Origin of the sequence: Candidatus Enterococcus murrayae, assembly GCF_017315985.1 — a bacterium.
Lineage (GTDB): Bacteria > Bacillota > Bacilli > Lactobacillales > Enterococcaceae > Enterococcus_A > Enterococcus_A murrayae.
In genome coordinates this window covers 57672-114321 of sequence record NZ_JAFLVR010000011.1, presented here as the reverse complement: position 1 = coordinate 114321, position 56650 = coordinate 57672, and the positions used below count along the sequence as shown (strand labels likewise).

At 39.8% G+C, this 56650-nt stretch carries 68 protein-coding genes, 1 tRNA gene and 1 riboswitch (1 of these 70 running past the window's edge); of the genes, 13 read left to right on the top strand and 56 right to left on the bottom strand.

What is annotated here, in order from left to right; all coding sequences use genetic code 11:
- Positions 1-20: the beginning of a chromosome segregation protein SMC gene (gene smc, locus JZO85_RS05465; RefSeq protein WP_207107487.1), read on the bottom strand. Its footprint begins 3574 nt before the window's first position; the window shows 20 of its 3594 coding nt (coding positions 1-20); its start codon is at positions 18-20; the stop codon falls past the left edge of the window.
- Positions 21-186: 166 nt separating this feature from the next.
- Complete coding sequence (rnc, locus tag JZO85_RS05460) at positions 187-882, bottom strand: ribonuclease III (RefSeq protein ID WP_207107486.1); 696 nt, start codon at positions 880-882, stop codon at positions 187-189.
- Between the two features lie 165 nt (positions 883-1047).
- Here rnc and JZO85_RS05455 point away from each other — a divergent pair, with 165 nt between their 5' ends.
- Positions 1048-1551 (top strand): cysteine hydrolase family protein, encoded by a 504-nt coding sequence (locus JZO85_RS05455; protein ID WP_207107485.1) that lies wholly within the window; start codon positions 1048-1050, stop codon positions 1549-1551.
- 85 nt (positions 1552-1636) lie between these two features.
- Here JZO85_RS05455 and acpP read toward each other — a convergent pair whose 3' ends face one another.
- From acpP to JZO85_RS05430, 5 genes are all read right to left on the bottom strand, one after another.
- Positions 1637-1882 carry an acyl carrier protein gene (gene acpP, locus JZO85_RS05450; protein ID WP_034708719.1) on the bottom strand — a complete coding sequence of 82 codons (246 nt, stop codon included), beginning with the start codon at positions 1880-1882 and terminating at the stop codon, positions 1637-1639.
- A gap of 116 nt (positions 1883-1998) precedes the next feature.
- Positions 1999-3000 carry a phosphate acyltransferase PlsX gene (plsX, locus tag JZO85_RS05445; RefSeq protein ID WP_207107484.1) on the bottom strand — a complete coding sequence of 334 codons (1002 nt, stop codon included), beginning with the start codon at positions 2998-3000 and terminating at the stop codon, positions 1999-2001.
- A gap of 168 nt (positions 3001-3168) precedes the next feature.
- Positions 3169-5202, bottom strand: coding sequence for an ATP-dependent DNA helicase RecG (gene recG, locus JZO85_RS05440; RefSeq protein ID WP_207107483.1), 2034 nt, complete (start codon positions 5200-5202; stop codon positions 3169-3171).
- 235 nt (positions 5203-5437) lie between these two features.
- On the bottom strand, positions 5438-7120 hold the full coding sequence (locus JZO85_RS05435; RefSeq protein ID WP_207107482.1) for a DAK2 domain-containing protein: 1683 nt from the start codon (positions 7118-7120) through the stop codon (positions 5438-5440).
- 29 nt (positions 7121-7149) lie between these two features.
- Positions 7150-7512 (bottom strand): Asp23/Gls24 family envelope stress response protein, encoded by a 363-nt coding sequence (locus JZO85_RS05430; protein WP_010742791.1) that lies wholly within the window; start codon positions 7510-7512, stop codon positions 7150-7152.
- Between the two features lie 312 nt (positions 7513-7824).
- On the opposite strand from JZO85_RS05430, the gene rpmB reads away from it, so the two are divergent.
- Together rpmB and JZO85_RS05420 are read left to right on the top strand one after the other, a co-directional pair.
- Complete coding sequence (gene rpmB, locus JZO85_RS05425; protein WP_010747188.1) at positions 7825-8013, top strand: 50S ribosomal protein L28; 189 nt, start codon at positions 7825-7827, stop codon at positions 8011-8013.
- 245 nt (positions 8014-8258) lie between these two features.
- Positions 8259-10853 carry a YfhO family protein gene (locus JZO85_RS05420; RefSeq protein ID WP_207107481.1) on the top strand — a complete coding sequence of 865 codons (2595 nt, stop codon included), beginning with the start codon at positions 8259-8261 and terminating at the stop codon, positions 10851-10853.
- 130 nt (positions 10854-10983) lie between these two features.
- Here the strand turns inward: JZO85_RS05420 and truA are convergent, their stop codons facing one another.
- The 38 genes from truA to rpsL form a co-directional block, all read right to left on the bottom strand.
- A complete protein-coding gene (truA, locus tag JZO85_RS05415; protein ID WP_207107480.1) occupies positions 10984-11730 on the bottom strand; it encodes a tRNA pseudouridine(38-40) synthase TruA in 747 nt (248 codons plus the stop codon).
- 124 nt (positions 11731-11854) lie between these two features.
- Positions 11855-12427, bottom strand: a complete 573-nt coding sequence (locus tag JZO85_RS05410; RefSeq protein ID WP_207107479.1) for a DUF6434 domain-containing protein — start codon at positions 12425-12427, stop codon at positions 11855-11857.
- 136 nt (positions 12428-12563) lie between these two features.
- The gene (locus tag JZO85_RS05405) at positions 12564-13361 is read right to left on the bottom strand and encodes an energy-coupling factor transporter transmembrane component T family protein (RefSeq protein WP_207107478.1); all 798 of its coding nucleotides are present in this window, start codon (positions 13359-13361) and stop codon (positions 12564-12566) included.
- A complete protein-coding gene (locus tag JZO85_RS05400) occupies positions 13351-14220 on the bottom strand; it encodes an energy-coupling factor ABC transporter ATP-binding protein (protein ID WP_207107477.1) in 870 nt (289 codons plus the stop codon). Before JZO85_RS05400 ends, JZO85_RS05405 begins: the two co-directional genes overlap by 11 nt.
- Entirely contained in the window at positions 14196-15032 is an 837-nt protein-coding gene (locus JZO85_RS05395) for an energy-coupling factor ABC transporter ATP-binding protein (RefSeq protein WP_207107476.1), read from the bottom strand. Before JZO85_RS05395 ends, JZO85_RS05400 begins: the two co-directional genes overlap by 25 nt.
- Before the next feature lie 253 nt (positions 15033-15285).
- The gene (rplQ, locus tag JZO85_RS05390; RefSeq protein ID WP_207107475.1) at positions 15286-15666 is read right to left on the bottom strand and encodes a 50S ribosomal protein L17; all 381 of its coding nucleotides are present in this window, start codon (positions 15664-15666) and stop codon (positions 15286-15288) included.
- A 27-nt stretch (positions 15667-15693) separates the two neighbouring features.
- Positions 15694-16632 (bottom strand): DNA-directed RNA polymerase subunit alpha, encoded by a 939-nt coding sequence (locus JZO85_RS05385; protein ID WP_010747196.1) that lies wholly within the window; start codon positions 16630-16632, stop codon positions 15694-15696.
- An 80-nt stretch (positions 16633-16712) separates the two neighbouring features.
- A complete protein-coding gene (rpsK, locus tag JZO85_RS05380; RefSeq protein WP_016179483.1) occupies positions 16713-17102 on the bottom strand; it encodes a 30S ribosomal protein S11 in 390 nt (129 codons plus the stop codon).
- A gap of 24 nt (positions 17103-17126) precedes the next feature.
- Entirely contained in the window at positions 17127-17492 is a 366-nt protein-coding gene (rpsM, locus tag JZO85_RS05375) for a 30S ribosomal protein S13 (protein WP_146622764.1), read from the bottom strand.
- Positions 17493-17510: 18 nt separating this feature from the next.
- Positions 17511-17627 (bottom strand): 50S ribosomal protein L36, encoded by a 117-nt coding sequence (gene rpmJ, locus JZO85_RS05370; protein WP_010742772.1) that lies wholly within the window; start codon positions 17625-17627, stop codon positions 17511-17513.
- A gap of 33 nt (positions 17628-17660) precedes the next feature.
- Positions 17661-17879 (bottom strand): translation initiation factor IF-1, encoded by a 219-nt coding sequence (gene infA / locus JZO85_RS05365; RefSeq protein WP_010742771.1) that lies wholly within the window; start codon positions 17877-17879, stop codon positions 17661-17663.
- A gap of 174 nt (positions 17880-18053) precedes the next feature.
- Positions 18054-18701: an adenylate kinase gene (locus JZO85_RS05360; protein ID WP_207107474.1), complete on the bottom strand. Its 648-nt coding sequence runs from the start codon at positions 18699-18701 to the stop codon at positions 18054-18056.
- Between the two features lie 62 nt (positions 18702-18763).
- Positions 18764-20065 carry a preprotein translocase subunit SecY gene (gene secY, locus JZO85_RS05355; RefSeq protein WP_207107473.1) on the bottom strand — a complete coding sequence of 434 codons (1302 nt, stop codon included), beginning with the start codon at positions 20063-20065 and terminating at the stop codon, positions 18764-18766.
- Positions 20065-20505: a 50S ribosomal protein L15 gene (gene rplO, locus JZO85_RS05350; RefSeq protein WP_010782047.1), complete on the bottom strand. Its 441-nt coding sequence runs from the start codon at positions 20503-20505 to the stop codon at positions 20065-20067. The genes secY and rplO overlap by 1 nt, the downstream gene beginning before the upstream one ends.
- A gap of 41 nt (positions 20506-20546) precedes the next feature.
- Positions 20547-20726 (bottom strand): 50S ribosomal protein L30, encoded by a 180-nt coding sequence (gene rpmD / locus JZO85_RS05345; RefSeq protein ID WP_010747202.1) that lies wholly within the window; start codon positions 20724-20726, stop codon positions 20547-20549.
- A gap of 14 nt (positions 20727-20740) precedes the next feature.
- Positions 20741-21241, bottom strand: coding sequence for a 30S ribosomal protein S5 (gene rpsE, locus JZO85_RS05340; RefSeq protein WP_010747203.1), 501 nt, complete (start codon positions 21239-21241; stop codon positions 20741-20743).
- A 20-nt stretch (positions 21242-21261) separates the two neighbouring features.
- Positions 21262-21618 (bottom strand): 50S ribosomal protein L18, encoded by a 357-nt coding sequence (rplR, locus tag JZO85_RS05335; RefSeq protein WP_010747204.1) that lies wholly within the window; start codon positions 21616-21618, stop codon positions 21262-21264.
- 52 nt (positions 21619-21670) lie between these two features.
- Positions 21671-22207: a 50S ribosomal protein L6 gene (gene rplF / locus JZO85_RS05330; protein ID WP_207107472.1), complete on the bottom strand. Its 537-nt coding sequence runs from the start codon at positions 22205-22207 to the stop codon at positions 21671-21673.
- Between the two features lie 31 nt (positions 22208-22238).
- Complete coding sequence (gene rpsH / locus JZO85_RS05325; RefSeq protein ID WP_010747206.1) at positions 22239-22637, bottom strand: 30S ribosomal protein S8; 399 nt, start codon at positions 22635-22637, stop codon at positions 22239-22241.
- Between the two features lie 32 nt (positions 22638-22669).
- Positions 22670-22855, bottom strand: coding sequence for a type Z 30S ribosomal protein S14 (locus tag JZO85_RS05320; protein ID WP_028020384.1), 186 nt, complete (start codon positions 22853-22855; stop codon positions 22670-22672).
- A gap of 17 nt (positions 22856-22872) precedes the next feature.
- Positions 22873-23412: a 50S ribosomal protein L5 gene (gene rplE, locus JZO85_RS05315; protein ID WP_010742762.1), complete on the bottom strand. Its 540-nt coding sequence runs from the start codon at positions 23410-23412 to the stop codon at positions 22873-22875.
- Between the two features lie 26 nt (positions 23413-23438).
- Positions 23439-23750, bottom strand: coding sequence for a 50S ribosomal protein L24 (gene rplX, locus JZO85_RS05310; protein WP_207107471.1), 312 nt, complete (start codon positions 23748-23750; stop codon positions 23439-23441).
- A 35-nt stretch (positions 23751-23785) separates the two neighbouring features.
- The gene (gene rplN / locus JZO85_RS05305; protein ID WP_010742760.1) at positions 23786-24154 is read right to left on the bottom strand and encodes a 50S ribosomal protein L14; all 369 of its coding nucleotides are present in this window, start codon (positions 24152-24154) and stop codon (positions 23786-23788) included.
- Positions 24155-24209: 55 nt separating this feature from the next.
- Positions 24210-24476: a 30S ribosomal protein S17 gene (gene rpsQ, locus JZO85_RS05300; protein WP_010742759.1), complete on the bottom strand. Its 267-nt coding sequence runs from the start codon at positions 24474-24476 to the stop codon at positions 24210-24212.
- Between the two features lie 21 nt (positions 24477-24497).
- Positions 24498-24689, bottom strand: coding sequence for a 50S ribosomal protein L29 (rpmC, locus tag JZO85_RS05295; RefSeq protein ID WP_010747210.1), 192 nt, complete (start codon positions 24687-24689; stop codon positions 24498-24500).
- Positions 24679-25113, bottom strand: a complete 435-nt coding sequence (rplP, locus tag JZO85_RS05290; RefSeq protein WP_010747211.1) for a 50S ribosomal protein L16 — start codon at positions 25111-25113, stop codon at positions 24679-24681. Before rplP ends, rpmC begins: the two co-directional genes overlap by 11 nt.
- Before the next feature lie 2 nt (positions 25114-25115).
- Positions 25116-25772, bottom strand: coding sequence for a 30S ribosomal protein S3 (rpsC, locus tag JZO85_RS05285; protein WP_088934192.1), 657 nt, complete (start codon positions 25770-25772; stop codon positions 25116-25118).
- Positions 25773-25785: 13 nt separating this feature from the next.
- Positions 25786-26133: a 50S ribosomal protein L22 gene (rplV, locus tag JZO85_RS05280; protein ID WP_010742755.1), complete on the bottom strand. Its 348-nt coding sequence runs from the start codon at positions 26131-26133 to the stop codon at positions 25786-25788.
- A gap of 21 nt (positions 26134-26154) precedes the next feature.
- Complete coding sequence (rpsS, locus tag JZO85_RS05275; protein ID WP_010742754.1) at positions 26155-26433, bottom strand: 30S ribosomal protein S19; 279 nt, start codon at positions 26431-26433, stop codon at positions 26155-26157.
- A 42-nt stretch (positions 26434-26475) separates the two neighbouring features.
- Complete coding sequence (gene rplB, locus JZO85_RS05270; RefSeq protein ID WP_207107470.1) at positions 26476-27309, bottom strand: 50S ribosomal protein L2; 834 nt, start codon at positions 27307-27309, stop codon at positions 26476-26478.
- A 38-nt stretch (positions 27310-27347) separates the two neighbouring features.
- Entirely contained in the window at positions 27348-27638 is a 291-nt protein-coding gene (locus tag JZO85_RS05265) for a 50S ribosomal protein L23 (RefSeq protein ID WP_010782060.1), read from the bottom strand.
- Positions 27638-28261: a 50S ribosomal protein L4 gene (gene rplD / locus JZO85_RS05260; RefSeq protein ID WP_207107469.1), complete on the bottom strand. Its 624-nt coding sequence runs from the start codon at positions 28259-28261 to the stop codon at positions 27638-27640. The genes JZO85_RS05265 and rplD overlap by 1 nt, the downstream gene beginning before the upstream one ends.
- Before the next feature lie 28 nt (positions 28262-28289).
- Entirely contained in the window at positions 28290-28919 is a 630-nt protein-coding gene (gene rplC / locus JZO85_RS05255) for a 50S ribosomal protein L3 (protein WP_207107468.1), read from the bottom strand.
- 22 nt (positions 28920-28941) lie between these two features.
- Positions 28942-29250: a 30S ribosomal protein S10 gene (gene rpsJ, locus JZO85_RS05250; protein ID WP_010756438.1), complete on the bottom strand. Its 309-nt coding sequence runs from the start codon at positions 29248-29250 to the stop codon at positions 28942-28944.
- A 436-nt stretch (positions 29251-29686) separates the two neighbouring features.
- Entirely contained in the window at positions 29687-30874 is a 1188-nt protein-coding gene (tuf, locus tag JZO85_RS05245) for an elongation factor Tu (protein WP_207107467.1), read from the bottom strand.
- A gap of 163 nt (positions 30875-31037) precedes the next feature.
- Positions 31038-33122, bottom strand: a complete 2085-nt coding sequence (gene fusA / locus JZO85_RS05240; protein WP_207107466.1) for an elongation factor G — start codon at positions 33120-33122, stop codon at positions 31038-31040.
- Positions 33123-33201: 79 nt separating this feature from the next.
- Positions 33202-33672 (bottom strand): 30S ribosomal protein S7, encoded by a 471-nt coding sequence (rpsG, locus tag JZO85_RS05235; RefSeq protein WP_088935882.1) that lies wholly within the window; start codon positions 33670-33672, stop codon positions 33202-33204.
- Between the two features lie 46 nt (positions 33673-33718).
- Positions 33719-34132, bottom strand: a complete 414-nt coding sequence (gene rpsL, locus JZO85_RS05230; protein ID WP_010742744.1) for a 30S ribosomal protein S12 — start codon at positions 34130-34132, stop codon at positions 33719-33721.
- Positions 34133-34545: 413 nt separating this feature from the next.
- On the opposite strand from rpsL, the gene rpiA reads away from it, so the two are divergent.
- The 3 genes from rpiA (at position 34546) to JZO85_RS05215 (ending at position 36231) form a co-directional block, all read left to right on the top strand.
- Entirely contained in the window at positions 34546-35226 is a 681-nt protein-coding gene (gene rpiA, locus JZO85_RS05225; protein ID WP_207107465.1) for a ribose-5-phosphate isomerase RpiA, read from the top strand.
- A 129-nt stretch (positions 35227-35355) separates the two neighbouring features.
- Positions 35356-36042 carry a 2,3-diphosphoglycerate-dependent phosphoglycerate mutase gene (gene gpmA / locus JZO85_RS05220; protein WP_207107464.1) on the top strand — a complete coding sequence of 229 codons (687 nt, stop codon included), beginning with the start codon at positions 35356-35358 and terminating at the stop codon, positions 36040-36042.
- Between the two features lie 105 nt (positions 36043-36147).
- Positions 36148-36231 (top strand) — tRNA-Leu (locus JZO85_RS05215).
- A gap of 53 nt (positions 36232-36284) precedes the next feature.
- On the opposite strand, the gene udk is transcribed toward JZO85_RS05215, so the two are convergent.
- The 3 genes from udk to JZO85_RS05200 all read right to left on the bottom strand — a co-directional run bounded on the left by udk (position 36285) and on the right by JZO85_RS05200 (position 38396).
- The gene (udk, locus tag JZO85_RS05210; RefSeq protein ID WP_207107463.1) at positions 36285-36911 is read right to left on the bottom strand and encodes a uridine kinase; all 627 of its coding nucleotides are present in this window, start codon (positions 36909-36911) and stop codon (positions 36285-36287) included.
- 70 nt (positions 36912-36981) lie between these two features.
- On the bottom strand, positions 36982-37668 hold the full coding sequence (locus JZO85_RS05205; protein WP_207107462.1) for a YjjG family noncanonical pyrimidine nucleotidase: 687 nt from the start codon (positions 37666-37668) through the stop codon (positions 36982-36984).
- Between the two features lie 11 nt (positions 37669-37679).
- Positions 37680-38396 (bottom strand): 16S rRNA pseudouridine(516) synthase, encoded by a 717-nt coding sequence (locus tag JZO85_RS05200; protein WP_207107461.1) that lies wholly within the window; start codon positions 38394-38396, stop codon positions 37680-37682.
- Between the two features lie 501 nt (positions 38397-38897).
- Here JZO85_RS05200 and JZO85_RS05195 point away from each other — a divergent pair.
- The 3 genes from JZO85_RS05195 (at position 38898) to JZO85_RS05185 (ending at position 41553) form a co-directional block, all read left to right on the top strand.
- The gene (locus JZO85_RS05195) at positions 38898-39515 is read left to right on the top strand and encodes a 50S ribosomal protein L25/general stress protein Ctc (RefSeq protein ID WP_207107460.1); all 618 of its coding nucleotides are present in this window, start codon (positions 38898-38900) and stop codon (positions 39513-39515) included.
- Between the two features lie 222 nt (positions 39516-39737).
- The gene (locus JZO85_RS05190; RefSeq protein ID WP_207107459.1) at positions 39738-40061 is read left to right on the top strand and encodes a DUF960 domain-containing protein; all 324 of its coding nucleotides are present in this window, start codon (positions 39738-39740) and stop codon (positions 40059-40061) included.
- A gap of 121 nt (positions 40062-40182) precedes the next feature.
- Positions 40183-41553, top strand: coding sequence for an MATE family efflux transporter (locus tag JZO85_RS05185; RefSeq protein ID WP_207107458.1), 1371 nt, complete (start codon positions 40183-40185; stop codon positions 41551-41553).
- A 2-nt stretch (positions 41554-41555) separates the two neighbouring features.
- On the opposite strand, the gene JZO85_RS05180 is transcribed toward JZO85_RS05185, so the two are convergent.
- From JZO85_RS05180 to rpsO, 4 genes are all read right to left on the bottom strand, one after another.
- Positions 41556-42086: a hypothetical protein gene (locus tag JZO85_RS05180; RefSeq protein ID WP_207107457.1), complete on the bottom strand. Its 531-nt coding sequence runs from the start codon at positions 42084-42086 to the stop codon at positions 41556-41558.
- A gap of 149 nt (positions 42087-42235) precedes the next feature.
- Positions 42236-44233, bottom strand: a complete 1998-nt coding sequence (locus JZO85_RS05175) for a KUP/HAK/KT family potassium transporter (RefSeq protein WP_207107456.1) — start codon at positions 44231-44233, stop codon at positions 42236-42238.
- 393 nt (positions 44234-44626) lie between these two features.
- Positions 44627-46750 carry a polyribonucleotide nucleotidyltransferase gene (gene pnp / locus JZO85_RS05170; protein ID WP_207107455.1) on the bottom strand — a complete coding sequence of 708 codons (2124 nt, stop codon included), beginning with the start codon at positions 46748-46750 and terminating at the stop codon, positions 44627-44629.
- 349 nt (positions 46751-47099) lie between these two features.
- Positions 47100-47369 (bottom strand): 30S ribosomal protein S15, encoded by a 270-nt coding sequence (rpsO, locus tag JZO85_RS05165; protein WP_088934178.1) that lies wholly within the window; start codon positions 47367-47369, stop codon positions 47100-47102.
- 267 nt (positions 47370-47636) lie between these two features.
- On the opposite strand from rpsO, the gene def reads away from it, so the two are divergent.
- Positions 47637-48200, top strand: a complete 564-nt coding sequence (gene def, locus JZO85_RS05160; protein ID WP_207107454.1) for a peptide deformylase — start codon at positions 47637-47639, stop codon at positions 48198-48200.
- A 154-nt stretch (positions 48201-48354) separates the two neighbouring features.
- On the opposite strand, the gene JZO85_RS05155 is transcribed toward def, so the two are convergent.
- From JZO85_RS05155 to JZO85_RS05145, 3 genes are read right to left on the bottom strand one after another with little or no spacing between them, the layout of a single operon-like run.
- Positions 48355-48870, bottom strand: coding sequence for a transcription repressor NadR (locus tag JZO85_RS05155; protein ID WP_207107453.1), 516 nt, complete (start codon positions 48868-48870; stop codon positions 48355-48357).
- A 2-nt stretch (positions 48871-48872) separates the two neighbouring features.
- Positions 48873-49706 carry a chorismate mutase gene (locus JZO85_RS05150; protein WP_347401783.1) on the bottom strand — a complete coding sequence of 278 codons (834 nt, stop codon included), beginning with the start codon at positions 49704-49706 and terminating at the stop codon, positions 48873-48875.
- 58 nt (positions 49707-49764) lie between these two features.
- Complete coding sequence (locus JZO85_RS05145; RefSeq protein WP_207107452.1) at positions 49765-50463, bottom strand: NAD-dependent protein deacylase; 699 nt, start codon at positions 50461-50463, stop codon at positions 49765-49767.
- A 404-nt stretch (positions 50464-50867) separates the two neighbouring features.
- Positions 50868-51041: riboswitch (Lysine riboswitch) on the top strand.
- 125 nt (positions 51042-51166) lie between these two features.
- On the opposite strand from JZO85_RS05145, the gene JZO85_RS05140 reads away from it, so the two are divergent.
- Both JZO85_RS05140 and JZO85_RS05135 read left to right on the top strand, forming a co-directional pair.
- Positions 51167-52765, top strand: coding sequence for an ABC transporter permease subunit (locus JZO85_RS05140; protein ID WP_207107451.1), 1599 nt, complete (start codon positions 51167-51169; stop codon positions 52763-52765).
- Between the two features lie 65 nt (positions 52766-52830).
- On the top strand, positions 52831-53574 hold the full coding sequence (locus JZO85_RS05135; RefSeq protein ID WP_207107450.1) for an amino acid ABC transporter ATP-binding protein: 744 nt from the start codon (positions 52831-52833) through the stop codon (positions 53572-53574).
- A 31-nt stretch (positions 53575-53605) separates the two neighbouring features.
- On the opposite strand, the gene JZO85_RS05130 is transcribed toward JZO85_RS05135, so the two are convergent.
- Complete coding sequence (locus JZO85_RS05130; RefSeq protein ID WP_207107449.1) at positions 53606-54211, bottom strand: TMEM175 family protein; 606 nt, start codon at positions 54209-54211, stop codon at positions 53606-53608.
- A 170-nt stretch (positions 54212-54381) separates the two neighbouring features.
- On the opposite strand from JZO85_RS05130, the gene JZO85_RS05125 reads away from it, so the two are divergent.
- On the top strand, positions 54382-55884 hold the full coding sequence (locus JZO85_RS05125; protein ID WP_207107448.1) for a helix-turn-helix domain-containing protein: 1503 nt from the start codon (positions 54382-54384) through the stop codon (positions 55882-55884).
- Positions 55885-56650 lie beyond the last annotated feature (766 nt).

Here is a 56650-nt window from a genome sequence, read left to right as displayed (position 1 = left end):
TCAATTCTTTTTAAATACAAAATGCTCCTCCTAAAATTTCATAAAAAGCCATACGAACTTGCACAGCAATGGAAAATGCTGTGCAACTTAGAATTATACATGTTCGTTAAGCTGGATATAGTCAATACTTACAGAAACAGTTCTACCCGCGACGTTTATCATTCTGAATCTCTCAAGAGAAGCTGATTATTTTTCCGAAATTTTTGTCAACGCCTTTTCCGCCGCATCCTGTTCAGCTAATTTCTTTGATTTACCTTGTCCTGATCCGATCAATTGATCATCTGCATAAACATCAATCGTAAAAACTCGTTCATGAGCGGGGCCCTCTTCGTTGACCAACCGATAATCGATCGTCACATCACCGCTTTTTTGTAAAACCTCTTGCAGACGAGTCTTATGATCCATCTCTCTTGTAAAAACACCTGCTTCAATCTTTGGGAAAACAACTGTTTGGATAAATCGCAACGCGACATCATAACCTTGATCTAAATATAAAGCACCTAAAAAAGCCTCGAATAGGTCGCATAAAAGTGCTGCTCGGTCACGGCCACCAGAGTTTTCTTCACCCTTTCCCAACATTATATAATGATCAAAATGGCATTCCTTCGCAAATTTTGATAGGCTTTCTTCTCGTACAATCGCCGAACGCAGACGGGTCAAGCGTCCTTCCGGCAGGTTTGGATAATAGTGATACAAATAGTCCGATACTTGAATTTCTAAGACAGCGTCCCCTAAAAATTCTAACCGTTCATTATCTGAAATATTCATGTTACGGTGTTCATTCACGTATGATGAGTGGGTAAACGCCTGTTCCAATAAGTTAACATCGTGAAAGACGATGCCGTAGTTTTCTTTCAATTCATTGATCAACTGTGTATCCATGGGCTCATTCCTTTTTTTGAGATTTCCATCACGCTTTATTATACTGTTTTTTCCACAAATTTTAAATCAGAAGTCGCGATAGTAAGAAATTTTCAAAAATTCATCGAAGTTTTTTCTTCTTGCTTTTAAAAATGTTAAAGTAGAAAAAAGAGCGGAGGAAATTTAATGGAGAAGCTTGCTGAGGCACTATTGATTATTGATTTACAAAAAGGTGTTTGCTTTGATGATAAGACGATCGATCATTTTTCTGATCTGATTACGCTTGTTAATCAACGAATGAAACTATATCGCGAACAAATCAAACCAATTATTTTCATTCAGCACTGCGACGAGGACTTAGTTCCAAATTCGAAGTCTTGGGAGATCGTAGATGAATTAGAGCGCAAAGAACACGATATTATCGTGCAAAAAACACATGCTAATTCCTTTTATCATACTAACCTGCAAGCTCTCTTACAGCAACAGCAAATCACCAGCCTAGAAATTTGCGGTGCCCAAACCCAATTTTGTGTCGATACCACTATAAAATTTGCCCATGGCCTAGGCTACCAGCTGACCATGCTGAAAAATGGATCGACCACCTATGACAATGAATTTCTTTCTGCTTCGGATACTATTGCTTTTTACGAGAATATTTGGAATAGACGTTTCTTGCATTTGATTCAATAAAAAACTTCGTCCTCAGCGACGAAGTTTTTCTCAGCATTTATTTAAATAAAAAATGCACCAGCAAACACTGATGCACCTTTTTTCGTTAAGCTTGGTTGTTTTCCATAATGTAATCAACTGCAGCTCCAACTGTTTCAATTTTCTCAGCATCTTCATCAGAAATTTCTGTTCCGAATTCATCTTCCAATTCTAAAACAAACTCCATGATACTGATTGAATCTGCATTTAAGTCGTCTTTGATACTCAATTCAAGAGTCACTTTGTCTTTATCGATTTCAAAATGATTTGAAATTATTTCAGCAACTTTACTAAATACTTCTTCACGAGTCAACAACATTCACCTCCGCCTGATCAACTATTATTCGTCTATGTTTTACCAGAAGGTCACAGTTCATTTTACTGATGTTTGATTACTTTGTCTACCTTTTTCGCTAAATTGCCATACCCCTATTCTTCTGTAGAGGGTTCAAAAAACTGTACCAATTGTCCAACAACATTCGTATCTAGCATTGTGTGGATTTGATCAATTGTGTTGGCTACAGCTTCAGGACCAGTAGAGCCATGTGTTTTAATTACGGGAGCTTTAAGACCGAACAACACCGCTCCACCATGAGAAGAATAGTCCAATTTGTCTTTTAAGCCATATAATGTATCTTTTAACATCGCAGCGCCAAGCTTCCCTTTGACACCGGCATCATCAATACTGCTTTTCAACAAGCCCATTAAGCCCATCGCAGTTCCTTCAATCGTTTTTAACACGGCATTTCCGGTAAATCCATCAGTTACGACAACATCTGCCGCCCCATTTAGAAGCTCTCTAGCTTCCACATTTCCAATAAAATTGATGCTTTCTTCAGCTTGCAGCATCTTGAAGGCCTCTTTCGTCAACTCGCTGCCTTTGGTTTCTTCTGTACCATTATTCAAAAGTCCTACACGTGGATTCTTTATTCCACGAACATGTTTCGCATAAAACGATCCTAAAATTGCATATTGATGGATGTGTTCTGCCTTATTTTCAGCATTCGCACCTAAGTCCAACATATCAAATCCACTATCGCTATTCAAAACCGGCAGTGTCGACATTAATCCTGGTCGTTCGATCCCCTTGATTCTTCCTACGACAAACAAGCCGGCTGCCAATAACGCTCCTGTATTCCCTGCTGAAAAAATGGCATCTGCCTTGCCTTCTTTGACCGCTTGAGCGGCTAAGACCATTGAGGCTGTTTTTTTCCGGCGGATCGCCTTCACAGGTTCATCCTCGCTGTTGATCTTTTCATCCGTATGAATGATCGTAATATTTTTTTCATTGGTAATATATTGACGAATCGCGTCTTCTTTTCCATATAATTGAAACTCAATCTCGGGATGATTTTTTTGGGCTAACATTACGCCCTCCACGATCGCTTTTGGTGCAAAATCGCCACCCATTGCGTCTACAGCAATTTTCATGAGAAAATTCTCTCCTTTTTTTCTTTTACTAAGTCTATTTCCTTAAAGAAAATAGGTTCGATTAAAGAAACAACTGTCATTCATGTTTTTACTCAAAAATCTTCATTCAAACAATTAAAATCAGAAATGACAACTAGTTTCTTTAAATTTTTCTACAGTATAGCATACCTAATCAAAATATGTTTCACCAGTTTCAGTTGGTTTTAAAGTCTCTGCTAATGGTGCAAAGGCCGGTTGTGCTCGCCAATCCTCGATTTCCCAAATCTGATTAGCTTCATCTCGTGCTACTTCCAATACATTTGCATCATTTACAAGATCCGCTATCAGAAACTGTGGCAGCCCCGATTGACGGAAACCAAATACCTCGCCTGGCCCCCGTAATTCTAAATCCTTTTCGCTTAAGACAAATCCATTATTCGTCTCAGTCATAATTTTCATGCGTTCTTTTCCCATTTCATTTTTCGGACTAGCTACTAAGATGCAGTAAGAGGCATCCGATCCACGACCGACTCGGCCGCGTAATTGATGAAGCTGCGCCAAGCCAAAACGGTCTGCATCCATGATAAACATCACAGTTGCATTTGGAACATTGACACCAACTTCAATAACTGTAGTAGATACTAAAACCTGACTTTGATTGTCCTTGAATTCTTCCATGATCGCATCTTTTTCAGCATTCTTCATTTTTCCATGCAAAAGATTGACCTGATAGGTTGGTGCGTAATACTCTTTCAAATGTTCATAGATTTCTGTTGCATTTTTCACATCTAGCGCTTCTGATTCCTCAATCAATGGACAAATCACATATAGCTGATGCCCCGCTTGCAATTCCTGTTTTGCCCAATCTAACGTGTGCTCCAGCTGTTTTGGTTTGATCCAACTCGTTTTGACGGGTATTCGTCCTGCCGGCATTTGATCAATAACAGAAACATCCATCTCTCCATAGGCAGTAATCGCCAATGTACGCGGTATCGGTGTCGCTGTCATAAATAAGACATCCGGATGCAGCCCTTTTTCTCGCAAAACTCTGCGTTGATTTACACCGAATCGATGTTGCTCGTCAGTAATGACTAATCCAAGATTCGCAAACTGTACATCGTCTTGAATTAAGGCATGGGTCCCAATCACTACATCGATCTCCCCATTTTGCAGACCAGCTAGAATTGCTCGTCTTTCCTTGGTTTTTGTGGAACCAGTCAATAGCGCTGTTGTTAATTCCAGCGGATCAAACAATTGATTCAAACTTTCCAAATGCTGTTGAGCCAAAATTTCTGTTGGTACCATTAATGCTCCTTGGAAACCAGCAGTCATAGTCGCATACAACGCGATTGCAGCAACAACTGTCTTCCCGCTACCAACATCTCCCTGCAGCAAGCGCTGCATATGCTTTTTACTGCGTAAATCGTAACAAATTTCGTTAGTCACTCTTTTTTGTGCATCCGTTAATTCAAAGGGCAGCTTTTTAGTAAAGTCTTTCAGGCGTTTCACATCATATCGAATTGCAATCCCGTTTTTTTCACTACGTTCGCTTTTTTTCAAGCCTTGCATTCGCATTTGAAATAGGAAGAACTCTTCAAAAACGACTCTTCTTTTGGCTTGATGGCTCTCTTCTGGATTTTTGGGGAAATGCATCGCCCGCATTGCTTGTTTTCTAGGCATTAGCCGGTATTTTTCCAATAAATAATCAGGCAAATTTTCCGTTACCTGATCACCAAATTTTTCAAATGCAGCTTTAATCAAATCAACTAGTGTACTTTGCCGGATGGCTTTAGTCACATGATAGATTGGCGCATACTCTTCTGTTTGCTTACCGCCTAAAATTTTCATCCCAGTTAGCGATTTCCGTTTAGCGTCCCACTTCCCATAAACGGCTAATTCTTCACCGACTTCAACTTTATCTTTTAAATAAGGCTGATTGAAGAAGGAGACCATAAAAACTGCGTGATCTTGCATCATCCGAAACTGCAATCGACTTTTTTTGTATCCAAAACGACTGACCACCGGAGCTGAAACAACCACACCTTTCAATGTGACTTTCTCTTGATCATTGATTTCTAATAGATTTCTTTCTTGAATATCCTCATAACGAAATGGATAATAGCTTAATAAATTCTCAATCGTTACGATTCCTAACTCAGCTAATGTTTGTGCACGTTTTGGTCCTACACCCGGCAGTATCGATACAGACTCTTGAATCGACATAGGCAACCTCCTTTCATTTTTGTAATTCAGCTAACTCATTTTAAAGGAATGTCATTTTTCCAAAGTCAGGAAGAATAAACTACCCTCGTACGCAGACGGTCCAACTAAACTCAATCTGCTCATATCTAGTGAACAAATTAGATGTAATGTAAACTTTATGCACTGCGAAAAGCTAGACTGGCAAAAAGGAGGGGTGAGCCAGATATTCTTGGCCACTCCCTCCGACTTTTACTTATTATTCTGCTGAAAGCAGGTATGGATAGACAGGCTGCTTTCCTTCATGAATCTCAACTTCTAACTCAGGATAACTTGCCTCGATTGCTTCACTCAATTTTTCAGCTTCTGCTTGCGTACCTTCTTCGCCAATAATGATCGTGATGATTTCAATATCCTCACTAATCATTTTTTTCAAGGTATCTAAGGCTGCTTGGTATTTATCTGCTTCAGAAAGAACAATTTTCCCGTCAATCATCCCTAAGTAATCGCCCTCGTGAATTTCAACACCATCGATTGCAGTATCACGAATTGCGTTTGTGATTTGACCGCTGACTACCGATTCAAGCATTTCAGTCATCGCTGTTTTATTGTCCTCCAAGCTTTGCTCACCATTGAAGGCTAACATCGCTGTCATTCCTTGAGAAACAGTTTTACTTGGTACAACAGCTACAGGAATATCGGCTACTTCAGCTGCCTGATCCGCTGCCATAAAGATATTTTTATTATTCGGCAAGACAATGACTTGATCTGCATTGACTTCTTTGATTGCTTTTAAAATATCTTCTGTACTTGGATTCATGGTTTGACCGCCGCTGATTACATACGCCGCTCCTAAACTCTTGAACAATTCTTGAACACCTTCACCAGCTGCGATTGCAATCACTGCATAAGGCTGATGTTCTGCTGGCGCTGCTTTGAATTCAACTGCTTCTTCATCATGCTCCAAAATCGTTTCATGTTGCAGACGCATATTATCAACTTTAACTTTGATTAAAGCACCAAATTTTTGTCCATAATTCATTACTTCGCCTGGATGTTCTGTATGCACGTGAACTTTAACAATTTCATCATCATTGACAACGAGTAATGAATCACCAATACCGTCTAAATAGTTGCGGAACGTGTCATAATCAAAATTACTGTCAACTGTTGGTCCTTCACCTAGACGAACCATAATTTCGGTACAGTACCCAAACTTGATGTCCTCTGTTGCCAATTGACCTTGCACGCTGCGGTGATGTTCTGCATTAACCATTTCATCCATTTCTGCTGGACTTGGTTCATATGTGTCATCTGCTTGGAATTCACCGTTTAATGCGTTTAGAAACCCTTCATAGATGAACAGCAATCCTTGACCGCCACTGTCGACTACGCCAACTTCTTTTAAAACCGGCAACATGTCTGGCGTTTTATCCAATGCTTTTTTTCCATATTTAACAACAGCTGACATTACTTCAATCACGTCATCTGTTTGTTTTGCTTTACGCTCACCGGCCTTAGCTGATTCACGTGCCACAGTCAATATTGTTCCTTCGACAGGTTTCATTACTGCTTTATAAGCAGTTTCTACACCATGAACGAGAGCCTCAGCTAAATCTTTTGCATTTAATGTATCGACATCCAAAATTTGCTTAGAGAAGCCACGGAATAATTGAGACAAGATAACACCGGAATTTCCCCGTGCCCCCATTAATAGACCTTTTGCTAAAACATTCGCTAATTCTCCAACTTTCTCAGAAGCAGAATTAACAACAGCATTCGCGCCGCTAGTCATAGATAGGTTCATATTGGTTCCAGTATCGCCATCCGGCACTGGAAATACATTTAATGAATTGACATACTCTGCATTAACTTGCAGACGTTTAGCGCCAGCCTCTACCATTTCTTGGAATTGACTCGCGCTGATTTCTGTTACCTTCACTTACTTAGTCCTCCTTAAGAACGCTGCCTTTAGTCAGGCAGAACACGTACACCTTGAACGTAGACATTCACCGAATTAGCTGTAACTCCAAGCATCGTTTCCAAATTGTATTTCACTTTTTCTTGGACATTGCGCGATACTTCTGAGATCTTCGTGCCGTAGCTGACGATCGTATAAACGTCAACAGCGATTCCGTTCTCTTCTTGACGTACAACGACGCCGCGTGAATAATTTTCTTTTCTTAAAATCTCTGTGATATTGTCTTTAATTTGATTTTTACTAGCCATACCGACGATACCAAACACGTCAGTAACTGCACCGCCGACAACCGTCGCGATGACGTCGTTTGAAATTTCGATCATACCAGTCTGTGTATTAATTTTCACAGCCATAGTTGTTAGCCTCCTTAAATAGGCCTATTCGCCCATTTTTTCTACTATAATAGTTTATCATAGCCCTATGACAAATAAAAGAAAGTTCCATTGCGATTTGCTGATAGGGCACTCCCTGCGTATCGCAATTTTCTTACATCAAAGCTTTTGCTTAAAAATTTTTACGCTAACAGAGTATAATTTACCTGCAAATCCTTTGAATGTCAATCTTTCTAAAAAAATTCACTTGCTAATCTTGCTGATATATGCTATTTTATTTTAGTATGAGCCAAAGAAGCGCTCCAATATCAAGGCTAAAGGAGGAAACAACACATGGCAAAAGTTTGCTATTTTACTGGTCGTAAAACAAGAAGTGCAAATAACCGTTCTCACGCTATGAACGCTACTAAACGTACTGTAAAACCTAATTTACAAAAAGTTCGTGTATTAGTGGACGGAAAACCTAAAAAAGTTTGGGTCTCAACTCGTGCTTTGAAATCTGGAAAAGTTGAGCGCGTTTAATATTATCCAACTAAATCAAACCGTTCATATATGAGCGGTTTTTTGTTTTCCTATTTTATTTACATAGCTACAATGAAAAAGCGGGTCGCTTAAGTCGATCCGCTTTTTTCTCTTCTCACTTAGATAAGATAGCCCGACGCATAATTTTCAAATCTTTGCTCGAGTTTCATAGCTCTTTCACAATATTTTGCTATATCTATGGTAAAATTTGGATAGTCTGTTGAAAGAAGTTTGGTGATTTTTATATGAAAAACTATCTTAAAGAAAACCGTTGGTATTTACTGTCCAGTTTTTTCCTGCCGCTTTTACTCATGGTAATCGTCTATTTAACGATTGGGATTTATCCAGGATCAAGCCGCAGTGTCTTAGCCAGTGATGCCTTCTCACAATTTTCGAATTTTCATGCAAGTTTTAGAAATATGCTTTTGGGCAAACAAGGTCTTTTTTATACTTGGAACGCCTCGATGGGGCTTAATTACTTATCGCTAGTCTCCTATTATCTTGGCGGTTTCTTTACTCCGCTGGTCATTTTCTTTCCAAATCAGTTAATGCCTGATGCATTGTATTTCTTAACACTGATTAAAATTGGTTCAGCAGGGTTAGCATTTTGGTTTTATGCCAAAGGCAGTTTTAAATTACCCGATTGGTCACGAGTAGCACTTAGCGTTACCTATGCCTTGATGTCTTTTGCTATTGCCCATTCTGAAATCATTATGTGGCTGGATGCCTTTGTTTATCTACCCTTAATTATTTGGGGCATTAATCGCGTGATGGATTTGAAGAAACCGACCGTTTTGTTTGTTTCCTACTTAATGCTGTTTTTGACAAGCTTTTATATGGGCTTTATGATTGGTGTCTTTTCAGTATTGTATTTCATTGCACGCTTGATCACCAATTGGAAACCCTATAAAAAAAGTATCATTCCATATGGAGCCACTTCACTATTAGCCGGTTTTGCATCAATGATTGTAATTTTGCCATCGATTCTCGATCTGCGAACAAACGGTGAAGAGTTGACTCAGATCACCACCTTTAAAACAGAAGCAACAAGCTGGTGGGATTTTATTGCAAAAAATTTGATTGGTTCTTACGATACAACGAAATATGGATCAATCCCATTCATTTATATCGGCCTTTTGCCATTAGCTCTATGTCTGTTTTTCTTTATCTGTAAAAAAATCCATTGGAAAAACAAACTTGCTTACGGTTTGATCGCCGCAATCTTAATAGCAAGTTTCTATATACAACCAATGAATTTATTCTGGCATGGAATGCATGCGCCGAACATGTTCTTGTTCCGCTATGCTTATCTGCTTTCCTTTTTAATCATCACTCTGGCCGCTTGGGGCTGGGAAAAATTGGATCGAGAAAATATTTTACAGTTAGTCGCTTCTCTCCTGCTGCTAATTGCTGTCTTTGCGATTTTCTGGGGTATGAAGGACAAAGATTATGACTACCTTAAAAACATTTCACTGTATATCACAATCGGATTCTTAGCTGTTTATGCGTTAGTCTTTACCGCGCATCATTTTAATAAGATTCCATTGAAAGTTCTTAGTATTCTGCTATTACTATTAATGTCTACAGAAGCCTTCATCAATAGCGGTTTTATGGCACGTGGTATTTTAAAAGATTGGAATTATGCCTCTCGTAGTCTCTACACAGAGCCCTATCCTTCAATCAAAGCCTTAGTTGATGAAACAAGGGACGATAATGATACCTTTTATCGCATGGAAAATCTCGATCCTGTCTCATCAAATGACTCCTTTAATTATGGCTATAGCGGTATCAGCATGTTTTCTTCGATCCGCAACCGTCATTCGTCTGGCTACATGGATCAATTAGGCTTCCGGTCAAGAGGAACCAGCTTGAACATTCGCTATCAGAACAACACACTGCTTGCCGATGCATTCACTGGTATTAAATACAATATCGCAAAAGCTAAAAACCTGAATAAATATGGTTTTTCTAAGATTAAAAGCATTGGTGAGTATAACCTTTTCGAAAATAATCATCATTTGCCATTAGCTTTTACCGCTCCAACAAGCATTGATAAATTAAAGGCTTTGCCAAATGATAATCTTGGTACACAAACTCAATTGTTCAATGCCTTGTCGCAAGAACAATTCCAGTATTATCAATTCTTGCCAATCACACAAGTAAACACAAAAAACGCCACCGTTACCAACGCTGGCAATATTACGACTATCACGGAAAAACAAGGAAATGTAGCAAAAGATGTCACCTGGAAAGTTCAAGTTCCAGCAAATACACAAGCTTACTTAAGTCTCTATCCTTACGACTTCGCTGAATTAGAAAGCTCCACTGCCACCGTTACAGCTGACGGTCAAACGCGCCAAGCGCAAATCGGGATCAGCGGACAATATTATGACTTAGGCTACTATCAAAAAGCAACGATGGTCACTTTTACTGCAAGCTTTTACGGAACAAAAGCCATCAGCTTCCAAAACCCGCAAGTTTTGGCGTTAGACACCGTCGCTTACCAATTAGCTGTTGATAAGATTAAAGAAAACGGCGTGGATATGAAAGCTGGTAAACGCAGTGTGGAGGGGACAGTAAATGCTAAAGAAACACAAACACTGATTACCACAATTCCTTATGATGAAGGCTGGTCAGCCAAAATCGATGGAAAAAAAGTAGATACGAAAGCCTTTCAAAACGCCTTTGTCAGCATTCGCGTACCAAAAGGTGAGCACAAAGTAACCTTTAGCTATCTACCTAAAGGATTTATCGCAGGAGCTTTTTCTTTCGTAATCGCGATTGGGATGTTTATCCTCTATTTGCGAACGTTAAAACAAAAACAATCACATCGACATTAAAAAGAACCACACATTTCAAAAAAAAGGAAACTTTTTATTTTGGATAGTTGCTCCCCTTTTATTCACTTGTTGTAAACAAAAGGAAACATCCAGCACCAATCACGTAGATTGCTGTTGGATGTTTTCTTTTTTATTCATATTTTACTTCTGCTAAGTATAGTCCTTCTGGATGAGCTGTTGGTCCAGCAGTATTCCGATCCTTCGCCTCGATAATCGCTGGAATACTGTCTGCCGGGATGCGTCCATTCCCAATTTTTAGCAAAGTACCTACTAATATCCGAATCATCTTATATAAAAAACCATTCCCACGAAAAATAAACGTCAATTCCGTTCCCGCTTTATTTATCTCCACGTCTGCTTGATAGATCGTCCGAACTTTATCCTCTATTGAACCACCCGTTGCGCAAAAAGAAGTAAAATCATGCGTTCCTAATAAATCCGGTAAGGCTTGACGAATCAAATCCAAATCTAAAGGATAGGGATAATATGCAGCATAATATCGTCGAAATGGACTTCGTGGTTTAGTTATTTGGACTTTAAAATGATACGTTTTCTCCACAACATGATAGCGAGCATGGAACTCATCATCCACAATTTCAACTGAAGAAACGGCAATATCATCTGGTGTTTGAGTATCTAACGCAAATCGCATCCTTTCTAACGGACGCTCCTGTGGATAATCAAAATGAATCACTTGGCCAATTGCATGAACTCCCGCATCCGTTCTCCCTGAGCCAAAAATCGTTACCGAAGATCCATTATTCATTTTCTGTAGTGTTTTCTCTATTTCTTCCTGCACTGTTCGGCCATTCGGCTGCCGTTGAAACCCATTAAAATTTGTTCCATCATAGGCTATCACCGCTTTATATCTAACCATCGTACTTCTCCTTTTTAATAGTAAGGAAATCCTTTTTAGCTGCTTCCATTCCACTCACTTATTGAGTCTCTATACACTTAACTCTGGGATTTATTTCTCTCACGAAAAAATAGAACAGGTATATTCAGCAGGTTTCCAACGCTTTCAAGTCTGCTGCATGGTATTTATTGTCGCCTGGTAGTGCTCTCTTATACTTCCAGCAAACAATAGCCTCTTGTAGGGAGCGACCCTGATTATCAGCAAAAAAATCACGAATATAGGTATTGTATTCAAATTGCGAATCAATTTTTTCAGGTTTCTTAGCTGCGATTTCTGAATAAACTTCAACAGCCTCACGGTACGTTTTGCCAGCATTAGACTTCAGCCATTTTTGAAAAGCCACTTTAAAACTGAAGGTTTCGCCTAATTCCCTCCTAAAAAAGGTACGATGCTTTTCAGAACATACTATATTTTCTTCAATCAAACTATTCAATGTAATTTCTTCCGTGCGCACAGCTTTCTGCTCTTCATTCACAGCAGTCAACCGTTGACCCGTACGCAAAAAATGCTCGATCCGTTGATTTAATTCTGCTTTGCTCCCTGACTTAACCAGGCCCTGTTCTTGGCAAAATAACTGTAACTCCGCCTTTAAATAGTAATAATCAAGGAAAGCATCAGGCTTCAATCCAACTTTCAATTCCGGGCGCTTCTCAGTCACTTTTCTTCCCCCATTCGTTCATACTATTATTCATCCTAACATAAAAAAGATAAACTTAAACTCAGAAAATCACAAAACATGCTCTTCATATCCCATCTCAAATCAGCGTAATAAAAAAGCTTGGATTTCTCCAAGCTTAGCTGCGTAAAAAGATCAAAATAATGGTCGCAACTCCAAAAACTACAAGAACGATCGTATCTCGTAATGCCCATTGTAATTTGCGATACTTACTGCGGCCTTCGCCTCCCCGATAGCCACGAGCTTCCATCGCAGTCGCTAAATCTTCCGCGCGATTAAAACTGCTGACAAATAAAGGAATCAACAAAGGAACAATCGCTTTAACCTTTTGAATCAAGTTGCCATCATTAAAATCTACTCCACGCGCACGTTGCGCATTCATGATTTTTTCTGTTTCATCCATCAAAGTTGGTACAAAACGTAGAGCAATCGACAACATCAACGCAATTTCATGAACTGGCAAATGAAATCTCTTCAATGGATTCAGCAAGGATTCAATTGCATCTGACATTGATAATGGCGGTGTCGTCAACGTTAATAACGTTGACATAAATATGATCAGAACAAAACGACAAAAGATAAATAGTCCATTTTGGATTCCATAAGAAGAAAGACTGAACACGCCCCATGACCAATATAAGGTACCTCCACGAGTAAACAACACTTGCAGCGCTACTGTAAAAATAATCAGCCAAATTAACGGTCTGACTCCCTTTAAAAAGAAGTTCAAATTTATCTTTGATAAAAACACGGCAAACATAGTAAAAGCACCTAAAAATAAATAGCTTTGCCAATTGTTTGCCAAAAAAATAATCCCAATGAAATAGAAACTAGCAACTAATTTAGCACGTGGATCCAAACGATGAATCAGAGAGTTTCCAGGAATATAGCGACCAAAGATCAATTTATTCATCATGAGCAGGACCTCCTGCAAATTTTACGATCCAGTCCGCCAATTCATTTTCTGTCAACGGTAATTCATCAAAAACCGCGCCTCGCTCCCGCATCTTCACAGCAAAGGCGCTTGCTTGCGGCACACCTAATTGTTTCTCCTTTAACCATGAAACATCCGCAAATACTGTCTGTGGCTCTCCGTACTTCACTACGTGGCCTTTCTCCAAAACATAGACGTAATCGGCAAAATTTGCCACATCATCCATTAAGTGAGTGACTAAAACGATTGTTATATTCTTTTCTTGATGCAGTCGCCAAAACATTTCCATCATTTCTTTGCGCCCAAGCGGGTCTAAGCCAGCTGTTGGCTCGTCTAAGACTAAAACTTCCGGTTCCATAGCTAGAACTCCCGCAATCGCTACGCGGCGCATTTGACCCCCAGAAAGCTCAAATGGCGAGCGATGTAAGTATTCTTCATCCAAACCGACTAATTTCAAATTCTCTTGAGCTAAAGCGAGTGCGTTCTCATCGCTTACCCCAAAATTCTTTGGTCCAAAAGCAATATCTTTTGCAACAGTCTCTTCAAATAGCTGTGCTTCTGGAAATTGAAAGACAATCCCGACTTTTTTACGAACTGGTTTCAGATTTTTGTTATCTGTTGTAGGTGTAATCGTTCGGTCGCCAATTTCAACGTGCCCAGAAGTTGGTTTCAATAATGCATTCAAATGCTGCAACAGAGTAGATTTCCCACTACCCGTATGACCAACTAATGCCGTATATGAGCCTTCCTTGATGTCCAGATCAATATCATAAAGTGCACGTTGTTCAAAGGGAGTATTCGGTTGATAAACGTAGCTTACTTTCTCAAAACGGATGTCCATAACCAGTCCATCATCCCTTCTTCGTCTAAATAATCCATTGGTACTTTCACACCACGGGCCTTCAACGCAGATTTTAATTTCTCAGGAAACGGTAAATCAAGTCCGAGCGAAACTAATTCAGGTCCAGCAGAGAAAATTTCTTCAGGTGTGCCTTCTTGATACAATTCTCCTTCTCGCATTACTAAAATTCGGTTTGCGCTGGCCGCTTCATCAATGTCATGGGTAATAGAAATAACTGTCAGATCACTTTCTTCTTTAATTTCACGGATTGTCGCAATGACATCATCACGACCTTCAGGATCTAACATACTGGTTGCTTCATCCAAAATAATAATATCTGGGCGCAAAGCCACCACACCAGCAATAGCTACTCGTTGTTTTTGACCACCTGATAGACGAGCCGGCTCACGTGTTGCAAAATCTAACATTTTAACTTTTTCCAAAGCATCCTGAACGCGCACTTGCATTTCACTCCGTTCAATTCCTTGGTTTTCTAGACCAAAAGCAACATCATCTTCTACCGTTGCACCAACAAACTGGTTATCTGGATTTTGGAAGACCATTCCTACCATTCGGCGAATGTCCCAAACTGAGGCCTCAGACAGTTTCATTCCTCCAACAGTCACTGTTCCTTTTTGTGGTAAATGAAGGCCGTTGATCGTTTTAGCCAGAGTTGATTTCCCCGACCCATTATGTCCAACGATAGCGATCCATTCACCTTTCTTAATCGAAAAACTGACATCTTTTAAAGCAGGTGTCGCTTCTTCTTGATAGCTAAATTCAATTTGATTGATTTCAATAATTGGCTCCATGGTTGCACCTTTCCACTTCTTTACAAATCTGTTCTAAGCCTAGCAAAAAAGCCACGTTTTATCAATCCTTGATACTCAATAAAATGCTTTTGTATACCTATCTGTCTTGACAGTAATTTTGGGTATAAAAAAACACTTTATGATGAGTGCCGGCTTCCCAGTCATTCTGGGAAGCGGCGCTGAGCTAGACTCGGAGAAAATCTCCAACATCATAACACTCTAAAAGAATCATCTATAAAGTGAAGAGTGATTATTATACAAGTTCTAAAACAACCATAGGGGCGTTGTCGCCACGACGAGGTTCAGTTTTCAAGATACGAGTGTATCCCCCTTGACGTTCAGCATAACGAGGCGCAATGTCATTGAATAATTTTTGCAATGCAGATTCAACAACAACTTCTTCGTTTTCTTCGCGAATTTCAGCAACTTCATTACGTACAAAGCTAGCAGCTTGACGACGTGCATGAAGATCCCCGCGTTTTCCTAAGGTAATCATCTTTTCAGCAGTTGAACGAACTTCTTTCGCACGAGCTTCAGTCGTCACGATACGTTCGTTGATAATTAAGTCAGTTGTTAAGTCACGCAACATCGCTTTACGTTGGCTAGATGTGCGTCCTAATTTACGATAACTCACGTAGGTTTCCCTCCTTTGTAAACAATATTAATCGTCTTTACGTAGTCCTAATCCAAGATCATGCAATTTAGCTTTCACTTCTTCAAGTGATTTACGACCCAAATTACGTACTTTGATCATTTCAGGTTCAGACTTATTCGTTAATTCTTGAACCGTATTAATTCCAGCACGTTTCAAGCAATTGTACGAACGTACAGACAAGTCTAGTTCTTCGATGGTCATTTCTAACATTTTTTCTTTTTGTGTTTCTTCTTTTTCAACCATGATTTCAGCGTTTTTCGCTTCATCTGTAAGATTTACAAAAATATCTAAATGTTCAGTTAAAATTTTCGCTGCAAGGCTCAATGCTTCTTGAGCAATGATTGATCCATCAGTCCAAATTTCCATCGTTAATTTATCGAAATCATCACGACGACCAACACGTGTATTTTCAACTTGATAGTTTACTTTGCGTACTGGTGTATAGATAGAATCGACTGGAAGCACACCGATTGGCATATCTTCCTTTTTATTTTCGTCTGCTTGAACATAGCCTCGACCAGGTTTTACTGTTAAGCGCGCATGGAATGTCGCTCCTTCAGCAACAGTACAAATGTACATATCTTTATTCAAGATTTCAACGTCGCTGTCAACGATAATATCGCCGGCAGTTACCGTAGCTGGTCCAGTAATATCGATCTCAAGGGTTTTTTCTTCTTCAGCGAATAATTTCAAAGCCAAACCTTTGATATTCAAAATGATTTGTACAACGTCTTCTCTTACACCTTTGATGGTTGAAAATTCGTGTAACACACCATCGATTTGAATATTAGTAATGGCAGCGCCCGGTAAAGAAGAAAGTAGAATACGACGTAGAGAATTACCTAAAGTAGTTCCATAACCTCTTTCCAAAGGTTCAACAACGAACTTGCCATAATCTCTGTCTTCATCAATTTTTGTGATTCTTGGTTTTTCGAATTCAATCATTCTTGTCTTTTACCCCTTTCAAAACGAAAAGTGTCTTGTTCAATGACGTTCCTGTAAAACTCATAGAAAAGAGGCACTCATTAAACACGACGGCGTTTTGGAGGGCGGCATCCATTATGAGGTACTGGAGTCACGTCACGAATTGCAGTTACTTCTAAACCAGTTGCTTGCAATGAACGAATCGCTGCTTCACGACCAGAACCAGGTCCTTTAACAGTTACTTCAACACTTTTCAATCCATGTTCCATTGCAGCTTTTGTTGCTGTTTCAGCAGCCATTTGAGCAGCGAAAGGCGTAGATTTCTTACTACCTTTGAAGCCTAATGAACCTGCAGATGACCATGCTACGGCATTACCGCTTGCATCAGTAATCATGACGATTGTATTATTGAAAGTCGAATGAATATGAGCAATACCTGTTTCGATATTCTTTTTCACACGACGCTTACGATTGACTTTCTTTGCTACCATGAAGTTTTATACCTCCTTCACTAATTATTTTTTCTTACCGGCAATAGCGCGAGCTGGGCCTTTACGAGTACGAGCGTTGTTCTTCGTGTTTTGTCCACGTGTTGGCAACCCACGACGATGACGGATTCCACGGTAAGAACCGATTTCCATCAAACGTTTGATGTTTAAGTTAGTTTCACGACGAAGATCGCCTTCAACTTTTAATTTATCAACTTCAGCACGGATAGCGTCAGTTTGTTCGTTTGTTAAATCACGTACACGAATATCTTCTGAAACGCCTGCATCGGCCAAAATTTGTTTCGCTGTAGTATTTCCAATACCGAAAATATAAGTAAGAGAAATTACCACGCGTTTATCACGAGGAATATCTACTCCTGCAATACGAGCCATACTTAATTACACCTCCAATTATCCTTGACGTTGTTTATGTTTTGGGTTTGCTGGGCAAATCACCATAACACGTCCATTACGACGAATGACTTTACAATGTTCACACATTGGTTTTACTGATGGTCTTACTTTCATGATTATACCTCCTGAAGTTTTACGGAGTACAACTTACTTAAAGCGATAGGTAATGCGACCACGGCTCAAATCATAGGGAGAAAGTTCAACAGTAACCTTATCTCCAGGTAAGATTCGAATATAATACATCCGGATTTTACCAGATACGTGTGCAAGAACTTCGTGTCCATTTTCCAATTCGACTTTAAACATTGCATTCGGCAAAGTTTCGACGACTGTTCCTTCGATTTCAATCATATCTTCTTTTGCCACGCAGAGTACCTCCTTGTAGTTGTTTCGCATTTTCACACGATAAAATGGCGGAAACTGCAGTTCCCACCCTAATTCTAAAGTTAACTTCCAAAAATCTAGAAGTCGGACTGACAAATTCTATCATAAAACATCGAACTTGGCAAGATAAACTGCATCTCAAGTCGGCAGGCAAAATTATTTTTCGATAATCTTTTCTACATCCGCAAATACGGCATCAATTTCACGATCTCCATCAACTGGATATAACAGACCTTCTTCTTCATAATAAGCTAAAATTGGTTCACTGTTTTTAATGTTTACAGAGAGACGATTTTTAACTGTTTCTGGCTTATCATCTTCACGTTGGTAAAACTCATGACCACCACAGCGGTCGCAAGTATCTTCTACTTTTGTAGGGTTGAAGACTTTATGATAAGTTGCACCGCAATTACGGCACATGAAGCGTCCTGCCAAACGTTCAACTAACACTTCTTCTGCTACTTGAATTTCAATCACAGCATCAATCTTTTTGTTCAAGTCCGTTAACATTTCGGCTAATGCTTTGGCTTGATCTAAAGTACGAGGGAACCCGTCCAATAAGAAACCTTTTTCAGTATCTTTTTGAGCTAAACGTTCCTTCACGATACCGTTAGTAACTTCATCTGGGACCAAATCCCCTGCATCCATATAAGATTTTGCTTTCAATCCGAGTGTTGTCTCGTTTTTGATTGCTTCTCGGAACATATCCCCCGTGCTAATATGCGGAATATTGTACGTTGCAACAATTCTTTCTGCTTGTGTCCCTTTTCCTGCCCCTGGCAGTCCCATTAAGATCAGGTTCATTGCTTTCCCTCCTAAATATTTGAAGCGAGAACGGCGTTGAGGGGAAACCTCAACACACGAATCTACTCTTCATCCATGAATCCGACGTAACGCCGTTTCAACATGAGTCCTTCTAATTGTTTTGCAGTTTCTAGCGCAACACCAACTACAATCAAAAGACTGGTACCACCTAAACCAATTGATTGAGGCAAGTTCCAAATCATTTGTGCGATAATTGGAATCAGGGCGATCAATCCTAAGAAAATAGCACCAACCACACTTAAACGCATCAAAATTGCAGAAACATATTCTTCTGTCCCTTTCCCTGGTCTTACACGAGGAATATAACTTCCTTGCTTTTGTAGGTTCTCTGCTAATTTTTCAGGATTAACCTGAACAAATGCATAGAAAAAGGTGAAAGCAACAATCAGAACAGTATAAATCGCAGCTCCTGGAACCGTGTTATAACTGAATAATTTCGTTAAAACATCGTACCAGCCTTCCGCACTGTACTTACTAGCCAACGCCTGTAACACCGCATTCGGCGTAGCAATAAACGAGCTAGCAAAAATAACTGGAATAACCCCGGCAGCATTTACTTTTAATGGCAAATAACTGCTTGTTGGAGCGCCAACGACTTGTTTTGTGTATTGTATAGGAATTTTTCTTTCTGCTTGTTGGAAATACGTTACAAAAACAACTATTACCACAATAGCAATAAGTAAAATTACAACAAAAATAACTGACTTCCAAATATCACCAGAATCAATGTTTACGAAATAATCGTCATAGATATCTTTAATACTTTGCGGTAATCGAGAAATGATACCTGCAAAGATAATCATAGATACACCATTACCGATTCCTTTTTCAGTGATCTGTTCTCCTAACCAAGTAACAAACATAGTTCCTGCGGTAAGAATAATACCAATTGTAACAAATGTCTGAACATTACGGTTTGGTACAAATCCAAATTGTGCAAAATAGTCAAATCCAGCAGTAATACTTACAGACTGAATAAAAGCCAGGACTAAAGTTAAATAGCGAGTTGCTTGGTTTAATTTTTTGCGTCCGACTTCACCTTGTTTTGACCATTCAACAAATTTAGGAATGATATCCATCTGCAACAACTGAATCACAATTGAAGCAGTGATGTATGGCGAAACTCCCATTGAGAAGATTGAAAAGTTTTGCATGGCTGAACCACTCACCATATTCAGCATTCTGAAAAATGGCATTTCGCTTAAGCCTTGCAATCCATGTGCATCAACTCCCGGCACAGTAATCTGAGCACCTAGCCGAAAAATCAGCAACATTAAGACGGTAAAAAGGATCCGTGATCGGATGTTCTGAACTTTGAAAGAATCTTTTAAAAGTTTGAACATTAAATCACCTCGATTGAACCACCAGCAGCTTCAATTGTTTCTTGAGCATGTTTAGAGAATTTAGCTGCTTTAACGGTTAGTTTTTTATCTAATGATCCGTTTCCTAAAACTTTGATTCCAGCTTTTTCGTTTTTCACGATTCCAGCTTCAACTAAAGCAACTGGTGTTACTTCAGTTCCATCTTCAAAACGATTTAAGACATCCAAATTGATTACAGCGTATTCTTTACGATTCACATTAGTAAATCCGCGTTTTGGTAGACGACGGAATAAAGGAGTTTGACCACCTTCAAAACCTAGACGTACACCACCGCCTGAACGAGCCTTTTGACCTTTTTGACCACGTCCAGCTGTTTTTCCGTTACCTGATGAAGTACCACGACCAACGCGGTTGCGAACTTTACGTGAACCTTCGGCAGGTTGTAATTCATGAAGTTTCATTATATTGGGCACCTCCTTAGATTTTAATCATCATTGTTTTATTAAACTTCTTCTACGTCCACTAAATGAGACACTGTGTTTACCATACCTTTGATTGCATCATTAGCAGGTTTAACAACTGTGCTGTTCATTTTTTTAAGACCCAACGCTTTAACAGTGTCACGTTGGTTTTGAGGACGTCCGATAATACTGCGTTTTAAAGTAATTTTTAATTCAGCCATTTCATTCGTCCTCCTTAATTAGCTAAGTTTTCAACAGAGATGCCACGTAATTGTGCCACTTCTTCTGCTTTTTTCAATTGAGTTAAACCTTCAACAGTCGCGCGAACAACGTTGATTGGTGTGTTTGAACCTAAAGATTTAGAAGTTACATCGGCAACCCCAGCTAATTCCAAGACGGCACGAACTGGTCCACCAGCGGCAACTCCAGAACCTTCAACGGCTGGTTTCATCAAGATGCGTCCGCCGCCGAATACACCAATAACTTCGTGAGGAAGTGTAGTTCCTACCATTGGTACTTCGACTAGGTTTTTCTTAGCGTCTTCGATTGCTTTGCGAATTGCTTCAGGTACTTCTTGAGCTTTCCCTGTACCAAAGCCTACGTGACCGTTTTTGTCCCCGACAACAACTAGTGCTGCAAAACGTAGACGACGTCCACCTTTAACAACTTTAGTAACACGGTTGATCGCTACAACGCGGTCTTCTAATTCCAAATGTTTTGGATCGATATAAACCATGAATGGTGTTCCTCCTTCTCCTAAAATTCTAGTCCATTTTCGCGTGCTGCTTCAGCTAAAGCTGCTACACGGCCATGGTAAAGGTATCCACCACGGTCAAAGACTACTTTCTTAATACCTTTTTCTGATGCACGTTCTGCTACTAATTTCCCAACAGCTTGTGCTTGTTCAGTTTTTGTTCCACCTGAAATTTCTTTATCCAAGGCAGAGGCACTTGCTAGCGTCACACCCGCTACGTCATCAATTACTTGCGCGTAGATGTTTTTGTTAGAACGAAAAACGTTCAAGCGTGGGCACTCAGCAGTACCAGAGATTTTGTTACGGACACGCATGTGGCGCTTTTGGCGTGTTTTATTTTTATCTGGTTTTGTAATCACAATTGTCACCTCTTTAATTAAGCTGGCCTAAGCCGCGTGTAGGTTTGACCTACTATTTACCAGTTTTACCTTCTTTACGGCGTACATATTCACCAACATAACGAATACCTTTGCCTTTGTAAGGTTCTGGCGGACGAGTTCCGCGGATTTTCGCAGCTAATTCGCCTACTACTTCTTTATCTGATCCCTTAACGATTACTTGTGTATTCGAAGGAACTTCGATTGTAACGCCTTCTGGAGCTACCATTTCAACTGGATGTGAGTAACCAACGTTCAATACAAGTTTTGAACCTTGTAATTGTGCACGGTACCCAACCCCGATTAATTCTAATGCTTTTTGGAACCCTTCTGAAACACCAACAACCATGTTATTGAAGTTTGCACGAGTTGTTCCGTGGATTGTTTTCATTTCTTTGCTGTCATTTGGACGAGTAAATGTTACTTCATTTCCTTCGATGCTCATTTTGATATCGGAAGAAAAAGTACGAGTTAATTCACCTTTAGGTCCTTTAACAGTAATGTCGTTTCCGTTTTGAGCTACTTCAACTCCAGCAGGTAAAACGACTAATTTATTACCAATACGGCTCACTTAAAGACACCTCCTCATGGATTGTTTGATCTTACCAAACGTAAGCTAGCACTTCGCCGCCGACGTTTTTACCTCTAGCTTCTTTGTCGGTTACTAAACCTTCAGAAGTAGAGATGATTGCGATACCTAAACCATTTAATACTTTTGGCACTTCGTCAGCTTTGACATAAGCACGCAAGCCTGGTTTAGAGATACGTTTTAAGTTCGTGATAACACGCTCGTCATTTTTACCGTATTTAAGGAAAACACGGATCATGCCTTGTTTGTCATCTTCGATATATTCAACATCACGTACGAATCCTTCACGTTTAAGGATTTCTGCGATGTCACGTTTGATTTTTGAAGCAGGCACTTCTACTGAATCGTGCTTTACCATGTTGGCGTTACGAATACGAGTTAGAAAATCTGCAATTGGATCTGTCATGACCATTGAACTATTTACCTCCTTTATGCGAGTTTATTTTACCAGCTAGCTTTCTTCACGCCGGGAATTTGACCTTTGTAGGCAAGTTCGCGGAAGCAAATACGGCAAAGATGAAATTTACGATAAACTGAATGTGGACGTCCGCAACGTTCGCAGCGAGTATACTCTTGCGTTGAATGTTTTGCAGGGCGTTTGTTTTTAGCAATCATTGATTTTTTAGCCAATTTTTTCGCCTCCTTGATTATTTTTGGAATGGCATTCCAAGTTGTGTTAATAATTCGCGAGATTCTTCGTCGGTTTTAGCAGTTGTAACAACAACGATATCCATACCGCGGACTTTATCAACTAAATCATAATCTACTTCAGGGAAGATCAATTGTTCTTTAACACCTAAAGTAAAGTTACCACGGCCGTCAAAGGATTTTTTGCTTACTCCGTGGAAGTCACGTACACGGGGAAGTGATACAGACACTAATTTGTCTAAGAATTCATACATTCTTTCTCCACGTAGTGTTACTTTCGCACCGATAGGCATTCCTTCGCGCAAACGGAAACCAGCGATTGATTTTTTAGCTTTTGTGATAATTGGTTTTTGACCAGAAATCAACGCTAATTCTTCAACAGCTTTGTCTAAGTTTTTTGCATTTGATACCGCATCACCAACACCCATGTTGATAACGATTTTTTCAACTTTAGGAACTTCCATCACTGAATCATAGTTAAATTTTTCCATCAAAGATGGTGTAATTTCACTTACAAATTTTTCTTTTAGGCGGTTCATCTATAAGATCCTCCTTCCTTGTTTAATTATTTATCTAGAGCTTCGCCGGTTTTCTTAGAAACGCGGACTTTCTTACCGTCAACCACTTTATAGCCAACGCGTGTCGCTTCTCCATTTGAAGGATCAATCACCATAACATTAGAAGCATGAATTGGTGCTTCTACCTCAACGATTCCGCCTTGAGGGGCTTCTTGAGAGGCTTTTTTATGTTTCTTTACGACATTGATGCCTTCAACAACGACTTTATCTTGTTTAGGAAGGGCTTCTAATACTACGCCTTCTTTATTTCTGTCTTTACCAGAGATAACTTTTACTTTATCGCCTTTTTTAACGAACATTACTGTTGCGCACCTCCTTTGGTTGAATCTTTCGATTATAATACTTCCGGTGCCAATGAAACGATCTTCATGAAGTTGCCTTCGCGTAGTTCACGAGCGACAGGTCCGAAGATACGTGTTCCTCTTGGGCTCTTGTCATCACGAATGATAACAGCTGCATTTTCATCAAATTTGATATAAGAACCGTCAGTACGACGAGCGCCTGATTTAGTTCGAACGATAACGGCTTTAACCACATCGCCCTTTTTGACAACACCACCTGGCGTTGCTTGTTTAACCGTAGCAACAATCACATCACCGATATTAGCAGTTTTGCGACCAGATCCGCCAAGAACTTTAATAGTTAAAATTTCACGAGCGCCTGAGTTGTCCGCGATTTTTAAACGGCTTTCTGCTTGGATCACTTTTGTATCCTCCTTTCAGATTTAAGAAACATCTATATAGGAAAATCTCGTGTGATTAGATAATCACTGCTTTTTCAACGATTTCAACCAGACGGAAACGTTTGGTAGCTGATAATGGACGAGTTTCCATGATTTTCACGATATCACCAATTTTTGCTTCATTGTTCTCATCGTGAGCTTTGTATTTTTTAGAATATTTCATACGTTTACCGTAGATTGGATGGTTCTTTTTGGTTTCAACGACAACAGTGATCGTCTTATCCATTTTGTCAGATACCACGCGTCCTTGATAAACCTTACGTTGATTTCTTTCTTCAGTCATACTGGAAATGGCCTCCTTCCACTATTTGTCAGCTTGTTCACGCAACACAGTTTTGATGCGTGCAATCGATTTACGTACTTCTTTAATACGTGCAGTGTTTTCTAATTGACCTGTTGCTAATTGAAATCTAAGATTGAACAATTCTTCTTTCAATTGTTTTTCTTGATCTAGCATTTCGGCAGTGGTTAATTCTCTGATTTCTTTAACCTTCATTCGATTCACCACCCATTTCCTCACGTTTTACGATCTTAGTCTTCATTGGTAATTTGTGAGAAGCAAGACGTAATGCTTCACGAGCAACTTCTTCAGGAACGCCGGCGATTTCAAACATGATCTTACCGCGTTTAACTGGTGAAACCCAGCCTTCAGGAGCACCTTTACCAGATCCCATACGTACACCAATTGCTTTGGCAGTATAAGATTTGTGAGGGAAAATTTTAATCCATACTTTCCCACCACGTTTCATGTAACGAGTCATTGCAATACGGGCAGCTTCAATTTGGCGGTTAGTAATCCAATGTGAATCAACAGCTTGTAAGCCATATTCTCCAAATGCGATTTCTTTACCACCTTTAGCTTCCCCACGCATTTTACCGCGGAATTCACGACGGTGTTTTACACGTTTAGGTACTAACATGATTATTTCCCTCCTTTCTTAGTGTTTTTCTTTGTAGGAAGAATTTCTCCACGATAAATCCACACTTTAACTCCTAGTTTTCCGTATGTTGTATCTGCTTCTTCCCATGCGTAATCAATGTCGGCACGCAATGTATGAAGAGGAACTGTTCCTTCAGAGTATCCTTCTGAACGAGCGATATCCGCACCATTCAAACGACCAGATACTTGAGTTTTGATTCCTTTTGCGCCTGAACGCATTGTACGTTGGATTGCTTGTTTTTGTGCACGACGGAAAGCAACACGGTTTTCTAATTGACGCGCGATTCCTTCACCGACTAATTTTGCATCTAAATCTGGTTTTTTGATTTCAACGATGTTAATGTGAACTCGTTTACCAGTTAATTTATTTAATTCTTTTCTTAGGCTCTCAACTTCAGATCCGCCTTTACCGATAACCATACCAGGTTTGGCTGTGTGAATTGAAATGTTTACGCGATTTGCTGCACGTTCGATTTCAACAGTTGACACAGCGGCATCAGCAAGTTTAGTTGCGATGAACTTACGGATTCTCAAATCTTCGTGTAGAAATTCAGCATACTCTTTTTCGGCATACCATTTAGCATCCCACTCACGGATGATGCCTACACGCATTCCAATAGGATTTACTTTTTGACCCACTGATTATCCCTCCTTATTTTTCTGATACCACAACGGTAATATGACTTGTACGTTTGTTGATTGGTGAAGCTGAACCTTTTGCACGCGGACGGAAACGTTTCATTGTTGGTCCTTCGTTAACAAATGCTTCAGAAACTACCAAATTTTCAACATCTAAGTCAAAGTTGTTTTCTGCGTTAGCAACTGCTGACATCATAACTTTTTCGATGATTCCTGCAGATTTATTTGGTGTGAATTTCAAGATTGAAATTGCTTCTGCTACGCTTTTTCCTCTGATAAGATCGATTACTAAACGTGCTTTACGAGGAGAAGTGCGAACTGTTTTCGCAGTTGCCTTAGCTGATGTAATTTGTTCTGCCATGTTAATATCCTCCCCTCAAAATTAACGTCTTGTTTTCTTATCGTCGGCGGCATGTCCACGATAAGTTCTTGATGGTGCAAATTCACCTAATTTATGTCCTACCATGTCTTCTTGGATGTAAACTGGCACATGTTTGCGTCCGTCATAAACAGCAATTGTAAATCCTACAAAACTAGGGAAAATTGTTGAACGACGAGACCAAGTTTTGATAACTTTTTTCTTTTCAACACCTTGTTGCGCTTCAACCTTTTTCATCAAATGATCATCGACGAAAGGTCCTTTTTTCAAACTACGACCCATGGTGTACCTCCTCTCAAAATATGCGACACATAGTCAATGGTTCTATTTAGTCTTGCGACGACGTACGATAAGCTTGTCTGATGCAGCTTTCTTATTACGAGTTTTATACCCCAATGCAGGTTGTCCCCAAGGAGATACAGGAGCTTTACGTCCAACTGGAGCTTTACCTTCACCACCACCATGTGGGTGATCGTTAGGGTTCATTACGCTACCACGTACAGTTGGGCGTTTACGCATCCAACGAGAACGACCAGCTTTACCGATATTGATTAATTCGTGTTGTTCGTTACCAACAGAACCGATAGTAGCACGGCAAGTAGCTAAGATCATGCGAACTTCGCCAGAGTTTAAACGTACTAATACGTATTTTCCTTCTTTACCAAGTACTTGAGCACTTGTACCAGCTGAACGGATTAATTGTCCGCCTTTGCCGGGTTTCATTTCAATGTTGTGAACAACAGTACCAACTGGAATATTTTCTAGTGGTAAAGCATTCCCGATTTTGATATCTGCATCTTTCCCTGAAACGAGTGTCATGCCAACTTCTAGACCTTTAGGGGCTAAAATGTAAGCCTTCACTCCGTCTGTATAGTGAACTAATGCAATATTCGCTGAACGGTTTGGATCGTATTCGATCGTTTGAACGGTTGCAACGATATCATCTTTATTACGTTTGAAATCAATCACACGATATTGGCGTTTGTGTCCGCCGCCTTGGTGACGTACAGTAATGCGACCGTTGTTGTTGCGGCCAGCATTATTTTTTAATGGCTCTAACAAAGTTTTTTCTGGCGTGCTAGTAGTGATCTCAGCAAAGTCAGAACTTGTCATATTACGACGGCCATTTGTGGTTGGTTTGTACTTCTTAATCGCCACGTCTGTTTCCCTCCTGTATTAATCGCTATTTCTTGTGCTTATTCAGCAGCATCGAAAAGCTGGATTTCTTTTGAGTCTTCAGTCAAAGTCACAACAGCTTTGCGACGTTTTTTCGTGAAGCCTTGATATTTACCCATACGTTTTGCTTTTGGTTTAGCATTCATAATGTTTACGTTTTTAACTTTAACGTCGAAAGCAGCTTCAACAGCTTGTTTCACTAAAGTTTTGTTTGCGCGAGTGTCAACTTCGAAAGTGTATTTCTTTTCATCCATATCTAACATGGATTTTTCAGTGATCACCGGGCGTTTAATTACGTCTAGTAAGTTCATTATGCAAGCACCTCCTCAATTTGAGTAAGAGCAGTTTGCGTTGCTAAGATCTTGTCATTAGCGACTACATCTAATACAGTAACGTTGTTTGAAGTAGTAACAGTAACGTTTGATAAGTTGCGAGCAGCTAAACCTGCAACTTCATTTTCTGTTTCTAATACAACCAATACTTTAGAATCAATAGACAAGCTACTTAAAACTTGTTTAAATTCTTTGGTTTTAGGTGCGTCAAAGCTTAAAGCATCAACAGCAACTAAGTTATTTTCAGCAACTTTTTCTGATAAAACAGATTTGATTGCTAAGCGACGAACTTTTTTAGGAAGTTTGTAGCTGTATGAACGTGGTGTAGGTCCGAAGACAACGCCACCTCCACGCCATTGTGGTGAACGGATAGAACCTTGACGAGCACGTCCAGTTCCTTTTTGACGCCATGGTTTGCGACCACCGCCGCGAACTGCGCTACGATTTTTCACAGCGTGTGTTCCTTGTCTTAATGAAGCGCGTTGCATAACGATTGCATCGTAAACAACACTTTCATTTGGTTCGATTCCGAAGATTTCTTCATTTAAAGTGATGTCACCATTTTGAGTTCCATCTTGTTTGAATAATGCTACAGTTGGCATTCCTTAGTTCCTCCTTTCCTTTAACTAATTATTTAGCTTTCACAGCTGATTTGATAGTGATTAAAGATTTTTTAGCTCCAGGAACATTCCCCTTAACTAAGATAACGTTGCGATCAGCGTCCACACGAACGATTTCAAGATTTTGAATCGTTACACGGTTGCCGCCCATGCGACCAGCAAGTTTTTTATTTTTAAATACGCGGTTTGGTGCAACAGGACCCATAGATCCAGGACGACGGTGGTAACGAGAACCGTGAGCCATTGGGCCGCGGCTTTGTCCGTGACGTTTGATAACGCCTTGGAATCCTTTACCTTTAGTCGTTCCGGTAACATCAATGATGTCTCCAGCTTGGAAAGTATCAACTTTCACTTCTTTACCTACTTCATAGTCTCCTAGCTCAACATCTTTGAATTCTCGAATGAAGCGCTTAGGAGCCGTGTTTGCTTTTGCAACATGACCTTTCGCAGGTTTGTTAGACAAAACTTCACGCATATCTTGGTAACCTAATTGAACAGCTTCGTAGCCATCGTTTTCCATTGTCTTCACTTGTAAAACAACGTTTGGAGTAGCTTCGATAACAGTAACTGGAATAAGTTCACCAGATTCAGTGAAGATTTGAGTCATTCCCACTTTTTTCCCTAAGATTCCTTTGGTCATGATTACACCTCCATCTTCTTAATTATAATTTGATTTCGATATTCACACCTGATGGTAAGTCAAGCTTCATTAAAGCATCAACTGTCTTCGGTGTTGGGTTCACAATGTCAATCAGACGTTTGTGAGTACGCATTTCGAATTGTTCGCGTGAATCTTTGTATTTATGAGTCGCACGGATTACAGTGTACAGACTGCGTTCAGTTGGTAATGGAATTGGACCAGATACACTAGCTCCAGTTCTTTTTGCAGTTTCTACGATTTTGTCCGCTGATTGATCTAAAATACCATGTTCATACGCTTTTAAACGGATACGAATTTTTTGTTTTGCCATCTTGTTCCCTCCTTCGCCTATTTTAAAAGTAGACATAGCTCCACGAAAATCTCCGTCACGCTCGTTCGTGGCAAAGCGTCCGGGCGTGTCGCAACCTCTCGTTTCAAAGCCGACGGATTCCTTTTCGAACCCCCCAATGATATTTGCACTTCTGCAAACAGCACCTTTATGATTATATTACATGAGATTAGTGATTGCAAGGATTTTCTAGGTTTTTTTGAACTTTTGCTTTGGTTTTCAGAAAATAGTATATTGAAATTTCACACGCCTGCTTCTATTTATAGAATTCCACGCTGGTAAAATACTTTCTATATCCTTTAAAATGCCATAAAATCAGTTTTTATTTGTCCTTTTATATTCAGCCAAAACAAAAAAAGAGTCGCTGAAAAATCAGCAACTCTTTACGTCCGATCATAAATTCAAATTAAAACGTTAATTATGCTTTGATTGAAGTTACAACGCCTGAACCAACAGTACGTCCGCCTTCACGAATTGAGAAACGAGTTCCGTCTTCAATAGCGATTGGGTGGATTAATTCAACTTCCATAGTTACGTTATCACCAGGCATTACCATTTCAGTACCTTCTGGTAGATCAACTACACCAGTTACGTCAGTTGTACGGAAGTAGAACTGAGGGCGGTAGTTAGTGAAGAATGGTGTATGACGTCCACCTTCTTCTTTAGTTAAAACGTAAACTTCTGCAGAGAACTTTGTATGTGGAGTAATTGAAGCTGGTTTAGCCAATACTTGTCCACGTTGGATGTCTTCACGTGCAACCCCACGCAATAACGCACCAATGTTGTCTCCTGCTTCAGCGTAATCTAATAATTTACGGAACATTTCAACACCTGTTACAGTTGTTTTAGCAGTGTCTTCAGCGATACCTACGATTTCAACTTCGTCACCAACGCGAACTTGTCCACGTTCAACACGACCAGTTGCAACAGTACCACGACCAGTGATTGAGAATACGTCTTCGACTGGCATCATGAATGGTTTGTCAGTATCACGAACTGGTGTTGGGATGTATTCGTCAACAGCAGCCATTAATTCTAAGATTTTTTCTTCGTATGAAGCATCGCCTTCTAAAGCTTTCAAAGCTGAACCTGCGATAACTGGAGTGTCGTCGCCTGGGAAGTCGTATTCAGTTAATAAGTCACGAACTTCCATTTCAACTAATTCTAGTAATTCTTCATCGTCAACCATATCCATTTTGTTTAAGAATACAACGATGTAAGGAACACCAACGTTACGAGATAACAAGATGTGTTCACGAGTTTGAGGCATAGGGCCATCAGCAGCAGATACTACTAAGATAGCTCCGTCCATTTGTGCAGCACCAGTGATCATGTTTTTAACGTAGTCCGCGTGTCCTGGGCAGTCAACGTGAGCATAGTGACGGTTGTCAGTTTCGTATTCTACGTGAGAAGTGTTGATAGTGATCCCACGTTCGCGTTCTTCAGGTGCACCATCGATTGAAGCGTAATCCATTGCTTCTGCTCCGCCTTGTTTAGCAAGTACAGTTGTAATTGCAGCAGTTAAAGTAGTTTTACCATGGTCAACGTGTCCGATAGTACCAATGTTAACATGGGGTTTTGAACGGTCAAATTTTTCTTTAGCCATTTAAATTGTTCCTCCTAAGTAAATGAGATTATTTTTTATCTGATAGGTCCGCACCGCAAAAGCGCTGCGAGCCCATATCATCAGTTAATTATTTTACATGAAACGTTACTAAAAATACAGTTCTTTTAGAAAAAGCAGTCAAAAACCAATTGACTTTTAAGAATTATTCAGCTTTGCCGCCGTTTTTCTTAATAATTTCCTCTTGAACAGATTTAGGTACATCTTCATAGTGGTCAAAGACCATCATGAATGTTCCACGTCCTTGCGTTGATGAACGAAGCGTTGTTGCGTAACCGAACATTTCAGCTAACGGCACGATTGCGTTAACGATTTGTGCGTTACCATGCGCTTCCATACCTTCAACACGTCCACGACGAGCAGTTACGTGACCCATCACATCACCTAAGTAATCTTCTGGAACAGTGATCGTAACTTTCATCATTGGTTCAAGGATTGATGGGCTAGCTTTCTTAGCTGCCGCACGTAGAGCCATAGAAGCTGCTACACGGAAGGCTGTTTCATTTGAATCGACATCATGGTATGAACCATCATAAAGCTTAGCTTTAATGTCAACTAATGGATACCCAGCTAACACACCGTTTGCCATTGCGTCTTCTAATCCTTTTTCAACTGCTGGGATGTATTCACGAGGAACCACACCACCGACAATTGCATTTTCGAATTCGAAGCCTTTACCTTCTTCGTTAGGTGTAAATTCAATCCATACGTGACCGTATTGACCTTTACCACCTGACTGACGTACAAACTTACCTTCTGCATTTGTTGAAGCACGGAAAGTTTCACGATAAGATACTTGAGGCGCTCCTACGTTTGCATCTACTTTAAATTCACGACGCATGCGGTCTACTAAAACGTCTAAGTGAAGTTCACCCATACCAGCGATAACTGTTTCGCCAGTTTCAACGTTTGTTTCAACGCGGAATGAAGGATCTTCTTCAGCAAGTTTTTGTAGCGCCACACCCATCTTATCTTGGTCAGCTTTTGATTTAGGCTCAACAGCAACTTCGATAACTGGATCAGGGAATTCGATAGATTCAAGGATAACTGGTGATTTTTCATCACAAAGCGTATCCCCAGTAGTTGTATCTTTCAAACCAACAGCAGCTGCGATATCTCCTGAATAAACCGTTTCGATTTCTTTACGAGTATTCGCGTGCATTTGTAGAATACGTCCGATACGTTCACGTTTGCCTTTAGAAGCATTCAACACGTATGAACCAGAGTTTAGCACACCTGAGTACACACGGAAGAAAGTTAGACGACCTACGAACGGGTCAGTCATTACTTTAAACGCTAGTGATGAAAATGGAGCTGAATCGTCTGCAGGACGTTCAGTTTCTTCGTCAGTTTTAGGGTTGAAACCTTTGATCGCAGGTACATCAGTTGGCGCTGGAAGATAGTCGATGACTGCATCCAACATCAATTGAACACCTTTGTTCTTGAAGGCTGAACCACATAAAACTGGGTAGAAATCTACCGCTAAAGTCGCGTTACGGATACCTGCTTTCAATTCTTCTTCAGTGATTTCTTCACCTTCCAAGAATTTCATCATTAGGTCTTCATCAGTATCAGCTACAGCCTCAACTAATTTTTCGCGCCATTCTTCAGCTAATCCCTGATAGTCAGCAGGAATTTCAGTTTCTTGAATTTCTGTACCTAAATCGTTTGTGTAAATCTCAGCTTTCATTTTGACTAAGTCAATAATTCCAGTGAAATCATCTTCCGCACCAATTGGTAATTGGATTGGATGAGCATTTGCTTGCAAACGATCATGTAAAGTGCTTACTGAGTAAAGGAAGTCAGCACCGATTTTGTCCATTTTGTTACAGAATACGATACGCGGAACGCCATATTCTGTTGCTTGACGCCAGACAGTTTCTGTTTGTGGTTCTACACCTGATTGTGAGTCCAATACAGTTACTGCACCGTCAAGTACACGTAATGAACGTTGAACTTCGATTGTGAAGTCCACGTGTCCTGGGGTATCAATGATATTTACGCGGTGACCTTTCCATTGCGCTGTAGTAGCGGCAGATGTAATCGTGATACCACGTTCTTGTTCTTGTTCCATCCAGTCCATTTGAGAAGCGCCTTCGTGAGTTTCTCCAATTTTATGGATTTTACCAGTGTAGTATAAGACACGCTCTGTTGTTGTTGTTTTACCAGCATCAACGTGAGCCATGATCCCGATATTACGAGTATTGTCTAGAGAAAATTCTCTTGCCATTTCTTTGTTTGCTCCTCTCTTCTATTAAATTAGCATGGTTCGGTCAGACATCTGTTGACCTTCGTCAGCAGAAAATATCTTACCAACGATAATGAGCAAATGCACGGTTGGCTTCCGCCATTTTGTGTGTATCTTCGCGTTTTTTTACAGAAGCGCCAGTGTTGTTAGCAGCATCCATAAGTTCTTTCGCTAAGCGTTCTTCCATTGTATGTTCGCCGCGTAGACGAGCGAAGTTTACAACCCAACGCAATCCTAAAGTAGTACGACGTTCTGGACGTACTTCAACGGGTACTTGGTAGTTAGATCCCCCAACACGGCGGGCTTTAACTTCTAGTACAGGCATGATATTTTCCATTGCTTGTTCGAAAACTTCTAACGGATCATTTCCTGTTGATTCTTTGATTGTGCTAAAAGCATTGTATACAATATTTGAAGCAGTTCCGCGTTTTCCATCAACCATTACACGGTTGATTAAACGAGTTACTAGCTTAGAGTTATACATAGGATCTGGCAAAACGTCGCGTTTTGCGATAGCTCCCTTACGAGTCATACGTAACTCCTCCTTTTCGAAAATATGTCTTTATCTATTCGTTTGATTAAGCTTTAGGTTTTTTAGTACCGTATTTAGAACGGCTTTGTTTACGATCGTTAACACCAGCAGTATCTAGTGCGCCACGAACGATATGGTAACGTACCCCTGGTAAGTCTTTTACACGACCACCACGTAATAGAACAACACTATGTTCTTGTAGGTTATGGCCGATACCTGGAATATAAGCTGTTACTTCGATCAAGTTTGACAAACGAACACGAGCATATTTACGTAACGCTGAGTTAGGTTTCTTAGGCGTCATAGTCCCCACACGTGTACAAACTCCACGTTTTTGTGGTGAGTTCACATTTGTTTGAGCTTTCTTAAAGCTGTTATATCCTTTGTTCAATGCTGGTGAATTTGATTTTTCCACCTTTGATTTACGAGGTTTACGTACTAATTGATTAATTGTAGGCATTCCTTGTTTCCTCCTTCCTCGATTCGCTTCCTAGTACCACACATCCGTGTGGTTCTTTTTCTGCGATAAAAAATAATGCATCCCTGCATTCTCTATCAAGCTGTACTTCGACACAGTCAGCACGTCTCTATCGAGAGACCTGTTCACAAAGCACCTTTGATAGCATACCATGATTGATTTTAGCTGTCAACAAACTATTCAGAGTTTTTTTCTACTATTAATGTTGTAACCAGCCCTTTAGAAAAATATCCAAATAAGAAAATTCTTATTCGTAAAATAAATAGTTTGTTAATTCCCAGATTCCCAGCAAATAAACCGCATTCATTTTTTTGGTCTTTTTTACTTAAAAGGCTATCTTTTTTCTTTTTTTGCGATTACAATGAACGTAACTTAACAAAAGGTGGGATTTTTCAATGAATTTGAAAGAATCAGTTGGGATTGAAGCAGCAAAATTTGTCAAAGACGGAATGACCGTTGGGCTAGGTACTGGATCAACAGCTTATTATTTAGTGAAGGAATTAGGTCGTCGAGTGAATGAGGAAGGCTTAAAGATTACAGGTGTTGTGACTTCCTCTAAAACAGAAGAACAGGCAAAAGAATTAGGTATTCCCTTAAAAGCAATTGACGATGTAGAATCGGTCGACCTTACAATTGATGGTGCAGATGAAATCAGCAATGACTTTCAAGGAATCAAAGGCGGCGGTGCAGCGCTGCTCTTCGAAAAAGTAGTGGCAACCTATTCAAAGGATTGCATCTGGATTGTAGACGAAAGCAAAATGGTTAATAAGTTGGGGCAATTTTCTTTACCTGTTGAAGTCGTGCCATTCGGCAGTCACAACGTCTTTCGTCTGTTTGAATCAAAAGGTTACGAGCCAACATGGCGCATGGATGATGCTAATGAACTCTTAACTACAGATGGAGGGCATTACATTATTGACCTTCATTTAGAAACTATTGAAAATCCACATGCACTCGCTGAAGAACTTGATGCTTGTGTCGGTGTTGTTGAGCATGGCTTATTTATCGATATGATCTCTCGTGTAATTGTCGGCACTACTGAAGGGCCAAAAATTTTAGAAACTCCAGCAAAATAATTTTATAAAAATCCCTTTAAAGCATGTGATTTGATAAAAAACACACTCAATTTAATGGAAATCATGGCGGAAACATTGTACAATGAATCAGGAATTGAAAATTTCAGAAATTTCAAAGGAGAGAATGTTATGCCAAAATTAGTTTTTTCTCGTCACGGCTTAAGTGAATGGAACAAATTGAATCAATTTACTGGCTGGGCAGACGTTGACTTGGCTCCAGAAGGTGTCGAAGAAGCAAAAGAAGGCGGCCGTAAAATCAAAGAAGCAGGAATTGAATTCGATGTTGCATATACATCTGTTTTAACTCGTGCAATCAAAACTTGTGACTTGATCTTAGAAAACTCCGATCAACTTTGGGTACCAACAATCAAATCTTGGCGCTTAAACGAACGTCACTATGGTAAATTGCAAGGCCTGAACAAAAAAGAAACCGCTGAAAAATACGGTGACGAACAAGTTCACATCTGGCGTCGTTCATACGATGTATTACCTCCATTGATGGAAGCAACTGATGAAGGCTCAGCAGCACAAGATCGTCGTTATGCAATGATGGATCCTCGCGATATCCCTGGTGGAGAAAACTTAAAAGTTACTCTAGAACGTGCATTACCTTTCTGGCAAGATGAAATCGCTCCTGCTTTGAAAGACGGCAAAACTGTTTTAGTAGCAGCGCACGGCAACTCACTGCGTGCATTAGCTAAACACATTGAAGGTATTTCTGACGAAGATATCATGGACTTAGAAATCCCAACAGGTCAACCGCTTGTTTATGACTTGAACGACGACTTAACAGTCGCTAAAAAATACTACTTATAACATTTTTCCCGACTTATTAACTGAGTCGGGATTTTTCATTTAGCATCGCATCTTTTTCGCTGTCATAATCAATTTTTTATGCTAAAATAAATACGTGCTTTCTTTGCGGTCGTGGCGGAATTGGCAGACGCGCTAGCTTCAGGCGCTAGTGGTAGCAATACCGTGGAAGTTCGAGTCTTCTCGGCCGCATCATAAAAAATTGTTAAAAAGAGCAAGACAGAAAACTTTCTGTCTTGCTCTTTTTACTCATGATTCAAAAAACTCGCTACTTTTGTCGCAATCAGATCGATAGCTACATGATTTTCTCCGCCTTCTGGTACGATGATGTCTGCGTAGCGTTTGGTCGGTTCAATAAATTGGTGGTACATCGGCTTAACTACTGTCAAGTATTGGTCGATAACTGATTCTAGAGTCCGACCACGCTCGTTCATATCTCGTTTGATACGACGAATGATCCGAATGTCATCATCAGTATCTACATAGATCTTTATATCCATCAAATCGCGTAAACGTTCGTCCTCAAGAATTAAGATCCCTTCCAAGATAATGACCTCTTTGGGTTCTTGCACATAGACTTTTTCACTGCGGGTATGCTTTACGTAATCATAGATCGGCACTTCTACCGATTGGTATTTCGTTAACTCTTTTAAATGCTCGATTAATAAATCTGTGTCAAACGCAAACGGATGATCATAATTTGTTTTTAACCGTTCCTCAAAGCTGATACCGCTTTGGTCCTTATAATAAGAATCGTGCTCCAGCATCATAATCGAATGATTGGGAAACCGATTGTAAATCGCGCGGCTAACACTTGTTTTTCCACTTCCCGAACCGCCCGTTACACCAATAATGATCGGCTTGTTTTCCATGCAAATAAAACCTCTTTCGTTTTTCATTAGTCCTATTATAGCGAAACATCGCCAAATTACTATCAAAAACTTAAAATTCTTCTAAAATCTGATAGAGGTCAGTTAATTTTTTAATCTGAAATGTTGGTTTGATTTCCATTGCTTCTTTTCCCTGTGGATTCATCCAGATCGTATCTATCCCAGCAGTTTGCCCACCTTTGATGTCTGAAGTTAAAGAATCACCAACGATTACGGTCTTTTCTTTATCCAACTGAGGAATCTCAGCAAAAACAATGTCAAAGAATTCTTTCATCGGTTTATGGACACCCATCTCTTCCGAAATAAACAATTTCTTAAAATAAGGAGCCAGTCCTGATTTTTTTAGACGTTGGTGCTGCGTTGCAGAGACTCCATTAGTAACTACATAAAGATCTTTTTTCTGACTTAAGTTCTCCACGACTTCTAGGCTGTTTGAGATCAACTGATGCCCTTGATTTAAATAGTGCCGATAACGAGCTTCTGTCCTCGGACCATCAACCTCTCGTTCATACTGCTCAAAAAATAAACGGAAGCGGTTATCTAACAGTTCTTGGCGCGAAAGCAACCCTGCTTCATGGTCACGCCAGAATCCTTGATTCATTTTTTTATAATTATTTTTCACTGATAGGGAGGGCTCTACCCCCATATCTTGAAATAGCCAGCTTAAAGCTTGCTCTTCCGCTGCCTTAAAATCCAGTAAAGTATCATCAATATCAAATAAAATTGTTTCGTATCCCATTTTCAAACCTTCTATCTAAAGTATGTTTTTAATTGTCGAAGCTCAGCTAGCGTCAACGATCGATAAGCACCTTCTGCTAAGTCTTCTGGTAAAATCAACGGCCCCATTGCAAGGCGCACCAGACTAGTCACTTTTTTCCCACGAGCCAAAAACATCTTTTTGACTTGATGAAACTTGCCTTCTTGGATAGTCAGCAGAACCTCCGAATTTCCAGCTTCTGAATTCAGAATTTTCAACTGTGCTGGCTGACAACGTATCCCACCGTGAAAAATTATCCCTTTTTCAAAAGCCGCCACATCTGCTGTGGTCACTGTTTCATTAACTGTTGCACGATACAGCTTTGCAACTTTAGCATGCGGCTGCAAAAGATCATAACCTAATTGTCCATTGTCCGTCAAAAGTAATAATCCTTTTGTATCTCGATCTAAGCGGCCGACTGGATATAAAGCGGCAGGGCGGTCTTCTTCCCCCACTAACTGTGTTACTGTTTGAAGTTTTGCATCTTTCTTGGCTGTCACAACACCTGCTGGTTTATTCAGTAAATAATATACATGACTCGTTTTCAATTTTTGACCATCAACAAGAATCTCATGGAGCTGACTGTCGACATTTCGATGCTGATTAAGCTCGATTGCCCCATCAACAAAAACCTTCTTCATAAGAAACAGACGTTTCATCTCTTTTCGAGACGTTTTAAGATTTTGTTCTATCACCTTATCTAAGCGCATGTTGGTCTCCTTCAAATCTGTCGGACTTATTATACCGAATTTTATATAGAAGACAAAACCCTCAAGCTTGGCATTTACGTTTTATTCACTTTTGAAGAACAGTACGGTTTATCTTTTGCCTGTAAATCATGCTCTATTAAATAATTAATTTCCTCTCTAAAACCTCTACACTAGCGCATTTCCACTGATAAAATCACTCTTTACTCAAAACCAGCAGGAAGTTAATGCTTGCATTTCGATTAGATTAGACCTAGAATTTAATTATACGAGTCAGAGATTCGTATGATTAAGTGAATCGACACTTCGGTGTTAAAAGGTTTCTCATACACAGCGTTATGACCTGGTAGAGAAAGTTGTACTTAGACTTTTTTTGGACAGTTGTGTATACGACTGTCTTTTTGCGTTTTTTTCGCAAAGCCATTGTGCTGAGAATAACCCGTCACTTAAATAAAATCTGTCTGCTTAACCACAGACAGTCACATTTTAAGGAGGAATTTGGTTATGGCAGTATCATTGAAAGTAGAAGAAAGAGCAACTCGTCCTCGTTCCGTTCGTAACAAATTACGTCATGAAGGAAAAGTTCCCGCAATCGTCAATGGGTACAAGGTTGAAAGCACACCTATTTCAATCGACGAGCGTGAATTTTCAAGATTATTGCGTGAAAATGGTGCAAATACTGTTTTTACTGTTGAAATTGGCGGAAAGAAAGTAAACACATTATTACGTGAGACTCAATTAGATACTTTTACTCATCGTTTAACACATGTTGAATTAGTATCTGTAAACTTGTCAGAAGAAACTGAAGCTGAAACAGAAATTAATCTAGTCGGTGAAGCTGTTGGCGTGAAGGCTGGCGGAGTGCTTGCCCAAACACTTTATACAGTAATTGTCTCTGCAACACCAGAAAAATTACCAGAAGGTATTGAAGTTGACATCTCTGGACTAGAAATCGGTCAATCAATCTCAATCAGCGATCTACCTAAGAACCCTGATTATACGATTGTAACGGATGCAGAAGAACAAGTCGCTTCTGTACAAGAAGCTCAAGAACTTCCTGCAGAAGGCGAAGTATCTGAAGGTACTCAACCAGAAGTCATCGGTGAATCAACAGAAGAATAACTATTTGTTAAGATGTGCCGGAAATATTCCGGCATGTCTCTTTTTTATCAAATTACAGTAGATAAAGAAGAATTTCTTCCCTACTTTAAGTAGCTAATTATTTAGTTTTTCTTATATACCAAGTACAATGAGTGGTCTTTTTTGATAAAAAGATTTACAATAAGGCACTACAAAGCTTACTTGTACTTTTAGTAAGTGATTCCAACTAAAGGAGGAAAATCTATGTTTGAAACATTTGATTCGAAAAAAAGTCGTTATGCCTCTGTCGGTGTGGTGTCCAGCTTGCCAGGCGAGCTGATTGATAGTATCTGGTATATCATTGACTTAGACTTAAAGGGCTTGATCCCATTAGACAATATCTTAAGTTTTGATTTGATCAACAATAATGGACGTGTCACGATGCACTTCTCCCAAGAAGGCAGCGAGGTTGAGATGGGGATTGACCTGCCGTTTGGTTTTTCTTATGATTTCCCACAAGAAGTCTATGCTTATGATGACGGCAACCGTCAAACCATTTTATTACCGAATGAGATCCGTCAACGCTAATCTTTCAGACAACCTTTCTTAAGGGTTGTCTTTTTTTCTTAACTTTTTACTCGATCCTCTTGCTTTCAGAAAATATTGTGGTAATATCAATCAGAAAATTTTATTAGAAAGCGGGAAAAAGATGAAAGAGTTAACTCACGGAAATCCGGCAAAGCTGATCATTCTGTTCGCCTTGCCCTTATTTGTAGGAAATGTTTTTCAGCAATTTTATAGCATGGTCGACATGGTAGTTGTTGGTCAGACATTAGGAAAAGATGCATTGGCCGCAGTAGGAGCTACCAGCAGTGTCAGTTTTTTGATTATCGGATTTGCACAAGGTTTGACTGCAGGCTTATCAATTATAACTGCACAACGTTTTGGCGCCCAAGATATTCAAGGTGTCCGAAAAAGCTTTGCTTCCTCGATTCTCATTAGCCTGGGAGTAACAATCGTCTTAACCGTTTTGAGTCTGATATTCTTACGACCGTTACTATTATTGATGCAAACCCCGCCAGAACTATTGGATCAAGCGCAAAAATTTATTTCAATAATATTGGCCGGAATTTTTGCTTCAATGAGCTTCAATTTATTATCCAATATGGTACGAGCGTTAGGCGACAGCCGCACACCGCTATTTTTCTTAGCTTTTGCGGTTGTAATCAATGTCGTTCTGGATTTAGTATTCATTATTTATTTTCACATGGGTGTTGCAGGAGCAGGGTTTGCGACGGTTATTGCTCAAGTAGCTGCTAGCTTGATGTGTGTGTGGTTCATTCGAAAAAAAATCCCTTTACTGCAGATCGGCCGGAAACATTTTTCTTTGGATAAAGCAGATTTGCGTGTGCATTTGAATGCAGCACTGCCAATGGGCTTCCAATCATCTATTATTGCGATTGGTGCCGTCATTTTGCAATCAGCTTTAAATACCTTAGGAACTGATGTTGTAGCAGCTCAAACTACTGCAAGCCGTATCGATCAATTCGCCATCTTACCTATGATGTCATTTGGAATCACTATGGCGACCTTTACTGCACAAAATCTAGGGGCCAAAGAATATGGACGTATTTTACAAGGCGTGAAACAATGCTTATTGATGAGCGGAGCATTCAGTATCTTTGCTGGGCTTCTAGTCATAACCTGCGGCCGCTTTTTTGTCGCACTTTTCGTTAATAGCACTGAAACTCGTGTCTTCGAACTTGCACAGATTTATTTCACTATCAACGGCTCTTTATACTGGGTTTTAGCCATTCTATTTATCTTACGCTACACTCTGCAGGGTTTAGGTCAAGCAAAAATCCCAACGATTGCCGGGATTATGGAACTTGTCATGCGCTCCTTTGCAGCTATTATTTTGACACACGCATTCGGTTTTGCCGGTGCAGCATTTGCTTCACCATTAGCTTGGATGGGATCAACGGCCGTCTTGCTGACTTCATACTTTAAAGCAATGCGACACTTGAAGAAATTGGATCAGGAACAACAACTACATCTACAAATAAAGAGTGAGGGCTAACCTCACTCTTTTGCTAGTTGGCAATATACATCCAACATATTCTGAGAAAACTCTGAAGTAAAATCCTTAGCCATATCGATAATTTGGTTGCATCGTGCAAAATAAATCTGGAAGTACATCTGCGAATCGTCTTCCAAAATTCGTGCTACTGCCGATGCATAGCTCATAATCAACAATTCTTTAATGCCTTCTGATTCTCCAAAAATCCCCACAAAATCTAAGCCGCATTCAACAAAATACAATTCTACGTCAATCAAGGCGCGCTGATTTTGACAGCTTTTGCGAAACTTTCTCAACAATTCTTCCGCTTTTACTAAAGAACGATCGATTTCTCCATGTGGAAAAAAAGCTTTCTCTAACCTTTGATTTGTTGTTTTTGCCAAGCGCATTCCGTAATCATCGCCTAAAAAGCGTGAATCAACAATCTGTTGAGCAACCTCCGAATGTTTATATACCTGACAAAGCAACTCTATTAACTGATCATTATCTGCCTTATACAATTTATCTCGCAATCCTGAAATCGTCATTTCCATCCTGCACCCCTCACCTTCATTCTTTTTTAATCTTAATTTAACTTATTTCAAATAAAAAGAAAAGAACTTTTGATGCTTATTCAAGCCAAAAGTTCTTAATCTGTATAAATGTTTTGAATAGAGCCAATTAAATCACCTACATGATAGGATCACATTTTCCGCTCTTTAAGCCATGTTTTTCTAGTTTCACCTACAATTAATGGAACTGTCTCATAAGTTACTTCACTATATTCGATCCCAAACCAGCGCTCCGGAGTAACCGTATGGTGTTTGATGGCGAGTCGTGCCTGCATCACTTGACGATCCCATTTATCTAATTTCGTCATATTCGACAGCACTTCTTGAATCATCACAAAGCGGAAGTCACCAACTTGGCGTCCCGGTGTCAATGAGTAATGTTGCGGTTGTTTTGGCAAACGTCCTTGCTTCATCAAATCATGGATGATCTGACGTAAATAAACATTGACGTCTTGGGAAATACGAAATCCCAAATAAAGTTTGACCTTCACAATAAAATCCGTTCCCATCATATCGATACTATATTCTTCCGTGTAAGGCTCATCTGTTACTTCCACATTCACGAACCAATAAACTTTTGCTCGCTTCAATCGTTTATCTAAAATCGAATAAATAAATTGCTGTGGAATCTGATCCCCATCCAAACGCGGGACCAGAAATACCACGTTCGTCTGATAATATGGAATCTTGTTATCATCGTGTAATTCTTGTAACTGTGGAAGATAGTCTTTGAAGTTCACATCTTGGCTAGTATTTTCCTGTACACGATTGCTTCGGTACCAGATGTACATGACACTCAAGATCAATAGTGCCATTGCGACGGCTACAAAACCGCCGTGGAAAAATTTAGTCACACTTGAGATGAAGAAGAAACCTTCTAGCGTTCCGAAAAAGACTAACATTAATAGTGCCAAAAACCGAGATGTTCCTTTTTGCAGCAGGTAGTGATACAGCAAGAACGTGGTCATCAGCATTGTAACTGTAATGGACAGTCCATAAGCCGCCTCCATATGACTAGACGTACGGAAAGTCAGAACAATCAATGAACATGCTGCCCATAAAATCATATTGATTGCTGGAATATACATCTGTCCAATACTTTTACCAGGATAGATAATCCGCATTCTTGGTAAGAGTTTTAACTTGATTGCCTCAGAAACCAATGTAAATGATCCTGAAATCAATGCTTGAGAAGCTATGACTGCAGCAATGGTCGCAAAGACGACTCCAAAAATCATCCAGCCCTCTGGCAATATTTGGAAGAAGGGATTCAAATTTTCGATGCCTTCGATCGCCGCATCTCCTTTAGCATGCAAAATCCATGCAGCCTGTCCAGCGTAATTCAACATCAGACAAAGTAAAACGTAGGGCCAGCTGATATGGATATTCTTTTTACCTACATGTCCCATATCAGAGTAAAGAGCTTCTGCACCAGTCGTTGCCAAGAAGATACTTCCTAAAATAAAGATACCCATTTTATTATCAGGACTGAATAATAAGTGAACGGCATAATAAGGATTCAACGCCTTGATCACACCAAAATCATAAGGAATGTTTAATAAGCCCATTAAACCTAAAAACGTAAACCACAGAAACATGATGGGACCAAAAGCCTTTCCAACAAAATCCGTTCCAAATCGTTGGATCAAAAATAGAAAGAGCAAAATCACTAAAGTAATAATCACGATAATATTTTGATTATTACCGAATTCTTGATAGAAACCTGGAATTCCTCTCAACCCTTCGATTGCCGTCGTAACTGTCACGGCTGGTGTCAATACTCCATCGGCTAATAGCGCTGCTCCGCCAATCATCGCAGGCACGATTAAATACTTCCCGCCTTTTCGCACTAAGGTGTATAAAGAGAAGATTCCTCCTTCACCATGATTGTCTGCTTTTAAAGCAATCAGCACATATTTGACCGTCGTTAACAGCATGACGGTCCAAAAAACAAGGGAGACTGCTCCAAGAACAAAATCTTGCGTGACAGTACTCAACCCACCATTTTCTTCCAAGATAGCTTTCATTACATACAATGGGCTTGTCCCGATATCTCCGTAAACAACCCCCATCGCAATCAGCAATCCAGCTGCCGAAAGCTTCTTAATATGATCTTTCTTCTTTTCCATTTTGCACACTCCTATTACAGCCAATGCTGAAGCGGTATTGATTCTTTATATTAAGCTTTAGGCTCGTTGCAGTCATTTTCTCTTATAAGCACGTTTTTCATCTGTTTTTATGATTGCATTTTATGTTATGTGAAAAATGAAACTGACAGTTCGTCTAGTGTAAACAAAGTCACTTTCCTAACAACGCTAAAACATATAGAAACTCGCAAAAAAGACCTAAACAACAGCTCTCACTATTGTTTAGGTCTTGCAAATTATCTCTTAGACCAGTGCTATGCACTAGTTGTTGATCTAAAAGCATAGAGCCAGGCTCTATGTCGCTACTCCCCTAAAACTTAACCGTATTATCCAGTTTCCAGAGAGGATTGTCAAAGAATAACCTCAAATTAGAAACTATTTTTCTTCTTTTTTACTTTCTTCTTCCTTCAACAAGGCTTTGCGAGAAGCATTTACACGACCTTGACGATCGATCTCTGTAACTTTAACGAGTACTTCATCGCCTAATTTTACGACATCCTCCACTTTATTCACACGTTCATTCGCAAGCTGAGAAATGTGAACCAAAGCGTCTTTGCCTTTGATTAAGTTTACGAAAGCGCCGAATTTCTCAATACGAACGACTTTACCTAAATAAACTTCACCGACTTTAACTTCTTTCGTTAATTCTTCAATGATCTTGATTGCTTTCTTGATCATGTCTGCATCTGAAGAAGCAATGCTGACGTTCCCTTCTTGATCAATATCGATCTTCACGCCGGTTTCATCAATGATCCCGTTAATAGTGTCGCCGCCTTTACCGATAACTGTTTTGATCTTATCTGGATCGATTTGGATCATTTCAATCTTCGGTGCATATGGGCTTAATTCTTCACGCGGTGTAGCCAACGTATCTGTCAATACTTCAAGAATTTCCAAACGGGCTTGTTTTGCTTGTGTTAATGCTTCAGTCAAGATTTGTTCTGTGATTCCTTGGATTTTGATATCCATTTGTAGAGCTGTGATACCATCTTTTGTACCAGCAACTTTAAAGTCCATATCGCCAAGGTGATCTTCTAGACCTTGAATATCGGTTAAGATCGTATAGTTTTCCCCATCAGAGACAAGTCCCATTGCGATCCCAGCAACTGGTGCTTTGATTGGCACACCAGCATCCATCAATGCCAAGGTTCCGGCACAGATACTTGCTTGAGAAGAAGAACCGTTTGATTCCAATACTTCCGCTACTAAACGGATTGTGTAAGGGAAATCTTCTTCACTTGGAATAATTTGCGCTAAGGCACGTTCACCCAACGCTCCATGTCCGATTTCACGACGACCAGGAGAACCTGCACGTCCCGTTGAACCAACAGAGAATTGTGGGAAGTTATAATGATGGATGAATCGTTTGCTCTCAACTGTTCCAAGACCATCAATGATTTGGTGTTCACCTAATGGTGCCAAGGTACAAGCAGATAACGCTTGGGTTTGTCCACGAGTGAACAGACCTGATCCGTGAACACGAGGCAATAACCCAGTTTCAGCGGCTAATGGACGGATTTCATCCAATTTACGGCCATCCGGACGAATCTTATCGATCGTGATCAATTCGCGAACCACATCTTTCTCAAGATCTTCGGCGATTTGTTTCACTTCTTTAGTTAATTGCGCTTCTTCTTCATGATCCGCAAATTTCTCTGCGTACACTTCTTTGACGGTTTCTTTAACTTTTTCGATCTCGTCTTCACGAGCCAATTTATCCATGGTCATTACGGCTGTTTTCATTGTTTGATAATAGCCATCAAAGATTTCTTTCTTCAACTCAGGATCAACTTGTAATAATTTGATTTCCATTTTTTCTTTGCCGACAGCGGCAACGATTTCTTCTTGGAAAGCAACTAATTCTTTGATTGCGTCAAAACCAAATAATAATGCTCCTAGCATATCTTCTTCAGAAACTTCTTTAGCACCAGATTCTACCATGTTGATGGCTTGTTTTGTTCCAGCCACTGTTAAGTCGATATCTGACTCCGCATGTTGTTCTTCCGTTGGATTCAGTACATATTCGCCATTCACTCGACCAACATCAACACCAGCGATCGGGCCTTCGAATGGAATATCTGAAATGGCTAACGCCAATGAAGAACCAAACATCGCAGCCATTGCTGGTGTGCAATCTTGTTCAACACTCATTACGAAGTTCGTTACTTGGACTTCGTTACGGAACCCATCCGCGAACATTGGACGAATCGGACGGTCGATTAAACGGGCAGTTAAAGTCGCTTCCGTACTTGGACGTCCTTCACGTTTGATGAAGCCGCCAGGAATTTTCCCAACCGCATACATTTTTTCTTCATAATTAATCGTTAATGGGAAAAAGTCGAAATCCTTCGCTTCTTTTGAAGCAACTGCTGCACTTAATACAACGGTATCACCGTAACGAACTAATACTGCACCATTGGCTTGTTTAGCAAGCTGACCAATTTCAACTTGCAGAGGGCGCCCGCCCCAAGTGGTTTTAAAAACTTGTTTTTCTGACATAATTTCTCCTTTTTCCTTTGACCAGTGCGACGCTACTAAACAAATGGAAACAGCGAAATCCTTCGCTTCTTGCATTTGGTTAGTAGAGTGACAACACGCCAATCAAAGGGATTTTATTTTTTCTGAGTTGAGCTCAGATAATTACTATTTGAAACCTCAGCAGCCAGCTCGTTAATAATGAATGAATGTTACTGGCGTAAAATTCTTTTGTTCTCGTACGCATAACATTGCGCTAAACTGCTTGATCTATAGTTGGTAATAATTTCTTTTTCACCAACTAAAACTGGAAAAAACGCAACTGTCAAAAAAAGTGAGATTCCTAGGAACCTCACTTCAATAGTAGTACGAATTAACGACGTAGTCCTAGACGTTGGATTAATTCACGGTAACGTTGTACTTCGTTCTTACGTAAGTAAGCTAGCAAGTTACGACGATGACCAACTTTTTTCATTAGACCGCGATATGAATGGTGGTCTTTTTTGTGGACACGTGCATGCTCATTTAGTTGATTGATTTCTTCCGTCAATACAGCGATTTGTACTTCTGGAGAACCAGTATCTCCTTCATGGCGAGCAAATTCATTGATGATTTCGTTTTTACGTTCTTTTGATAATGCCATGGTTTTCACCTCTTCCTTTTTTCTTCCTATGACTGAGTAGAGCGTTGGTGAATCGCCCAACCAAGTGATAGGTGGTGCGCTTTGCACACTCTAACACTTTACTTGATTTACTCCAAAAAATCAAGCTGTACAGCAATTTAAACTACTCTTTTAGAATCATTACAATTTTTTTAAAGAACAGCTTTATTAAAAACAGTTTTTTTACCTTACTTACTTTTTGTGTTAAACTAACGTGATGAAATTAAAGTCTTGAGAGGAGATTTTTTAATGATCACAATGGATGATATTATTCGGGAAGGCCATCCGACTTTGCGAGCTGTCGCCAAAGAAGTCCCGATTCCTCCAACTGCTGAAGATGTGGAGCTTGGCAAAGAAATGTTGCAGTTTCTTAAAAATAGTCAAGACCCTGTGAAGGCAGAAGAATTAAATCTACGAGGCGGAGTTGGTTTAGCGGCTCCCCAATTAGATATCTCAAAACGGATTATCGCGGTTCACGTTCCTAGCGTTGACCCAGAAAAACCGGAGAACGGCATCAGTACCGTCATGTATAATCCGAAAATTTTGAGCCACTCAGTTCAAGAAGCTTGTTTAGGTGAAGGCGAAGGCTGTCTGTCAGTCGATCGCGAAGTACCAGGCTACGTGGTTCGTGCTGCGCGCATCACTGTTTCTTATTTTGACTCGGAAGGCGAAAAACATAAGATTCGGTTGAAAAATTATAACGCAATCGTCGTACAACATGAGATTGATCATATCAACGGCATTATGTTCTATGATCATATTGATGAAAAGAACCCCTTGCATTTGAAAGATGGCGTGTTAGTCATTGAGTAGATTAAAGTGATTGATCTAAAAAATACTTAATAAAAGCCGAACGACCATGTACTATCGGAATCGATAGAAATAGGATTGTTCGGCTTTTATTTTTTTATGCTGCTTTTAATAAGAAGTTAGTTCTTTCGTGTGTTTTTCTTTTTTAGTTTAGCGTTTATTCTTCATATAATATACCTTTTTCTGAAAGAGCGTGTTTGATTTCTAATAAATCATCCAATGTCTCATATGCGATCGTGTGAAGATGAATGCCGCCTGTCAACTCAGATAAGAGCGTCACCCGCGATCCATTGGCTTCTTTAATAAATCGATCAACATCTTGTTCAGTCGCCAAATGCAGTCCGCCGACTAATTCCCCATATAAGGGATGCTCCACTATTACATCAACGACCTCACCGCCATGTTCAATAATCGTACGAAGTTCTTCTTCCGTTTGTTCAGGTGCATGCTGTACGGCAATTTTACTAAATAATTTCTCTGACTCACGCTCCAGTAAATATCCGCGCGCAGTTGCGATGATATCCTCACCTGCTGCTCGTAATAAAGCGACATCACCAACCACAATCTGACGACTCACGCCAAATTCTTTAGCAAAGCTTGTCGCGCTGATGGGTTTTTCCGCCTGCTGCAGTGCTGCGAGAATCTCAGCTTTGCGTCTTTCACCATCGATCATAATTATTTCAACCGCCCTTCTTGATAGTTCCGTGACTGTTTCATAATATCTTTGAATGTCTCTACAATTGTTTCGCGATAATTTTCGTCTTTCACTAAATTCGCGACATTCTCCAAAACATGCTCTTCACGGCTAGTATCCAAAACAGCTTTCTTCGTTTGTGCTTTGTAGGCAGTCACTTCATTCACTGCTGCCATGCGTTTTTCTAATAGTGCAACGATTTCTTGGTCGATTGTATCAATTTTTTCCCGTGCTTGAGTGAGCTTATCCTTTTCATTCTCGTCCTCAATCGTCTTAATGATCCGTGCGGGATTTCCGCCGACCACGACATTAGCCGGAAACGATTTTGTCACTACCGATCCAGCCGCCACAACAACATTATCACCCAGAGTTACACCAGGAACCACAACCGATGAACCGCCGATCCAAACATTATTGCCAATGGTAATTGGTTTGCCCAATTCTTGTCCACTATTGCGTTTGCCTGGCTCTAATGGATGACTCGCCGTGTATAGTTGAACACTCGGTCCAAATAAGCAATTATCTCCGATAGTAATCGGACAGATATCTAAAAAGACATTGTGAAAATTACAGTAGAAGTTTTCTCCTACAAAAATGTTATAGCCATAATCAAAAGAAATTGTCGGCTCCACGTATACACGGTTTTTAGTTCCGCCAAATGCTTCCTTTACAATTACTTCTCTTTTTTTCTTATCCGATTCTTGATTGATTGCTCGTAATTTTACACGCGCATCTTTGCGATCTGCTACCAATTCAGGATCTCCTGTAAAATATAATTTGCCAGCAATCATTTTTTCTTTTTCAGTCAACTCCACACCTTTTCCCCCTAGTTTAAAATAAATAGATTCTTTTGATTTTCATCAGCTGCCATCTTTACACCTTTTCAAAAACTACCGTTCCATCCGCCTGTACAAAATCATACGTACTGGTTAATTGGATCGGTGTTTGGTTGATTACTAATACTTTCGCATCTTCGTGTTTTTCATAAATTAAATCACAAAATGGATGAACTTGGAAGCTTGTCCCGACAATAACTACAAGCTCCGCATTTCTTACCGCCGTAATCGCCTGCTGGATGACTGTTTTTTCAAAGCCCTCGCCATACAAAACAATATTTGGACGAATTTGTCCGCCGCAAACTTTGTGGCGATCGCTTTGTAAATAATCTGTCCATGCTACGGATTGCTGACACTTGCGGCAATAGCAATCGTAAAGAGAACCGTGAAAATCCACTAGCTGACGACTTCCTGCTGCTGTGTGCAAACCGTCAATATTTTGCGAAACCACCCAGATATATTTTCTTTTTTCCATCTGCGCCATTGCTTGATGAATACTATTCGGTTGAGCTTCCTCGTGGTATAAATGTTTGACAAACTGATAAAATTTCTCTGGTTCACGAACAAGACACTCGCTGCTCAGTAAGTATTCCGGCGCTTCAATTCCATGATAGATACCTTGTAACGAACGATAGTCTGGTACCCCCGAGGGAGTAGAGACCCCTGCCCCTGTTAAAAAGGTTATTTTTTTACTTTGCTGAATCATTTTTACCGCTTGATCAATCGTGATTTCCATTTTTTGTCACCTCAAGAATCAGTATAGTATAAATGCAAGGGAAAATAAAAAGAGTTCCCCCAGTTAACTATACTGAGGGGACCCTAGCTATATTTACTTCAGTACAATTTACGTTTCAAAAATCAAATCGATTGTAACGAAGAGTTTTTTTCGGATGATGATAATACTTAATCGTATTATTAGCCATTCACTTTTTCAGTTGAAACATTTAGGAAAAACGAAAAGAAGCTCTTTTCCAAAAGAAAAATTATTTACCGAACTTTTTTGTCCATTTAAACAAATAAATCTACGCGAAATAAAAAAACAATCGTCTTTTTTGTTCGTTCCAAATGATTTCCATTGACTTTTTCATTTATAGGCTTTAGACTGTGAAACATAATAACTGAATACGAGATGCCTCAGGACAATGAGGTAGAGGTCGCGAACCTTATTAACCCTATGGAGTGTAGAGACACGTCGAAGTAGGACTAGGAAGTTTCGCCGAAATGTACAGAATTCTCTTTATTTTGTATGTTGGGACGCAAGCGAATAACTTGCGGACTGTCTTAGCAGTGATGCTAAGTTGCGCTATGTTTTTGTGAGAGGGAACATCATCTTCTTATTATCTGCAAGCGGCCTTATATACGAATCGGCGGCTTTTTTTGTTGTAGATTTAAAAAAACATCCCCTACCCAATCTCGTGATTTCAAGAAAGGGAGAAATTATGAATAGAAGAAAATTTTCAGTTATCGCACTCATTGCATTATTTATTTCATTTCTAGGAGCCCCATTAGTCACTCGGGCAGACGAAAAAACACCTGAAGGAGAATTACGTGTTGGTATGGAAGCGGGCTATGCTCCTTTCAACTGGACTCAAAAAGATGACCGAAACGGCGCAGTAAGAATCCAAGGCGACAAGGCTTATGCTGGCGGCTACGACGTCCAGATGGCGAAAAAAATCGCCGATAAAATGAATCGGAAATTGGTTGTTGTTAAAACTGAATGGGATGGTTTACTGCCTGCCCTACAATCTGGCAAGATCGACGCTATTATTGCCGGCATGTCACCGACGGCTGAACGACGTAAAGAGGTCGATTTTTCTGACCCTTATTACGAATCACAATTAGTCATCGTCACCCGTAAAGATACTGATTACGCCAAGGCTACTTCAATCAAAGATTTTGCTGGCGCAAAAATCACTGCCCAGTTAAGTACTTTCCATTATGATGTCATTCCTCAAATCCCTGACGTAAAAAAACAGGAAGCCATGGATAATTTCCCGGCGATGCGTGTCGCTTTGGAATCTGGAACAATCGATGGGTACGTTAGCGAACGACCTGAGGGTGTGACTGCAGAAAGTGTAAACCCTGATTTGAAAATGGTGGAATTCGACAAAGCGGACGGCTTCCAAACTAATCCGGAAGATGTTCAAGTTTCTGTTGGGATGCGCAAAGGAGATCCTGAAATGGCGCAAGTCAATCAGATACTAGCTGGCATTTCACAAGACGATCGGGTTGAAGTCATGGATCAAGCCATCAAAGATCAACCAGCTACAGATGAAACACAAAACTCTTCAGGTAAAAAAGAAAATGTATTTGTTCGTATCTTGAAGCAAAACGGTTCGATGTTTCTGCGTGGTACAGGTATGACATTGCTGCTTGCAATCGTGGGTACCACTGTCGGTACATTGATTGGCTTATTAGTCGGCGTCTTTCGAACGATTCCTGAGTCGGACAATAGCGCAAAACGCGGACTGCAAAAAGTGTTTGGTTGGCTGTTAAATGCTTACATCGAGATTTTCCGTGGAACACCGATGATTGTTCAATCAGCCGTAATCTATTATGGGATCGCCATGGCTTTCGGCATCGATCTGAATCGTACAGCAGCTGCTCTGTTCATCGTATCAATCAATACTGGTGCTTATATGTCAGAAATCGTCCGTGGGGGAATCTTCGCTGTCGACCAAGGGCAATTCGAAGCTGCTCACGCAATTGGGATGACTCATGGGCAAACAATGCGTAAAGTCGTACTACCGCAGGTCTTGCGAAACATTTTGCCGGCGACCGGAAATGAGTTAGTCATCAATATCAAAGATACTTCGGTATTGAGTATCATCTCTGTTTCTGAATTGTTCTTCCAAGGGAAATCAGCTGCCGGAACGAACTATATGTTCTTCCAAACCTACTTCATTATCTGTGTGATCTATTTCGTCTTAACCTTCACAGCAACGCGTATCTTACGAGCTGTTGAAAAGAAAATGGACGGTCCTTCGGCATATGTCCGCTTAGATGATGTAGACGTAGCAGTTGGTGAAGATAAATAGTAAGAAAGGCTGAACGAACTCGTTCTGCTTTGCCAGTCCCACTAATAGAAATAAGGAGGATCATTATGAGCAGTATCATTGAAATCGAACATTTGAAAAAAAGTTTCGGCGATAACCCCGTCTTAAAAGATATCAGCATGAATGTCAACAAAGGAGAAGTCGTGACCATTATTGGTGCCTCTGGCTCTGGTAAATCCACTTTTCTGCGTTGCATCAATTTATTGGAAACTCCAACAGATGGAAAAATCATGTATCTAGGTGAGAATGTTTTAGCGCCGGGCTATAATTTACCAAAATATCGTACCCATTTAGGAATGGTTTTCCAATCCTTCAACCTCTTCAACAACATGAACGTTTTGCAAAACTGTATGAGCGGTCAAGTAACAGTTTTAGGCAGGAAGGAAGAGGAAGCCCGCAAAGTTGCGTTAGAAAATTTGGAAAAAGTTGGCATGGCACGCTTCATTGATGCCAAACCAGCACAGCTTTCTGGAGGACAGAAACAGCGGGTCGCTATCGCTCGTGCCTTATCAATGAATCCAGAGGTCATGCTGTTTGATGAGCCGACATCCGCCCTTGATCCCGAAATGGTCGGCGACGTGCTGCAGATCATGAAAAAATTAGCGGGGAGCGGTCTGACGATGGTGATCGTGACACATGAGATGGCTTTTGCGAAGGAAGTCTCTGATCGTGTCATCTTCATGGATAAAGGAGTCATCGCAGAACAAGGAACACCAGAAGATATCTTTGTACACCCGAAAGAAGCTCGAACAAAAGAATTCTTGCATCGAGTATTACATCCAGAACCTTAAAACTTATACACCCAAAAAGCGGCAGAAGCTCTCAACTTCTGCCGCGATTTTTTTTGCCAAATATTTTTTGATAGTATTGGTCAGCCCTACGATAAGAAACGACCCAGATACCGGAAACTAAAAACCGGCCAAAGATTCCAATGGGCGGAAAAAGAAAAACTCCGCCTAAAACAGCTAGGTTAATAATTATTGATAGCTTGCTGCGTTGGTCACGCCTTAAAACCTTTGCCACATGACTATCAGGCTCATTCGCTTTGATCAGCTGTTTCGATAAAACACCATATGAAAAACTCCACATCATGTAAACTAGCACATAAGAAAATTCCGGCCAAAAATGGTCAGGATTACGACCCACCCAACTCGTCACCGCAGGGCATAATGTTAGCCAAAATAACCAAAAAATATTTGCCCAAATAACACGATAATTGATTTTTTCTGACATCTGCATCATTCGGTGATGATTCACCCAGATTACAGCGACAAAAATGAAGCTCACCACATAGGCAATTAATGTATTCGTGATACTCAGCAATGACGCCAGAGTTGGCTCGTCAGGTATTTGAATATCCAGCACGAGAACGGTCAATACAATAGCAACTACACCATCTGTAAATGCTTCCAAACGAGACTTTGTCATTTTTTCACCTTCTTTCTTAGAATAGCATGAAAATTGTTTTTCCCTATATAATTTTACTCACTTTTTACTGGTTAATAACTGACAGGTTTTTGTAAATAAAGTACAATATAGAAGAAATATGCTTAAAAAAATTCAGATTAATAAATTAATTTAATAAAGGAGGAAAACAGATGTTATATGAGGAACTTATGTTTGATGCGTCGCTCCTCTTGCGTTTTAATATCTTTAAATACTTAAATCAAACAACCAAAAAAATACTAGCAATCAGTCAATTGTCAGAAGATTTAGATTTAAATTATCAGCAAAGTGTCATTGAGTTGAATGAAATAGATCAAGAATTGGCAGAAATTCGGCCAAATCACGAAACAATCATGATGCGTGCCGGAAAGGTAAATCTAGAAAATCTCAACGCTACCGTTGACGAATATCGGTATCACCTATTGCAGCAAGCGGTGCCGTTTCAGTTTATCCTATACTTCCTAAATGAAGAAAATCCAACAATCGAACAATTTTGTGAGAAATATTTTGTGAGCCGCTCCACAGTTTCTCGTAAGATCGATAAGTTGAAAAGACATTTAAAACGCTTCAACATCCGCTTTACTTATACAGAGGCCGGAATGTCTGGAGATGAACGCTTGATTCGTTTAGCATTGTTTGATCTTTTATGGCTTGGAACCCGTGGAATTGAATGCCCATTAAATGTTGATCAGCATCAGTTGAATCAAATCGTTGATACATACAAAGAATATTTCCCGTTGTCGCGAACGTACTTTGGAACCCAAGAAATCAAATTATTTACTTCGATTGATATGATCCGTGTCAATAATAAAAAATTTGTCAAATACGACCCACGCTACAATTTCTTAATGAAGGACAATCCTTACTACGACTTTACTTCATTGCGTGATTTAGTCGATGTTCCTATGACGACCCGTCAGTTAAAAGGCGAATCTAGCTTCATTTATTTGTTAGCTCACTATTCACCTTTCTATACGATTCGTGATGATCAGAGTATGAAACAAACAATTCACGACTTTAATGCCCGGCCAAATCCAGTCAATGATTTTGTTACAGAATTTCGTAATTTCGCGAAAAAGGCGCTGTTTCCTGATCGTCCTGAAATGATGGATGATCCGTTAGTTATTGCGAATTTATTGAATATCACCTTCGGCTATTTTATTTTCCGGCAACCATTCCCAAGTATGATCGAATTGGTGATGAATCCTAATGAAAAACAAACGCGCGGTGAATATATTCTATTTCAAAATATCCAAAATTTTATGCAAATGGCGAAAGATAATCCGCAATACAGCTTTATTGGTTCTGTGCATCCGATGCTTACGCGAGCCTTTAAGCGATTATTATTGCCTTACTTCAACCAATTTCCATATGCGAATAATTTGAAAGTCGGGATCGCCTTGGAACACAATGCCATCTTCGTCCGTGATTTATATCGCTTCTTGGAAGATCTGCGCTTTATCGATGCTGAACCTTATGATGTGTCCTTGAAGGATGATTATGATTTAATCATCAGTTCGTCTTCGCTGCTGAAAAAAGAAAAGCCGCATATTCAATTGTATCAATTGGACTTCCCATACACGAAAAATGAGTTGATTCCGCTATACCTGGAATTACGGAACATTTACGATAAGAAAAATCGCGTGTATGAATAGTAAAATCTCCCAAGGACATGATGCCGTGTTTTTTGGGAGATTTTTTCTTTATTGATTAAGCCTTTTTTGCCGATACCATTCTGCTTGGTATTTTCTGTCAGCAGTTCACATTTAAAATTTACTTGATATTATATAATTATTAGGTCTTTAATTTCACTAATTTGCGGCAATCAAGCGTTTTATTCGACTTTCTCCGAATAAATTCTTTTATTAATATATCGATAGATGAGCTTTATTTCTTATAAAATTAATGGTTTCGCTAGTCTTTCATCACATTTTATTCATAAGTAGTTGCTATTATATAAGCATACCAACAAACAACCCTAACACTTTTTCATTTTTTAACTCCTTTGCTCACCGGCTACCCACCGGTGAGCTCCTTTTTGTTTATAAGGAAATAAATATAATATTTTTGTCAAGTTAATTGCGTTCCACTTTCTTTATAGATTTTTTAATTTCTGAACAACCATCGTTCACACTTTTTTCACAACTAGTTGCTATTATATATGTATACCAACAAACAACCCTAACACTTTTTCATTTTTTAACTCCTTTGCTCATCGGCCACCCACCGGTGAGCTCCTTTTTGTTTATAAAGAAATAAATATACTTAATCTTTTTTTCAACCTACTTTCTTTAATTTTATGCCAAGCTTCATTCACAAATAATTCACAACTCGTTGCTATTATATAAGCATACCAACAAACAACCCTAACACTTTTTCATTTTTTAACTCCTTTGCTCATCGGCCACCCACCGATGAGCT

Bases quoted from the DNA above. Each gene is read 5' to 3' on its own strand.
- rplE (WP_010742762.1), bottom strand. From the start codon at position 23,412: ATGAACCGCCTAAAAGAAAAATTTGTAAGTGAAATTACACCATCTTTG.
- truA (WP_207107480.1), bottom strand. From the start codon at position 11,730: ATGGTTAGATATAAAGCGGTGATAGCCTATGATGGAACAAATTTTAAT.
- rpsL (WP_010742744.1), bottom strand. From the start codon at position 34,132: ATGCCTACAATTAATCAATTAGTACGTAAACCTCGTAAATCAAAGGTG.
- rplX (WP_207107471.1), bottom strand. From the start codon at position 23,750: ATGTTCGTTAAAAAAGGCGATAAAGTAAAAGTTATCTCTGGTAAAGAC.
- JZO85_RS05200 (WP_207107461.1), bottom strand. From the start codon at position 38,396: ATGCGCTTAGATAAGGTGATAGAACAAAATCTTAAAACGTCTCGAAAA.
- rpsM (WP_146622764.1), bottom strand. From the start codon at position 17,492: ATGGCTCGTATTGCAGGAGTAGATATTCCTCGTGATAAACGCGTGGTA.
- gpmA (WP_207107464.1), top strand. From the start codon at position 35,356: ATGCCAAAATTAGTTTTTTCTCGTCACGGCTTAAGTGAATGGAACAAA.
- rplC (WP_207107468.1), bottom strand. From the start codon at position 28,919: ATGACCAAAGGAATCTTAGGGAAAAAAGTGGGAATGACTCAAATCTTC.
- pnp (WP_207107455.1), bottom strand. From the start codon at position 46,750: ATGTCAGAAAAACAAGTTTTTAAAACCACTTGGGGCGGGCGCCCTCTG.
- JZO85_RS05145 (WP_207107452.1), bottom strand. From the start codon at position 50,463: ATGGAAATCACGATTGATCAAGCGGTAAAAATGATTCAGCAAAGTAAA.
- rplP (WP_010747211.1), bottom strand. From the start codon at position 25,113: ATGTTAGTACCTAAACGTGTAAAACACCGTCGTGAATTCCGCGGTAAA.
- rpsO (WP_088934178.1), bottom strand. From the start codon at position 47,369: ATGGCATTATCAAAAGAACGTAAAAACGAAATCATCAATGAATTTGCT.
- rpsQ (WP_010742759.1), bottom strand. From the start codon at position 24,476: ATGACTGAAGAAAGAAATCAACGTAAGGTTTATCAAGGACGCGTGGTA.
- JZO85_RS05175 (WP_207107456.1), bottom strand. From the start codon at position 44,233: ATGGAAAAGAAGAAAGATCATATTAAGAAGCTTTCGGCAGCTGGATTG.
- JZO85_RS05205 (WP_207107462.1), bottom strand. From the start codon at position 37,668: ATGGGATACGAAACAATTTTATTTGATATTGATGATACTTTACTGGAT.
- JZO85_RS05430 (WP_010742791.1), bottom strand. From the start codon at position 7,512: ATGGCTGTGAAAATTAATACACAGACTGGTATGATCGAAATTTCAAAC.
- rpsE (WP_010747203.1), bottom strand. From the start codon at position 21,241: ATGGTTTATATCGATCCAAAACATTTGGAATTAGAAGACCGCGTTGTA.
- JZO85_RS05360 (WP_207107474.1), bottom strand. From the start codon at position 18,701: ATGAACCTGATCTTAATGGGACTGCCAGGGGCAGGAAAAGGGACACAA.
- rpsG (WP_088935882.1), bottom strand. From the start codon at position 33,672: ATGACTCGTAAGGGAGCTATCGCAAAACGCGACGTTTTGCCAGATCCT.
- JZO85_RS05265 (WP_010782060.1), bottom strand. From the start codon at position 27,638: ATGAACTTACTAGACGTAATTAAACGCCCGGTGATCACTGAAAAATCC.
- plsX (WP_207107484.1), bottom strand. From the start codon at position 3,000: ATGAAAATTGCTGTAGACGCAATGGGTGGCGATTTTGCACCAAAAGCG.
- rplO (WP_010782047.1), bottom strand. From the start codon at position 20,505: ATGAAACTTCATGAATTACAACCTGCCGAAGGTTCACGTAAAGTTCGC.
- rpsS (WP_010742754.1), bottom strand. From the start codon at position 26,433: ATGGGTCGTAGTTTGAAAAAAGGACCTTTCGTCGATGATCATTTGATG.
- JZO85_RS05395 (WP_207107476.1), bottom strand. From the start codon at position 15,032: ATGGAGCCAATTATTGAAATCAATCAAATTGAATTTAGCTATCAAGAA.
- rpiA (WP_207107465.1), top strand. From the start codon at position 34,546: ATGAATTTGAAAGAATCAGTTGGGATTGAAGCAGCAAAATTTGTCAAA.
- JZO85_RS05420 (WP_207107481.1), top strand. From the start codon at position 8,259: ATGAAAAACTATCTTAAAGAAAACCGTTGGTATTTACTGTCCAGTTTT.
- secY (WP_207107473.1), bottom strand. From the start codon at position 20,065: ATGTTCAAACTTTTAAAAGATTCTTTCAAAGTTCAGAACATCCGATCA.
- recG (WP_207107483.1), bottom strand. From the start codon at position 5,202: ATGTCGATTCAAGAGTCTGTATCGATACTGCCGGGTGTAGGACCAAAA.
- rplD (WP_207107469.1), bottom strand. From the start codon at position 28,261: ATGCCAACTGTAGCATTATTCAAACAAGATGGAACTCAAAATGGTGAC.
- rplV (WP_010742755.1), bottom strand. From the start codon at position 26,133: ATGGCAGAACAAATTACATCAGCTAAGGCAACTGCGAAAACAGTTCGC.
- JZO85_RS05190 (WP_207107459.1), top strand. From the start codon at position 39,738: ATGTTTGAAACATTTGATTCGAAAAAAAGTCGTTATGCCTCTGTCGGT.
- rpsJ (WP_010756438.1), bottom strand. From the start codon at position 29,250: ATGGCAAAACAAAAAATTCGTATCCGTTTAAAAGCGTATGAACATGGT.
- JZO85_RS05455 (WP_207107485.1), top strand. From the start codon at position 1,048: ATGGAGAAGCTTGCTGAGGCACTATTGATTATTGATTTACAAAAAGGT.
- rpmJ (WP_010742772.1), bottom strand. From the start codon at position 17,627: ATGAAAGTAAGACCATCAGTAAAACCAATGTGTGAACATTGTAAAGTC.
- fusA (WP_207107466.1), bottom strand. From the start codon at position 33,122: ATGGCAAGAGAATTTTCTCTAGACAATACTCGTAATATCGGGATCATG.
- JZO85_RS05385 (WP_010747196.1), bottom strand. From the start codon at position 16,632: ATGATTGAATTCGAAAAACCAAGAATCACAAAAATTGATGAAGACAGA.
- rpsH (WP_010747206.1), bottom strand. From the start codon at position 22,637: ATGGTCATGACAGATCCAATTGCAGATTTTCTAACTCGTATTCGTAAC.
- rpsK (WP_016179483.1), bottom strand. From the start codon at position 17,102: ATGGTAGCAAAGAAAGTCAATCGTAAGCGTCGTGTGAAAAAGAATATC.
- rpmB (WP_010747188.1), top strand. From the start codon at position 7,825: ATGGCAAAAGTTTGCTATTTTACTGGTCGTAAAACAAGAAGTGCAAAT.
- JZO85_RS05400 (WP_207107477.1), bottom strand. From the start codon at position 14,220: ATGGACATCCGTTTTGAGAAAGTAAGCTACGTTTATCAACCGAATACT.
- JZO85_RS05130 (WP_207107449.1), bottom strand. From the start codon at position 54,211: ATGACAAAGTCTCGTTTGGAAGCATTTACAGATGGTGTAGTTGCTATT.
- JZO85_RS05155 (WP_207107453.1), bottom strand. From the start codon at position 48,870: ATGATCGATGGTGAAAGACGCAAAGCTGAGATTCTCGCAGCACTGCAG.
- JZO85_RS05195 (WP_207107460.1), top strand. From the start codon at position 38,898: ATGGCAGTATCATTGAAAGTAGAAGAAAGAGCAACTCGTCCTCGTTCC.
- JZO85_RS05180 (WP_207107457.1), bottom strand. From the start codon at position 42,086: ATGGAAATGACGATTTCAGGATTGCGAGATAAATTGTATAAGGCAGAT.
- JZO85_RS05140 (WP_207107451.1), top strand. From the start codon at position 51,167: ATGAATAGAAGAAAATTTTCAGTTATCGCACTCATTGCATTATTTATT.
- JZO85_RS05185 (WP_207107458.1), top strand. From the start codon at position 40,183: ATGAAAGAGTTAACTCACGGAAATCCGGCAAAGCTGATCATTCTGTTC.
- udk (WP_207107463.1), bottom strand. From the start codon at position 36,911: ATGGAAAACAAGCCGATCATTATTGGTGTAACGGGCGGTTCGGGAAGT.
- JZO85_RS05125 (WP_207107448.1), top strand. From the start codon at position 54,382: ATGTTATATGAGGAACTTATGTTTGATGCGTCGCTCCTCTTGCGTTTT.
- JZO85_RS05135 (WP_207107450.1), top strand. From the start codon at position 52,831: ATGAGCAGTATCATTGAAATCGAACATTTGAAAAAAAGTTTCGGCGAT.
- def (WP_207107454.1), top strand. From the start codon at position 47,637: ATGATCACAATGGATGATATTATTCGGGAAGGCCATCCGACTTTGCGA.
- JZO85_RS05405 (WP_207107478.1), bottom strand. From the start codon at position 13,361: ATGATGAATAAATTGATCTTTGGTCGCTATATTCCTGGAAACTCTCTG.
- tuf (WP_207107467.1), bottom strand. From the start codon at position 30,874: ATGGCTAAAGAAAAATTTGACCGTTCAAAACCCCATGTTAACATTGGT.
- rnc (WP_207107486.1), bottom strand. From the start codon at position 882: ATGGATACACAGTTGATCAATGAATTGAAAGAAAACTACGGCATCGTC.
- rpmD (WP_010747202.1), bottom strand. From the start codon at position 20,726: ATGGCTGAATTAAAAATTACTTTAAAACGCAGTATTATCGGACGTCCT.
- rpmC (WP_010747210.1), bottom strand. From the start codon at position 24,689: ATGAAGGTTAAAGAAATCAGAGAATTAACCACTGCCGAAATGCTAGAT.